This is a genomic window from Azospirillum sp. CT11-132 (assembly GCF_047302835.1).
GTDB lineage: Bacteria > Pseudomonadota > Alphaproteobacteria > Azospirillales > Azospirillaceae > Azospirillum.
The window spans coordinates 600728-655768 of sequence record NZ_JBGLZA010000008.1 but is presented as its reverse complement, the minus strand read 5'-3'; the positions used below and the strand labels follow the sequence as shown (position 1 = coordinate 655768).

At 68.4% G+C, this 55041-nt stretch carries 54 protein-coding genes (2 of these 54 only partly in view); 18 read left to right on the top strand and 36 right to left on the bottom strand.

All coding sequences use genetic code 11. The features are described 5' to 3' along the window. A protein-coding gene (locus ACCD06_RS31615) for a LysR family transcriptional regulator (protein ID WP_109157440.1) crosses the window boundary here: on the top strand, positions 1 to 669 show its 3' portion. The gene continues 225 nt to the left of window position 1, outside the view; 669 of the gene's 894 nt are visible here — the last part of the coding sequence; its start codon lies off the left edge, out of view; its stop codon occupies positions 667 to 669. 130 nt (positions 670 to 799) lie between these two features. Here the strand turns inward: ACCD06_RS31615 and ACCD06_RS31610 are convergent, their stop codons facing one another. Next, the gene (locus tag ACCD06_RS31610; protein WP_109157441.1) at positions 800 to 1117 is read right to left on the bottom strand and encodes a hypothetical protein; all 318 of its coding nucleotides are present in this window, start codon (positions 1115 to 1117) and stop codon (positions 800 to 802) included. A gap of 285 nt (positions 1118 to 1402) precedes the next feature. Here ACCD06_RS31610 and ACCD06_RS31605 point away from each other — a divergent pair, with 285 nt between their 5' ends. Both ACCD06_RS31605 and ACCD06_RS31600 read left to right on the top strand, forming a co-directional pair. Then, on the top strand, positions 1403 to 3169 hold the full coding sequence (locus ACCD06_RS31605; protein ID WP_109157442.1) for an SLC13 family permease: 1767 nt from the start codon (positions 1403 to 1405) through the stop codon (positions 3167 to 3169). A gap of 80 nt (positions 3170 to 3249) precedes the next feature. Continuing rightward, positions 3250 to 3681, top strand: coding sequence for a CBS domain-containing protein (locus ACCD06_RS31600; RefSeq protein ID WP_247871649.1), 432 nt, complete (start codon positions 3250 to 3252; stop codon positions 3679 to 3681). A 12-nt stretch (positions 3682 to 3693) separates the two neighbouring features. On the opposite strand, the gene ACCD06_RS31595 is transcribed toward ACCD06_RS31600, so the two are convergent. Genes ACCD06_RS31595 through ACCD06_RS31585 form a run of 3 tightly spaced genes read right to left on the bottom strand, consistent with a single transcriptional unit; the run spans position 3694 to position 8435 of the window. After that, positions 3694 to 4293: a DUF533 domain-containing protein gene (locus ACCD06_RS31595; protein WP_109157443.1), complete on the bottom strand. Its 600-nt coding sequence runs from the start codon at positions 4291 to 4293 to the stop codon at positions 3694 to 3696. 7 nt (positions 4294 to 4300) lie between these two features. Then, positions 4301 to 4687: a response regulator gene (locus ACCD06_RS31590; protein ID WP_109157444.1), complete on the bottom strand. Its 387-nt coding sequence runs from the start codon at positions 4685 to 4687 to the stop codon at positions 4301 to 4303. Beyond that, the gene (locus tag ACCD06_RS31585; RefSeq protein ID WP_413346187.1) at positions 4680 to 8435 is read right to left on the bottom strand and encodes a PAS domain-containing protein; all 3756 of its coding nucleotides are present in this window, start codon (positions 8433 to 8435) and stop codon (positions 4680 to 4682) included. Before ACCD06_RS31585 ends, ACCD06_RS31590 begins: the two co-directional genes overlap by 8 nt. A 261-nt stretch (positions 8436 to 8696) precedes the next feature. On the opposite strand from ACCD06_RS31585, the gene rpoZ reads away from it, so the two are divergent. The 3 genes from rpoZ to ACCD06_RS31570 all read left to right on the top strand — a co-directional run bounded on the left by rpoZ (position 8697) and on the right by ACCD06_RS31570 (position 10872). Further along, positions 8697 to 9152, top strand: a complete 456-nt coding sequence (gene rpoZ, locus ACCD06_RS31580; RefSeq protein WP_109157446.1) for a DNA-directed RNA polymerase subunit omega — start codon at positions 8697 to 8699, stop codon at positions 9150 to 9152. Between the two features lie 146 nt (positions 9153 to 9298). Beyond that, complete coding sequence (gene fdhD, locus ACCD06_RS31575) at positions 9299 to 10165, top strand: formate dehydrogenase accessory sulfurtransferase FdhD (protein ID WP_109157447.1); 867 nt, start codon at positions 9299 to 9301, stop codon at positions 10163 to 10165. 170 nt (positions 10166 to 10335) lie between these two features. Then, positions 10336 to 10872 (top strand): HD domain-containing protein, encoded by a 537-nt coding sequence (locus tag ACCD06_RS31570; protein ID WP_413346184.1) that lies wholly within the window; start codon positions 10336 to 10338, stop codon positions 10870 to 10872. Positions 10873 to 10915: 43 nt separating this feature from the next. Here the strand turns inward: ACCD06_RS31570 and ACCD06_RS31565 are convergent, their stop codons facing one another. Beyond that, positions 10916 to 11293, bottom strand: coding sequence for a hypothetical protein (locus tag ACCD06_RS31565; RefSeq protein ID WP_109157449.1), 378 nt, complete (start codon positions 11291 to 11293; stop codon positions 10916 to 10918). Between the two features lie 266 nt (positions 11294 to 11559). Here ACCD06_RS31565 and ACCD06_RS31560 point away from each other — a divergent pair, with 266 nt between their 5' ends. Continuing rightward, positions 11560 to 12054, top strand: coding sequence for a nuclear transport factor 2 family protein (locus tag ACCD06_RS31560; RefSeq protein WP_109157450.1), 495 nt, complete (start codon positions 11560 to 11562; stop codon positions 12052 to 12054). Positions 12055 to 12147: 93 nt separating this feature from the next. Here the strand turns inward: ACCD06_RS31560 and ACCD06_RS31555 are convergent, their stop codons facing one another. Together ACCD06_RS31555 and ACCD06_RS31550 are read right to left on the bottom strand one after the other, a co-directional pair. Then, positions 12148 to 12585, bottom strand: a complete 438-nt coding sequence (locus ACCD06_RS31555; protein WP_109157451.1) for a hypothetical protein — start codon at positions 12583 to 12585, stop codon at positions 12148 to 12150. A 78-nt stretch (positions 12586 to 12663) separates the two neighbouring features. Beyond that, on the bottom strand, positions 12664 to 14022 hold the full coding sequence (locus ACCD06_RS31550) for an Nramp family divalent metal transporter (RefSeq protein ID WP_109157452.1): 1359 nt from the start codon (positions 14020 to 14022) through the stop codon (positions 12664 to 12666). A gap of 113 nt (positions 14023 to 14135) precedes the next feature. On the opposite strand from ACCD06_RS31550, the gene mntR reads away from it, so the two are divergent. Then, complete coding sequence (gene mntR, locus ACCD06_RS31545; RefSeq protein ID WP_413346181.1) at positions 14136 to 14597, top strand: manganese-binding transcriptional regulator MntR; 462 nt, start codon at positions 14136 to 14138, stop codon at positions 14595 to 14597. A gap of 4 nt (positions 14598 to 14601) precedes the next feature. Here the strand turns inward: mntR and ACCD06_RS31540 are convergent, their stop codons facing one another. Genes ACCD06_RS31540 through ACCD06_RS31530 form a run of 3 tightly spaced genes read right to left on the bottom strand, consistent with a single transcriptional unit; the run spans position 14602 to position 17058 of the window. Further along, entirely contained in the window at positions 14602 to 14814 is a 213-nt protein-coding gene (locus ACCD06_RS31540) for a hypothetical protein (protein WP_413346179.1), read from the bottom strand. Positions 14815 to 14817: 3 nt separating this feature from the next. Next, positions 14818 to 16728 (bottom strand): ferrous iron transporter B, encoded by a 1911-nt coding sequence (gene feoB / locus ACCD06_RS31535; protein WP_413346177.1) that lies wholly within the window; start codon positions 16726 to 16728, stop codon positions 14818 to 14820. A 36-nt stretch (positions 16729 to 16764) separates the two neighbouring features. After that, positions 16765 to 17058, bottom strand: a complete 294-nt coding sequence (locus ACCD06_RS31530) for a FeoA family protein (RefSeq protein ID WP_413346175.1) — start codon at positions 17056 to 17058, stop codon at positions 16765 to 16767. 829 nt (positions 17059 to 17887) lie between these two features. Between ACCD06_RS31530 and ACCD06_RS31525 the strand changes: the two genes are divergently transcribed. From ACCD06_RS31525 to ACCD06_RS31505, 5 genes are all read left to right on the top strand, one after another. Further along, positions 17888 to 19414 (top strand): MFS transporter, encoded by a 1527-nt coding sequence (locus ACCD06_RS31525; RefSeq protein ID WP_413346173.1) that lies wholly within the window; start codon positions 17888 to 17890, stop codon positions 19412 to 19414. Positions 19415 to 19530: 116 nt separating this feature from the next. Continuing rightward, entirely contained in the window at positions 19531 to 20649 is a 1119-nt protein-coding gene (locus ACCD06_RS31520) for an alpha/beta fold hydrolase (protein ID WP_413346172.1), read from the top strand. Positions 20650 to 20660: 11 nt separating this feature from the next. Beyond that, positions 20661 to 21281 carry a histidine phosphatase family protein gene (locus ACCD06_RS31515; protein ID WP_413346171.1) on the top strand — a complete coding sequence of 207 codons (621 nt, stop codon included), beginning with the start codon at positions 20661 to 20663 and terminating at the stop codon, positions 21279 to 21281. 86 nt (positions 21282 to 21367) lie between these two features. After that, entirely contained in the window at positions 21368 to 23044 is a 1677-nt protein-coding gene (locus ACCD06_RS31510; protein WP_413346169.1) for a methyl-accepting chemotaxis protein, read from the top strand. Positions 23045 to 23195: 151 nt separating this feature from the next. Continuing rightward, positions 23196 to 24320 (top strand): malate/lactate/ureidoglycolate dehydrogenase, encoded by a 1125-nt coding sequence (locus ACCD06_RS31505; RefSeq protein WP_413346167.1) that lies wholly within the window; start codon positions 23196 to 23198, stop codon positions 24318 to 24320. A gap of 6 nt (positions 24321 to 24326) precedes the next feature. On the opposite strand, the gene ACCD06_RS31500 is transcribed toward ACCD06_RS31505, so the two are convergent. Both ACCD06_RS31500 and ACCD06_RS31495 read right to left on the bottom strand, forming a co-directional pair. After that, positions 24327 to 24758 (bottom strand): DUF1810 domain-containing protein, encoded by a 432-nt coding sequence (locus ACCD06_RS31500; protein ID WP_413346165.1) that lies wholly within the window; start codon positions 24756 to 24758, stop codon positions 24327 to 24329. 109 nt (positions 24759 to 24867) lie between these two features. Further along, entirely contained in the window at positions 24868 to 25881 is a 1014-nt protein-coding gene (locus tag ACCD06_RS31495) for a zinc-dependent alcohol dehydrogenase family protein (protein WP_413346163.1), read from the bottom strand. A 79-nt stretch (positions 25882 to 25960) separates the two neighbouring features. On the opposite strand from ACCD06_RS31495, the gene ACCD06_RS31490 reads away from it, so the two are divergent. Then, positions 25961 to 26926 (top strand): LysR family transcriptional regulator, encoded by a 966-nt coding sequence (locus ACCD06_RS31490; RefSeq protein WP_211103428.1) that lies wholly within the window; start codon positions 25961 to 25963, stop codon positions 26924 to 26926. Between the two features lie 13 nt (positions 26927 to 26939). Here ACCD06_RS31490 and ACCD06_RS31485 read toward each other — a convergent pair whose 3' ends face one another. Further along, positions 26940 to 28085 carry a hypothetical protein gene (locus ACCD06_RS31485; RefSeq protein ID WP_413346161.1) on the bottom strand — a complete coding sequence of 382 codons (1146 nt, stop codon included), beginning with the start codon at positions 28083 to 28085 and terminating at the stop codon, positions 26940 to 26942. A gap of 20 nt (positions 28086 to 28105) precedes the next feature. Then, positions 28106 to 29359: a polysaccharide pyruvyl transferase family protein gene (locus tag ACCD06_RS31480; protein WP_413346159.1), complete on the bottom strand. Its 1254-nt coding sequence runs from the start codon at positions 29357 to 29359 to the stop codon at positions 28106 to 28108. A 720-nt stretch (positions 29360 to 30079) separates the two neighbouring features. Between ACCD06_RS31480 and rpoH the strand changes: the two genes are divergently transcribed. Next, on the top strand, positions 30080 to 31039 hold the full coding sequence (gene rpoH, locus ACCD06_RS31475) for an RNA polymerase sigma factor RpoH (protein ID WP_109073748.1): 960 nt from the start codon (positions 30080 to 30082) through the stop codon (positions 31037 to 31039). A gap of 61 nt (positions 31040 to 31100) precedes the next feature. On the opposite strand, the gene ACCD06_RS31470 is transcribed toward rpoH, so the two are convergent. Both ACCD06_RS31470 and ACCD06_RS31465 read right to left on the bottom strand, forming a co-directional pair. Then, on the bottom strand, positions 31101 to 31556 hold the full coding sequence (locus ACCD06_RS31470; RefSeq protein WP_252140839.1) for a hypothetical protein: 456 nt from the start codon (positions 31554 to 31556) through the stop codon (positions 31101 to 31103). A 143-nt stretch (positions 31557 to 31699) separates the two neighbouring features. Next, positions 31700 to 32479 carry a class I SAM-dependent methyltransferase gene (locus ACCD06_RS31465; protein ID WP_413346157.1) on the bottom strand — a complete coding sequence of 260 codons (780 nt, stop codon included), beginning with the start codon at positions 32477 to 32479 and terminating at the stop codon, positions 31700 to 31702. Positions 32480 to 32943: 464 nt separating this feature from the next. Here ACCD06_RS31465 and ACCD06_RS31460 point away from each other — a divergent pair, with 464 nt between their 5' ends. Genes ACCD06_RS31460 through ACCD06_RS31450 form a run of 3 tightly spaced genes read left to right on the top strand, consistent with a single transcriptional unit; the run spans position 32944 to position 35770 of the window. Beyond that, complete coding sequence (locus ACCD06_RS31460) at positions 32944 to 34257, top strand: NAD(P)/FAD-dependent oxidoreductase (RefSeq protein ID WP_413346154.1); 1314 nt, start codon at positions 32944 to 32946, stop codon at positions 34255 to 34257. Continuing rightward, complete coding sequence (locus tag ACCD06_RS31455) at positions 34206 to 34988, top strand: lysophospholipid acyltransferase family protein (RefSeq protein WP_136701773.1); 783 nt, start codon at positions 34206 to 34208, stop codon at positions 34986 to 34988. Before ACCD06_RS31460 ends, ACCD06_RS31455 begins: the two co-directional genes overlap by 52 nt. Next, entirely contained in the window at positions 34985 to 35770 is a 786-nt protein-coding gene (locus ACCD06_RS31450) for a glycosyltransferase family 2 protein (RefSeq protein ID WP_413346151.1), read from the top strand. Before ACCD06_RS31455 ends, ACCD06_RS31450 begins: the two co-directional genes overlap by 4 nt. Here the strand turns inward: ACCD06_RS31450 and fabG are convergent. The 20 genes from fabG to ACCD06_RS31350 form a co-directional block, all read right to left on the bottom strand. Continuing rightward, positions 35751 to 36470, bottom strand: a complete 720-nt coding sequence (gene fabG / locus ACCD06_RS31445) for a 3-oxoacyl-ACP reductase FabG (RefSeq protein ID WP_136701774.1) — start codon at positions 36468 to 36470, stop codon at positions 35751 to 35753. The two genes, ACCD06_RS31450 and fabG, sit on opposite strands and share 20 nt — an antisense overlap. Next, complete coding sequence (locus ACCD06_RS31440) at positions 36467 to 36910, bottom strand: hypothetical protein (RefSeq protein WP_413346148.1); 444 nt, start codon at positions 36908 to 36910, stop codon at positions 36467 to 36469. Before ACCD06_RS31440 ends, fabG begins: the two co-directional genes overlap by 4 nt. Then, positions 36910 to 37731 carry a beta-ketoacyl synthase chain length factor gene (locus ACCD06_RS31435; protein WP_413346146.1) on the bottom strand — a complete coding sequence of 274 codons (822 nt, stop codon included), beginning with the start codon at positions 37729 to 37731 and terminating at the stop codon, positions 36910 to 36912. The genes ACCD06_RS31440 and ACCD06_RS31435 overlap by 1 nt, the downstream gene beginning before the upstream one ends. Next, the gene (locus tag ACCD06_RS31430; protein WP_413346144.1) at positions 37719 to 38888 is read right to left on the bottom strand and encodes a beta-ketoacyl-[acyl-carrier-protein] synthase family protein; all 1170 of its coding nucleotides are present in this window, start codon (positions 38886 to 38888) and stop codon (positions 37719 to 37721) included. Before ACCD06_RS31430 ends, ACCD06_RS31435 begins: the two co-directional genes overlap by 13 nt. Positions 38889 to 38922: 34 nt before the next feature. Next, positions 38923 to 39732, bottom strand: a complete 810-nt coding sequence (locus tag ACCD06_RS31425) for a class I SAM-dependent methyltransferase (protein WP_413346142.1) — start codon at positions 39730 to 39732, stop codon at positions 38923 to 38925. Continuing rightward, positions 39725 to 40543, bottom strand: coding sequence for a polysaccharide deacetylase family protein (locus ACCD06_RS31420; RefSeq protein WP_413346140.1), 819 nt, complete (start codon positions 40541 to 40543; stop codon positions 39725 to 39727). The genes ACCD06_RS31425 and ACCD06_RS31420 overlap by 8 nt, the downstream gene beginning before the upstream one ends. Then, positions 40536 to 42896: an MMPL family transporter gene (locus tag ACCD06_RS31415; RefSeq protein ID WP_413346138.1), complete on the bottom strand. Its 2361-nt coding sequence runs from the start codon at positions 42894 to 42896 to the stop codon at positions 40536 to 40538. The genes ACCD06_RS31420 and ACCD06_RS31415 overlap by 8 nt, the downstream gene beginning before the upstream one ends. Then, complete coding sequence (locus ACCD06_RS31410) at positions 42893 to 43453, bottom strand: LolA family protein (RefSeq protein ID WP_413346136.1); 561 nt, start codon at positions 43451 to 43453, stop codon at positions 42893 to 42895. Before ACCD06_RS31410 ends, ACCD06_RS31415 begins: the two co-directional genes overlap by 4 nt. 28 nt (positions 43454 to 43481) lie before the next feature. Continuing rightward, positions 43482 to 44447 (bottom strand): hypothetical protein, encoded by a 966-nt coding sequence (locus ACCD06_RS31405; RefSeq protein ID WP_413346134.1) that lies wholly within the window; start codon positions 44445 to 44447, stop codon positions 43482 to 43484. After that, on the bottom strand, positions 44444 to 44752 hold the full coding sequence (locus tag ACCD06_RS31400; RefSeq protein WP_211103429.1) for a hypothetical protein: 309 nt from the start codon (positions 44750 to 44752) through the stop codon (positions 44444 to 44446). Before ACCD06_RS31400 ends, ACCD06_RS31405 begins: the two co-directional genes overlap by 4 nt. A gap of 11 nt (positions 44753 to 44763) precedes the next feature. Next, a complete protein-coding gene (locus ACCD06_RS31395; RefSeq protein ID WP_413346132.1) occupies positions 44764 to 46137 on the bottom strand; it encodes an AMP-binding protein in 1374 nt (457 codons plus the stop codon). After that, positions 46134 to 46778: a hypothetical protein gene (locus ACCD06_RS31390; protein ID WP_413346130.1), complete on the bottom strand. Its 645-nt coding sequence runs from the start codon at positions 46776 to 46778 to the stop codon at positions 46134 to 46136. Before ACCD06_RS31390 ends, ACCD06_RS31395 begins: the two co-directional genes overlap by 4 nt. Continuing rightward, positions 46778 to 47056: a phosphopantetheine-binding protein gene (locus ACCD06_RS31385; RefSeq protein WP_109073762.1), complete on the bottom strand. Its 279-nt coding sequence runs from the start codon at positions 47054 to 47056 to the stop codon at positions 46778 to 46780. Before ACCD06_RS31385 ends, ACCD06_RS31390 begins: the two co-directional genes overlap by 1 nt. A gap of 515 nt (positions 47057 to 47571) precedes the next feature. Further along, positions 47572 to 48546, bottom strand: coding sequence for a carbohydrate kinase family protein (locus tag ACCD06_RS31380; RefSeq protein WP_413346127.1), 975 nt, complete (start codon positions 48544 to 48546; stop codon positions 47572 to 47574). 14 nt (positions 48547 to 48560) lie between these two features. Next, complete coding sequence (locus tag ACCD06_RS31375; RefSeq protein WP_413346125.1) at positions 48561 to 50036, bottom strand: mannitol dehydrogenase family protein; 1476 nt, start codon at positions 50034 to 50036, stop codon at positions 48561 to 48563. Positions 50037 to 50312: 276 nt separating this feature from the next. After that, the gene (locus ACCD06_RS31370; protein WP_413346123.1) at positions 50313 to 51086 is read right to left on the bottom strand and encodes an L-iditol 2-dehydrogenase; all 774 of its coding nucleotides are present in this window, start codon (positions 51084 to 51086) and stop codon (positions 50313 to 50315) included. Positions 51087 to 51100: 14 nt separating this feature from the next. Next, positions 51101 to 52126 (bottom strand): ABC transporter ATP-binding protein, encoded by a 1026-nt coding sequence (locus ACCD06_RS31365; protein WP_413346121.1) that lies wholly within the window; start codon positions 52124 to 52126, stop codon positions 51101 to 51103. A 12-nt stretch (positions 52127 to 52138) separates the two neighbouring features. Continuing rightward, positions 52139 to 52969 (bottom strand): carbohydrate ABC transporter permease, encoded by an 831-nt coding sequence (locus ACCD06_RS31360; protein WP_413346119.1) that lies wholly within the window; start codon positions 52967 to 52969, stop codon positions 52139 to 52141. 2 nt (positions 52970 to 52971) lie between these two features. Beyond that, complete coding sequence (locus tag ACCD06_RS31355) at positions 52972 to 53844, bottom strand: carbohydrate ABC transporter permease (protein ID WP_413346117.1); 873 nt, start codon at positions 53842 to 53844, stop codon at positions 52972 to 52974. Positions 53845 to 53886: 42 nt separating this feature from the next. After that, positions 53887 to 55041 carry the 3' portion of an ABC transporter substrate-binding protein gene (locus ACCD06_RS31350; RefSeq protein ID WP_413346115.1) on the bottom strand. It continues 156 nt past the right edge of the window, so only the last 1155 of its 1311 coding nucleotides appear in the window; the start codon falls outside the window, past its right edge; it ends in the stop codon at positions 53887 to 53889.

Genomic DNA, 55041 nt, shown 5'->3' with positions numbered 1-55041 from the left:
CTCGACGAGATGCAGAGCGTCTTCAGGAACGCCGAGCCCAGGGGGCCGCTCCGCGTGGACATGCAGGGAACCATCGCGCGGTTCTTCATCCTGCCGGCGCTGCCTGCGTTCATCGCGCGCTATCCGGGAATTTCACTGAACCTCAGCGAAGGCGACCGGATGGTGGACCTCATCACCGAGGGCGTCGATTGTGTCGTGCGGGCGGGCGATCTGTCCGACTCTTCCCTGATCGGGCGCCGCATCACGGTGTTCGAGCAACTGACCCTGGCCAGTCCCGCCTATCTCGACCGTCATGGCACCCCGTCGACGCCGGACGATCTCGACGGCCACCGGATGGTCGGCTATGCCGCCTCGGCGACCGGGCAATCCTATCCGATGGAGTTCAAGACGCGGGAACGGGACTGGGAGGTCCGGCTGCCTTACGACGTCGTCGTCCGCGGGGCGGAGATCTACACGGCGTCGGCGGTTGCGGGCTTGGGGTTGATACAGGTCCCGCGCTATCGCGTTGAGCACCAGATCGCCGCCGGGCAACTGGTCCCGGTCTTGGAAGCCTTCCCGCCCCCACCGATGCCGGTGTCGGTGGTCTATCCGCAGAACCGCCATCTGTCTTCGCGGATAAGAGTTTTCATCGACTGGTTGTCGGAGGTGTTCGACGATCCGCGTGGCTAGAACGGACTGGCCGCCCTGCGGGCAAGAAAAAAGCCCCCGCAGCGGTGCGGGGGCGCTTTTCGTGCTGGGGAAGCCCGCCCTTACCAGGACGTTCGCTGTCCGTCCTTACAAGGACTTTCGCTGTCCGTCCTTACCAGGACGAGGAGGAGGAGTTCCCGGCGGTGTTCGGCAGCGACTTGCGGGTCTGGCTCTGGCCCATGCCGGGCTCGTTCGGCGAAACCGTCTCGTTGTTGTCATAGGCCATGCCGCTGGCCCCGGATCCGGCCCGGCTGGAATCGTTCAGCGACTTGCGGGTCTGGCTCTGGCCCATGCCGGGCTCATTCGGCGAGACCGTCTGTTGGCTGGCGCCCGTGCTGCCGGAGGTTCCATAGCTGCTGCTGTTTTCGGAAGCACAGCCCGCAAGCATCAGGGGCACGGCGGCGGCAGCAAGGATGAGAATGCGTCGCATGTGTTCACTCCGTCCAAATGTTCCGGGAAATCCTGAAGTCCTCAGGAAGACCGATTTGAAAAGCTGGCTGCGGCGACCGCCCGCAAGACCTGTCCAGTACAACTCGATAAGGCAGCCCGGGTTCCCGGCATTCGGTCCGGGAAATGAGGTCTTCTGTGGAACCGTGGTGAAACTGGCGGTTGGGGAGGACGTAGATCACCGCTTCAAAACCCAAGCGCGGACGCTGCGGGAACCAGCGGGATGCCGCGGGGTTACAAGCGGGCGACATCAACACATGGACACCCGATGACCCTTCAGCAGTTCATGGCCTTCGCGCTGGTGGGCATCGTGGTGGCGATGCTGATCTGGAACAGGCTGCGTTTCGATGTGGTTGCGGTGCTGGCCCTGCTGGCCGGCGTGTTCCTGGGGCTGGTCCCGGCGAAGGAGGCGTTTTCCGGCTTTGCCGACGACATCGTCATCATCATCGCCTCCGCGCTGATCGTCAGCGCCGGCATCGCCCGGTCCGGCGTGATCGACGCGCTGGTGCGGCCGGTAGCGGCGAAGCTCAGCACGCCGACGCGGCAGATCGCCTTCCTGTGCGGATCGGTGGCCTTCATGTCGGCGCTGATGAAGAACATCGGCGCGCTCGCCATCTTCCTGCCGATCACCATGCAGCTGGCGCGGCGGCACCGGACGGGCGCGCACCGGGTGCTGATGCCGATGGCCTTCGCCTCGCTGATGGGCGGGCTGATGACGCTGGTCGGCACCTCCCCCAACATCATCGTCTCCCGCGTGCGGACGGAAATCGTCGGACAGCCCTTCTCGATGTTCGACTATCTGCCGGTCGGGCTGGGCATCACGGTGGTCGGGCTGCTGTTCCTGATGGTCGGCTGGCGCCTGCTGCCCCAGGACCGCAGCGGCGCGCGTTCGGCCGAGGAGACCTTCGCCGTCGAGAATTACGCCAGCGAGATGAGGCTGCCGGCCGGATCATCCTTCGTCGGCCGCACCGTCGCCGACGTCGAGGCGCTGGCGGAGGGCGAGGCGCAGGTGATCGGCCTGATCCGCGAGCGTTTCCGCCGCTATGTGCCGGACCGGCATTGGACCCTGCTGGCCGACGACGTGCTGGTGCTGGAGGGCGACGCCCCGGCCCTGCAGCGCCTTGTCCAGGGGGCGTCGCTGGAGCCGCTGGGCATCCTTGAGGGGGTGGAGGGCGAACTGCTGGCGGTTGAGGCGGTGGTGACGCCGGACTCGCCGCTGGCCGGTCATTCCGACCGGAACCTGGATTTGCGGCGCCGCTTCGGCGTCAGCCTGCTGGCGGTCAGCCGGACCGGCAAGCGGATCGCCCGGCGCCTGCACCATGTCATGTTCCGGGAGGGCGACCTGCTGCTGCTGCAGGTGCCGGCGGAGCGCTATCCCGATGCGCTGGCCGATGCCGGCCTGATCCCGCTGGCGGAACGCCGTCTGCAGATCGGCCAGCGCCGGCCGGTCTGGGTGCCGGTCGGGATCCTCGTCATCACGATGCTGGTGCTCGGATTTCATCTGGCGCCGCTGGCGGTGACCTTCCTGGCGGCTGCGGCGGCGATGGTCGTCACCGGCGTGCTGAGCGTCGAGGATGCCTATCACGCGGTGGAGTGGCCGATCATCATCCTGCTCGCCGCCTTGATCCCGGTCAGCGGCACGCTGGAGAGCACCGGCGCGACGCAGGTGATCTCCACCCTGCTGGCCGATGCGGCGCGCGGGCTGCCGGCGGTCGCCTGCGTGACGCTGATCATGGCGGCTGCGATGGCGGTGACGCCCTTCCTGAACAATGCCGCGACGGTGCTGGTGATGGCGCCCATCGGGGCCGGGGTGGCGCAGCAACTGGGGCTGAGTCCCGATCCGTTCCTGATGGCGGTGGCGGTCGGCGCCGGCAGCGATTTCCTGACGCCGATCGGCCACCAGTGCAACACGCTGGTGATGGGGCCTGGCGGCTACCGGTTCGGCGATTATCCGCGGCTGGGCGTGCCGCTGTCGCTGATCATCCTGACGCTGGGCACTTGGCTGATCGTCACGTTCTGGCCGCTGAGCGGCTGAGCGATGGCAGGGATCAAGAGGACGAGGAACACCAGGACGGGGGCTCCGTTCCCCAAACCGGAACAACGAGGAAGACGACCGTGCAGGTTTCCGAGATCATGGCGAAAGCGCTGGAGTTCATCTCGCCGGACGCCACCGTGCAGGACGCCGCGACGCTGATGGGGGAACTGGACGTCGGCGCCCTGCCGGTCGGCTCGGCCGACGATCTCGTGGGGATCCTGACCGACCGCGACATCCTGTTCCGCGTGGTGGCGGAGGGCGGCGACAACACGCGGGTGCGGGTGCGCGATGTGATGTCGAGCGCGCTGTTCACCTGCCGCGACACCGACACGCTGGCCACGGCCATGGACATCATGGGCGCCTATCACGTGCGGCGCCTGCCGGTTCTGGATGAGGGCGGGCAGGTGGTCGGCTGGCTGACGCTGAGCGACATTTCGCGCCGGCTGCTGCTGGACACCGGCACGATCCGCGATGCGCTGGGCGAACTCAGCGCCAGCGGGCAGGACGTGTGAGGGACGGCGGCCCTACAGCCGCAGTCCCATCTGCCGGTTCAGCCGGACCACCAGATCGGCGGGAAGGCCCAGGCGCTGGGCGAGATAGCGCAGGTAGGAGCGGTTGATCGGCGCGTGCTTGTCCACCGTCGCCAGTGACACGGCATAGAAGCGCGCGGCCATCCGCGGGCCGTCGATCCGGCGGATCAGTTCCTCCAGGCATTGCGGCTGCTCGACCTGCTGTTGCAGGCGGTCGCGGTCCACTTCGTCAAGGCTGCTGGTGTTGAGCCTGCTGCGGATCCGGCCGCGCTCCGTCGCGTCCAGTTCGCCGTCGGCGTGGGCGGCGGCGGCCATGGCGCGGACCAGCAGATCGGTTTCCTCCGCGTCGAAGCTGCGGAAGTCCGTCGGCGCGCGGTCGAGAAGCTGGTGGCGGTTGCGCAGATGGGCGTCCAGAATCTGGCGGGCCAGCATGGTGTGCAGCACCGGCTCGTGTCCCAGGCGCGGCTTCGCCCCGCCGGTTTCCGGCGGTACGACGGATACGGGGGCCGCAGCCGGCGCGGGCGCATTCGGCGCGCCGCCGAACAGCCGCGTCAGCAGGCTCGGCTTGGGCAGGCTTGGCTTGGCTTGGGTCATCCTGCGGCTACTCCCCGGCCGGTTGCGGTCCGCGCTGCATGGCGGTGTCGATCTGGGTCAGCAGGCGCGAGAAATCGATGGGCTTCGGGTGATAATCGTCGCAGCCCGCCTGCAGCGTCTTCTCGCGGTCGCCGGACATGGCGTGGGCGGTCAGGGCGATGATCGGGATTCCAGAGGTTTCCTGGCCTGCCTTCAGCTCGCGGGCGGCGGTCCAGCCGTCGATGACCGGCAGGTTCATGTCGAGCAGGATGACGTCCGGCCGCTCGTCGCGCGCCATGTCCACCCCCTGGCGGCCATCGAAGGCGAGAACGACGTCGAACCCGCGCCGCTTCAGACGGCGTGACAGGAAGTCCCAGATTTCCTCGTGATCCTCGACCAGCAGCAGCTTAGCCATCGGTACCTCCCGTTCCGTCCGCCTGTCCCGCTCCCTTGCCCGCTTCGGGGGGAGGGGGCCGCAGGCGTGCGATCGCTTCCTTCAACTCTTCAATCATCCCGTCCGATCCATCCTCTGCCATCGGGATGATGTCGCGGACCCGGCCGCGCAGTTCCTCAGTCTCGTCGCGCCCGATCTCCTGGGCGGCGACGACGATGACGGGGATGCGGCACCAGTCCGGGTCGCGGCACAGCGCCTTGAGGAAATCGAAGCCGTCCAGATCGGGCGTGAAGGGGTCGAGCAGGATCACGGTCGGCGTGGCGGCGGCGAGTTGGCGGAAGGCCTCCTCCTCCGTCTCGGCCTCGGCGACCTGCCAGCCGTCGCGGCCCAGTTCGGCGCCCAGCAGGGAACGGGTCTCGTCGGCTTCCATCAGGACCAGCGCCGTGCCGGGAGCCTGCCCGCTGAGGCCGCTCAGAACCCGGTGCAGGCGCTGCCAGTCCACCGGCTTGGTGAAATAGTCGGCGGCCCCCAGCGACAGGGCCAGCCCCTTTTCCCGGCGGGACGAGATGATGATGACGGGAATGTCGGCAAGGTCGGGCTCGGCCTTCAGCACCGACAGCACCGACCAGCCGTCGGTGCGCGGCATCATCACGTCCAGCAGGATGGCGCGCGGGCGGATTTGCCGGGCGATCGACAGGCCGGTCTGCCCGTCGGCGGCCAGCGCCACGCCGTAGCCCTCGCGGTGCAGGAAACGGGCGAGCAGTTCGCGCATCGCCTGTTCGTCGTCGATGATGAGGATGGTCTCGCGTGCGGCCTGCGCCGGCGGCACCTCGTCGATGCGGACCGGGTCGGACTCGGCGGAGCCGGGCAGCCGGCCATGCCGCAGGTCGGCCGGCAGGCGCAGGGTGAAGCTGGTTCCCTTGGCCGGCGCGGTGTCGATCGCGACCTCCCCGCCCAGCATGTCGGCGAAGGCCTTGGTGATCGCCAGACCCAGCCCGGTCCCGCCGAAACGGCGGGTGGTGGAGCTGTCTGCCTGCATGAAGCGTTCGAACAGCCGGCGGACTTGTTCCGCCGTCATGCCGATGCCGGTGTCGGTGACGCGGAAGACGACCATGTCGACCGGCGAGACTTCACCCGCGCCCTGCGGGCTGGGGGGCGCCCGTTCTACCGACAGGGTGACGGTGCCGTTCTCGGTGAACTTCGCGGCGTTGCTCAGCAGGTTGAACAGGCACTGGCGCACCTTCACGACGTCGGTGTGCATGCGCCCCACGTCGTCCGCCACCTCCACCGCCAGCCGGTTGCCCTTCTTCGACACCAGCGCCTCCACCGTCGCGGCGACCTCGCGCGTCAGGTCGGCGACATCGGCATCCTCGCCATGCACCTCCATCTTGCCGGCCTCGATCTTCGAGATGTCGAGGACGCCGTTGATGAGGGTCAGCAGATGGCGGGCGTTCGCCTCGATCTTCTCCAGGTCGGGCAGCATGCTGTCGACGCCGAGGTCGGCCAGTTCCTCCTCCAGCATTTCGGTGTAGCCGATGACGGCGCTGAGCGGGGTGCGCAGCTCGTGGCTCATGTTGGCGATGAACAGGCTCTTGGCCCGGTTGGCCTCCTCGGCGGCGAGGCGGGCGGCTTCCAGCTCCTCCTCCGCCCGCTTGCGCACGCTGATGTCCTGCATGGCGCCGATCATGCGCTGGGGCTGGCCGATCGGGCTGCGCAGGACGAAGCCGCGGTCGAGGATGCTGGCATAGCTGCCGTCGGCGCGGCGGAAGCGGTATTCGTCGTTCCAGCGCGTGCCGCCGCCGTCGATCACCGCATGGATGCCGGTCACCACATGGTCCTGGTCGTCGGGGTGGATGTGGTCCATCCACCAGGAGGCCGAGGTTTCCGACACGTCCTCGCCATAACCAAAGAGGGTGCGCACCGCCTCGTTCCAATGGATGCGGTCGGACGACAGGTTCCAGTCCCAGATGGCGTCGTTGGTCGCCTGGGCCGCCAGCCGGTAGCGTTCCTCCGTCTCGCGCAGCGCCTCCTCGGCCCGGCGGCGGGTGGTGATGTCGGTGTGGACGCCGACCCATTCCTGGACGGTGCCGCCGGCGTCCAGCAGCGGCACGGCGCGGACCAGCATGTCGCGATAGACGCCGTCGTAGCGGCGCAGGCGGTGTTCGGCCTTGTAGACGGTTTTCCCCGCCCGCGCGGCGCGCCAGGCCTCCGAGGTGTGGGGGCGGTCGTCGGGATGGATGGCCTCGACCCAGCCGGTGCCCTTCAGCTCATCGAAGGTCTGGCCGGTGAAGCTGCTCCAGCTCGGCTGCGGGGTCTCGAAGCGGCCGGCGCCGGAGGTGCTCCAGACGATGGCGGCGGTCGCCTCGACCAGTGAGCGGAAGCGGGCCTCGCTGAGGCGCAGCTTTTCCTCCGCCCGCTTGGCGTCGGTGGTGTCCCAGGTGACGCCGATCAGGGTCAGGCTGCGTTCCGGCGTGCCGTCGGTCACCACGCCGCGCGCCACCGCCCAGCGGACCTCGCCCGACGGCAGCAGGATGCGGAATTCGGCGTCATATTCGCCGCGCCGCCGCCGGGCGGTGTCGATGATCTGGCCGATCCGCGGCTGGTCGTCGGGATGGACGCGGCCGGTCACGTCCTGCCCGCGGATCGGCTCGTCCGCCGTGAAGTCGAAGATCTCGCGCAGCCGGGGATCGGCCTCGATGCGGTCGTCCTCCAGGTTCCAGGACCAGGCACCGATCCGCGCGGCGCGGAGCGCCAGTTGGAGGCGGCGCTCCGCCTCCATCACGCGGGATTCGGCCCGGCGCTGTTCGGTGACGTCGGTGTTGGTGCCGAGCCAGCGCAGGATGCGCCCGTCGCGGTCGCGCACCGGCACGGCGCGGGACAGGAACCAGCGGTATTGGCCGTCCTTGCCGCGCAGGGGGAAGGTGTCCTCCCACGGTTCCCCCGCCCCGATTGCGCGGAAGAAGCCGTCCGACGCGCGCTCGACATGGTCGGGATGATGGACGCTCCGCCAGTTCCAACCTTCCGTCTCGCCCGTCTCGGCCCCGGTGAACTCGTACCAGCGCCGGTTGTACCAGTAGACGGCGCCGTTGGCGTCGGCCATCCAGGTCAGCTGCGGGATCAGGTCGGCGAGGCTGCGGAACTGGGCTTCGTTCTCGCGCAGAAGCATCTCGGTGCGGCCTCGCTCGGCGGCGTCGCGGGCGCGGTCGATGGCGGCACCGAGCAGGGTGGCGACCCCCTGGAGGAAGGCGGCGTCGGCGGCGTCGAAGCGGCCGTCGCGCCGGCTGTCGACCTCCAGCACGCCGAAGGGCTCGCCCTCGCCACGGATGATGACGTTGATGGCGCGCTTGACCCCATGTTCGGCCAGAAGGTCGGGGCAGCGGAAGCGGGACTCAAGGCTGAGATCGTTGGAGATCACCGGCTCGCCGGTCTTCAGCGCGTAGCCGGCGGGGCAGGCGAGGTCGGTGCCGAGCGACCGATGCCCGACCACGCCGGGGTTCCAGCCGACGCCGGCGCGGACCAGCAGGCGTTCGGCGCCGTCCGGATCCTCCAGCCATTCCAGGGCCTTGCACAGTTCGGCCTCCAGCCCTTCGGCGCAGAGCGCAGTCGCCTGTTGCAGCAGGGTGTCGATGTCGGCGCTTTTCAGGGCGGCGATGCCGAAGCGGGCCAGCAGGTCCTGCTGCCTCTCCCTGCGGGCGAGACGTTCGGCGAGGTGGCTGTCGGATTGGGCGATCCGGGCGGAGGGCCGGGCGGAGGGTCTGGCGGGGGGCATGAACCATGTACGGGCGGGGAGCGACGGCACTTGAACAGCCGGCAGCGGGATTCGTCCGCTCCGGCGTGGCGGATTACCGCTGTAGACCCGCAAGATCGCAGGAGGGCCACGCCCCGATGGGGCAGGTCGCCATTCCTCCGATGCGGTATGACCAGTGAGCGGGGGGTACGAATGACCGGCGGCGCTGTTGACTGGTCGCGGGGGTGGTATGGCTGCCGGCCGCCCCAGAGAAGCCTTGCCCCCGCCTGGAGTATCTGAGGAATGGCTCGTGTCACCGTCGAGGATTGCGTCCTTCTCATCCCCAATCGTTTCGATCTGGTGATGATGGCGGCGCAGCGTGCCCGCCAGATCGCCGGCGGTGCGCCGCTGTCGATCGACCGCGACAACGACAAGAACCCGGTCGTCGCCCTTCGCGAGATCGCGGACAAGACGCTGTCGCTGCCCGACCTGCGCGAAAATCTGATCCGCGGGCACCAGAAGGTGGTCGAGACCGATGAACCCGAGGAGGAGATCGTCGAGCTGATGGCGGACGAGAACAGCTGGATGCACACCAGCGACACCTCGCTCGCCGACGAGGACAGCATGAGCGACGCCGAGGAGGACATCACCGAGGACGACGATATGGCTTCGGAGATGGACCGGAAGCCGGGTGCGGCCTTCGGCATGACGGAGGACGACGTGGTCGGCGACGATGCCGACGGGGATGTTGGTCCTTAAATATATTGGCCCGTAATTCGGGAGCGCAGGGACAGCGCCGGGACCGATGGTCCGGCTCCGGTGTTATACCTGCGCGCTGCGGCGAACGGATCGGCCGGCGCTCGTCCTCACCCGCCCTTCCACCGCAGTCAGGTTCTGCCCACATCATGGATCAAGCAACCGCCTGGGTGGCCCCGTCGCCCGTCCCGCCAGCCCTGTCGCGCCCGCTTTCCCGTGAGGGCGTCAGGCTGGTGCCTGCGACCGTCTGCACCGGAACCGCGATGGCCGAGCGGGAGGAGACGGTCATCGACGAGGTGCCGGTCGGGCTGGTCTATGCCGGCGACCTCTTCTCCGTCATGCTGGCGACCCCGACCGACCTTGAGGATTTCGCCACCGGCTTCTCGCTGAGCGAAGGAATCGTCGGCAGTGCCGAGGAACTGGCCGTCACCGCCATCGACGAGGTGACGGACGGCGTGCGCATCCGCATTGAACTGCCGGTGGAACGGCTGGCCGCATTGCTGCGGCGAAAGCGCAACCTGATGGGCGGCTCCGGCTGTGGCCGTTGCGGAACCGACAGCTTCGCGGAGGCGCTGCGGCCGCTCGACCCCGTCCGCTCCACCGCCCGCATCGCGCCCGACGCCATCCGCCGCGCCATGGCGGCCTTGCCGTCAGGTCAGCGGCTGAACCGGGAGACCGGGGCCGTCCATGCCGCCGGCTTTGCCCGTCCGGACGGGCAACTGGTCGCCGTGCGTGAGGATGTCGGGCGGCACAATGCGCTCGACAAGCTGATCGGCGCGCTGGCCCGCAGCGGTGTCGATCCGGCCGGCGGCTTCGTCGTGGTGTCGAGCCGATGCTCCTTCGAGATGGTCCACAAGACGGCGGCGGCCGGCATCCCGCTGATCGCCGCCATCTCCGCCCCGACATCGCTGTGCGTCGGCTTCGCCGAGGCGGTGGGCGTGGGGGTGGTCGCCTATGTGCGTGACGGCCGCTTCACCGTCTATGCGGCACCCTCGCGGGTGCTGACGCCGGCGTGATCTCCACCCGGGCGGAGCCGCGGCGATCTGCCGCCGGCTGGGAGTCTGGACATCGGCCTTGCGCGGGCGGACCATCTCCGCATCCGCTGCCAAGCGCACGGGACCGGCCGTTGTTGCCCTCCCGCCGCAGGCATCGCCTGCCTGCCTGACAGCGGCACGGAGGAGAGCACATGTCCATGGACAAGGAAGTGATCGTCGCGGCACTGCGTCACGCGGCGAGCCTGCACGAAGGCACCTATCGGCCCGACCGGGCGCGCACGCCTTTCGTCTCGCACCTGTCGGAAACGGCGGAACTGGTGGCGCAGGCCGGCGGCATCCCGGCCGAGATCGCCGCCGCGTGGCTGCATGACGCGGTCGAGGACGGGCTGACCACCGTCGCCGATCTGGCCGAGCGGTTCGGCCCGGAGGTCGCCGACCTCGTCGCGGCGGTCAGCGACGCGCCGGAGGATGTCGGCAAGGCGATTTTCGAGCGCAAGGCGATCCAGGCCGCCCGGCTCGCCGCCGCGCCGGAGGGCGCCAAGCGCATCAAGCTGGCCGAGCAGATCTCGATCCTGCAGGCGCTGGCGGTCGAACGCCCGCTGTCGTGGAGCGTCGAGCGGGCCCAGGCCTATGTCGAAGGCTCCCGCCTCGTCGCCGAAGCCTGCGCCGCCGCCAGCCCGCTGCTGGCGGAACGCTACGCCGCCGCGCTTGCCGGGGCGACGCGCTGACGGCATCCAGGGCAGACGGTGTTCAGGTCAGGCGGCGGTCAGGTCAGAGCGCCGACGAGCGCCACAGCCAGACCAGACCGGCGACCGCCCCGGCCGCCAGCAGGACCAGCACCAGGATGATGGCAAGCGCGGTGCGGCGGTCCTTGGCCTCGCGCTGCTCCGCCTCGCGCCGCTTCTTCAGCAGAAATTGCTGCTCCGGGCTTAGGAAGCGGCCGGCGGCGGCATCGGCGGTGGGCACGTAGCGCACCCGGCCGCGAGCCTTGGCCGTCTTGGCCGCCGTCGCCGCAGTCCCTCTCACGGCGGTCGTCAAACCACCTTGGGACGGCCGGCCCGTGTTGATCGGCTCCGCCGCCGCACCGCGAACCGCGGTCGCCTGCCGGCCCTTGCGCTTGCGTGGCAGCTTTCGCCGTCTGGTCGTCATGCCTCTTCCCCGCTCTCGATCCTTCACCGCGGCGGGGAGCATAGCCGCCCCGCCCGCCCGGCGCAGCCAATCACAAGATGATCTCCGGAAAGTCACATAGGCTCATGCCAATGGGCGCATGCCAACCGGATTTCCGCGTCGGTCCTCCTGCGGCCAACCGGCGCATGTTCCAATGGTTTGTGGCGCAAGCGTGAATACTAGTATACTACTTTCATGGTCCGCCATCTCCTGGGCGGGCATAACCGCAATCGGTTGGGAGGGTCACGATGCTCAAGAAGAACGTCTTCAAATCCGGCCATATCCGCTCGCGCCGCCGTCTGCTCGCATCCGCCGCCGCCGGGCTGGCCGCGGCCGCCGTCATCGCGCCGCTGACCGACGCGCGTGCCGACGACGACCCGCAGCAGGTGGAGAAGGCGGTGAACGCGCTCCGCGACGCCATGATGGCCGGCGACGGCGCCACCCTGCGGGCGATGACGATGGACCAGCTGACCTACGGACATTCGAACAGCCGGCTGGAGGATAAGGCGGCCTTCGTCGCCAGCCTGGACGGCAAGAGCGCGTTCAAGGCGCTCGACCTCAGCGACCATTCGATCCAGGTGATCGGCGATGTCGCCGTTGCCCGTCACACCTTCGATTCGGTCAACAACCTGCCGGACGGCAAGACCAACACCGCCCATATCCGGGTGCTGCAAGTCTGGAAGAAAACCGACGGACGCTGGAAGCTGCTGGCCCGCCAGGCCTCTCCGCTTCCGGCCGCCTGACGGGGCCGTCTGCCGCCTCCCTCCTTCGTGGTGGGAGGCGGCAGGGCGACGCTCCAGGACGCCGTCGGCAGGCCGTTCGCCGCCAGCCGGCCTCTAGCGCATGCAATTTCCGACGATCTGGTAGCAGAGCGTGGGATCGCGCCGGTCGTTGTAGCGGACGGCGGTGACCTGCCCGCCATGCAGTTCGAAGGTGGCTTCGCAGCTGTAGGTGCGGGACCAGGTGGTCACGTCGGGCTCCCACAGCATCGGGCCGCGCGGGCCGAGCCAGGGGCTGGGCTCCCAATCCACGTCGCGGTCGACCAGCGTCTGCCGGCGGGTATAGACCAGATACTCCGCATCGCCGGCGACGGCCGACCGTTCCGGCACCCCGGCACAGGACAGCAGGCTGGCCTTGCTCATGCCGACCATCGCGACGGGTGCGCGCAATGCCAGCTCTGCCTGCGGGTTGGCGCAGGAACTCGCCAGAAGGGCTACGACGGCGAGGCATCCGCCGCGCAAGGCCCAAATCGTCGGATGCCGGCTGTTGGCCATCTCTGGTCCTCCGCGACAGCGCGCAAACAAATGGTACTTTCCCTCAGATAAAGCGTCCTTTCAGATGCACAACGGCGATCAGCCGAGAACCGTGTCATAGAGCAGCTTCAGGTTCAGCACGACGATGACGCCGGCGACGATCCAGGACAGGCCGGCGACCCAGCCCGGAACGGCAAAGCGGCCCATCTTGCCGCGGTCGGTGACGAAGCGGACCAGCGGGATGACCGCGAAGGGAAGCTGCATCGACAGCACGACCTGGCTGAACACCAGCAGCTGCGCCGTGCCGCTTTCGCCATAGAGCGCCGTCACCACCACCACCGGGATGATGGCGAGCCCGCGGGTCAGCAGCCGGCGGGCCCAGTGCGGCAGGCGCAGCCGCAGGAACCCCTCCATCACGATCTGCCCGGCCAGCGTCGCCGTCACGGTGGAGTTGAGGCCCGACGCCAGCAGCGCCACGGCGAAGAGGGTGGAAGCGATGCCGAGACCGAGCAGCGGCGACAGCAGCTCGAACGCCTCGCCGATCTCCGCCACTTCGGTATGGCCGCTGCCGTGGAAGACGCTGGCGGCCAGGATCAGGATGGCGGCGTTGACGAACAGGGCCAGCATCAGCGCGATGGTGCTGTCGACCGTGGCCCAGGTGATGGCGTCGCGCCGCCCCTCCTCCGTCCGCGGATAGGCGCGGGTCTGCACGATGGAGGAGTGGAGGTACAGGTTGTGCGGCATCACGGTGGCGCCCAGGATGCCGATGGCGACATAGAGCATGCCGGGGTTGGTCACCACCTCCGTCGTGGGCACGAAGCCGTGCAGCACGGCGGCGACCGGCGGGGCGGCTGCGATGATTTGCACCAGGAAGCAGCCGGCGATGACCGTCAGCAGGGCCACCACGAAGGCCTCCAGATAGCGGAAGCCCCGCTGCATCAGCAGAAGCACCAGGAAGGCGTCGAGCGCGGTGATCAGGGCGCCGCCGATCAGCGGGATGCCGAACAGCAGGTTCAGCGCGATGGCGGTGCCGATCACCTCGGCAAGGTCGCAGGCGATGATCGCCGCCTCGCACGCCACCCACAGCGTCAGGTTGATCGGACGCGGATAATGGTCGCGGCAGGCCTGGGCCAGATCGCGCCCGGTGACGATGCCCAGCCGCGCCGCCAGCGACTGCAGCAGGATCGCCATCAGGTTGGACAGCATGATGACCGACAGCAGCGTATAGCCGAACTGCGACCCGCCTGCGAGATCGGTCGCCCAGTTGCCGGGGTCCATGTAGCCGACCGACACCATGTAGCCCGGCCCGGCGAAGGCCAGCAGCCGGCGCAGCCACAGGCCGCCCTGCGGCACCGCGATGGAGGCATGGACTTCCGGCAGGCTTGGCCGGCCGTCCCCGTCCTGGCTGGAGTATCTCCAGGCGCTGGGGGGCGGCACGGCGGCTTCGGCTTCCGACATCGGTGTGTGGCTCCCGGCCGCATTGCAAACTGGTATCAATCAAGTATGTGCCGGGACATCGAGTATGCAAGATGCTATACTTTCCGGAACCAAACTTTTCCGGGGGGCGAAGCGTGACAGTCAGGGGAGGCGATGCATCCGCGCCCGCCGAGACGGCGCTGCCCGATGCCGAACTCCATGCCGAGGGCTTCCGCAAGACGCGGGAGGCGCAGCGCTCCGCGCTGGCCGAGGATTATGTGGAGTTGATCGCCGATTTGATCGAAAGCGGGCAGGAGGCGCGGCAGGTCAACATCGCCGCGCGGCTGGGGGTGGCGCAACCGACCGTCGCCCGCATGCTGGACCGGCTGGCGGCCGACGGGCTGGTCTACCGCAAGCCGTACCGCGCCGTGTTCCTGACCGACGCCGGCCGGCGGATCGCCGAGGAAAGCCGGGAGCGCCACCAGACGGTGGTGGCCTTCCTCCGTTCCCTCGGCGTCAGCGCCGACACCGCGCGGATCGATGCCGAGGGCATCGAGCACCATGTCAGCGCCGAGACGCTGGACGCCTTCCGCCGGGCGCTGGCGAAGGGCGGCTGACCCGTCAGTGCGTTCCGCAGGAGTTGCCGGGGCGCTTACGGGGTAGGGCCGCGTCGCAGCCACAGCATCCTCCGCCGCAGCCGCCCGCCTGTGAGGGGACCGGCCGCCCGGCCAGACGGTGCAGGCGGTTGCGCAAGGATGCCGGCAGCAGGATGGTCCAGGTCACCCAGGCGAAGGCGGCGGCGACGATCAGCCCAACGATGAGGCTTTCCATCATGACTCAGCCTCCCAGCAGGGCGGTGGAGAGCCGGAAGGTGACGAAGGCCGCGCCATAGGCGAGCGCCGTCATGTAGCCGATCATCACCAGCATCCAGAACCAGCTGTTGGTCTCCCGCTTCACCACCGACAGGGTGGAGACGCATTGCGGGGCGAAGACGAACCACGCGAGCAGGGACAGGGCGGTCGGCAGGCTCCAGTCGGCCGCCAGCACGCCGGCCAGCGAACCGGACAGCGCGTCTCCCGTCTCGCTCAGCGCATAGACGGTGCCGAGGGCGGCCACTGCCACCTCGCGGGCCGCCATGCCCGGCACCAGGGCGATGGCGATCTGCCAGGTGAAGCCGATGGGGGCGAGCAGCGGGGCCAGCGCATGGCCGAGCATCCCGGCGAAGCTGTAATCGATGGCCGGCCCGATCGCTCCGTCCGGCGCCGCCGGGAAGCTGCCGAGGAACCACAGCAGGATCATGATGGCGAAGATCACCGTGCCGGCACGGGCCAGGAAGATGCGCGTCCGCTCCAGCAGGCCCAGCAGGATGTCGCGCGGGCTGGGCAGCCGGTAGGATGGCAGCTCCATCAGCAGCGGCTCGCGGGCGCCCTTGAAGATCGTGCGCTTCAGCACGAAGGCGACCGCCAGCGCCGACAGGATGCCGGCGGCATAGAGGGTGAACATCACCAGCCCCTGCAGCCCGATCATGCCGCCGGCCACCGTCCGGTTGGGGACGAACGCGGCGATGATGAGCGTGTAGACCGGCAGGCGGGCCGAGCAGGTCATCAGTGGGGCGATCATGATGGTCGCCAGCCGGTCGGCGCGGTTCTCAATGGTGCGGGCGGCCATGATGCCGGGAACCGCGCAGGCGAAGCTGGACAGCAGCGGGATGAAGGCCCGGCCATGCAGCCCGACCCCGCCCATCAGCCGGTCGAGAAGGAAGGCAGCCCGCGCCATGTAGCCGGTGGATTCCAGCATCAGGATGAAGAAGAACAGCACCAGGATCTGCGGCAGGAAGATCAGCACGCTGCCCACCCCGGCGATGATGCCATCGGTGATCAGGCTTTTCAGCATGCCGTCCGGCAGGGCGGCACCGGCGGTGGCCTGCACCCAGCCCAGCGCGCCGTCGATCATGTCCATCGGCACGGCGGCCCAGGCGAACACCGCCTGGAACATCAGGAACAGCACCAGCAACAGGAAGGGCAGGCCGACCGCCGGATGCAGCAGGGCCGCGTCGATGCGCCGGGTGGCGAGCGACGGCTTGCCGGCATCCTGAAGGGCGGCGGCCAGGATGCTCTCGACTTCCTGGTGATAGGCGCGCAATTCCAGCGCCGACGGTTCGCTCCAGCCGCAGGGCGCGGCGGCGAGATCGGTCGTCATCGCCATCATGCTGCGGTCGATCTGGTCGAGCAGCCCGCTCACCCCGCTGCGTTTGACCGCCACCGTCGGTACCACCGGGACGCCCAGCGCCGCCGACAGGGCCGCCGCATCGACACGGCAGCCGCGCGCCTCCGCCACGTCCATCATGTTGAGCGCGAGGATGATCGGCCGGCCGAGCTTCTTCAGCTCCAGCACCAGCCGCAGATGCAGGCGCAGGTTGGTGGCGTCGGCGACGCAAACCATCGCGTCGGGGGGCGCCTCGTGCTGGAAGCGGCCCAGCACCACGTCGCGCGTCACCTCCTCGTCGGGGGAGCGGGCGCGCAGGCTGTAGGTTCCCGGCAGATCGACGATCTGCACGCGGGTGCCGGCAGGGCTGAGGAATTCGCCGACCTTGCGCTCGACCGTCACGCCGGGATAGTTCGCCACCTTCTGGCGGGCGCCGGTCAGGGCGTTGAACAGGGCGGTCTTGCCGCAGTTGGGATTGCCGACCAGCGCGATGCGCGGCGGCACGGCCAGAAGCGCAGGATTGGAGAGAACGGTATCGGACATCGCGGAAACCCTTCCGCTGGAAGAGGAGGCGACGGCTCAGCCGAGCGTCACCAGAACGGCGTGCGCCTCCGCCCGGCGCAGGGCCAGGATGTGGTCGTCGATGCGCACGGCAAGCGGATCGGCGCCGGGGAATCCCTCATGCAGGATTTCCACGCGGGCGCCTTCGATCAGGCCCATCTCGATCATGCGGCGTTCCAGTTCGCCGGGCGGCAGCGGGGTGACGACGGCGGCCTCGTCGAGGCCGGTCACCACCGCGCGCTGACCCTTGCGCAACGCGCCGAGACGGCAGCTGTCGCCGCTGGCCGGAGGGTCGGCGGAGCCACTGGGCATCGGGCCGGGTGCTTGGCCGGGAACCAGACGGGTAGCGGGGGAGGGAGTGGCATCGCGAACGGAGGCGGGCAACGGCGGAGTCATCGGAAAACACCTATCGGCAGCACGCCGCGGAGGACGTGCGGATCAGCGGCTATGGCCGCCGACGCCATATTGATGCGAATAATTTTCATTTGCGATGTGACGAAGCGCCGCGGAGCCCGCTTGCCGGGTGGGGAGGAGGCAGGGCGAGACTGCCCGATCCCGATGGAGAACAATTTTCTTTATTTTCCCGCCGGGCAGAGTGCTGGCTTTTGACGTTTCGCCTCCCTCCAACTCGCATGTCATATGAAGATCTGACAGGTAGACCAATTCGAAATAGCAACGCTCAAGCTTTGCTGCGCTGCAACCATGGTGTGTATTGGTTTGTCCGGGATCGCAAATTTTTAGGTTAAGGATGACCGCTCCGCCTCAAGCAGGGTCAAAAAGCCGTAGAAACCACACAAAACCCGGTCATTTGAAAATAAATCGCCGTATCTTCCCAAGCATTTTTTATATCAGTACCGCCAACCGACTACATACTGACGTATGCAGCCGCTAAGCGAAAACTTTTATTTCCGATGCAATTTCGGTTTACCAATTCTTTGGAGTTAGGATTTAGCCTCCGAAGCAATTCTTCGCAGCGGTTGTGTGTCTGGAGCCAATGATGCAACCAAATTCGGTCGCACGTCCGCCTGTGACTCTGCCTGTTCTGACGATAACTGGAATTTGCCTGTTTTCTTTTTTGATTTGTGAAAAATTTTACGGAACTGTTGGGCTGGAGCCTTCTTCTCCTGCCGCACAGGTTGTGATGACTGCCGCACGCAACCATGTGGCGGCCGTTGCGGCTGTGATTTCGGCGGCCGTTGCGGCTGCCGGGCTGCTGCTGCCATCACTGCTGCGCGCGGCCGGCGCCACGCCCTTGCGGGCGCTGACGGTGGTGGCGGCAGCGATGCTGGCATGTGGTGCCGGGACCCTGCCGCGGCTCGCGGGTCTGCTGCCCTCTGAGGCGGTGCTCGGCTTCTTCTATGACGGGGCCGTGCTGTTGGTCGTCTGCCTTCTTCTGGCGTTCGAAGGATTGCTCCTGCTCGCCGCCCGGCCGCGCCGACGGGATGCGGAACCGGCATCTGCGGTGGGTGCCATCCGCGCCGCATTATTCCTGTTCATGCTGGCTGAGGAACTGTCGCGATCCTTCCTGCCGCTTTACGCGCGTGAACTCTACAAGCCTGTTCCCGGCCTGTCGGAAACCCTGATGATGGGCCTGCCGATCGGCCTGTTCATGCTCCTGGTCGCCGTCTTCACGCCCTTTGCCGGCGCCTGGGCCGACCGGTTCGGCTACCGCCGCACGCTGCTGCTCGGCACCTTGCCGGCGGTGGCGGGGTTTGCCGGGACGGCGACGGCCGGGTCGCTGGCGGAACTGCTGCTGTGGCGCAGTGCCTGCGCGCTCGGCTATGCGGTGATGTTCATCGGCGCGCAGGGCTTCGTCGCCCGCCATACCCCGGCGGATCGGCGGGCGCGCGGCATGGCGCAGTTCGTCGCCGCGGTGATCGTCGCCGGCCTGTGCGGTGCGCCGCTGGGCGGCATCCTGGCCGATCAGTTCGGCTACCGCGCCACCTTTATGGTCTCGGCACTGCTGGCGCTGGCTGCGGCGGCGGCAGTGGCGCTTCTTCCGGCCGACCGGGTGGAACGGGTCGCGCGGCGTCCCTTCCGCATGGGCGATGCGGCCGCGCTGCTGGCCAATCCCCGATTCCTGGCGCTGCTGCTGTTCTCGTCGGTGCCGACGAAGCTGATGCTGACCGGATACCTCTTCTATCTCGTCCCCGTTTCCCTCCATGCGGCGGGAGAGACGCCGGCCGGGATCGGCCGCCTGATGATGGCCTATGGGCTGATCATCGTCCTGCTCGGCCCGTGGGTGTCGAGGGCGGCAGACCGGACCGGACGCCACGCCCTGTTCGCCGGTCTGGGCGGACTGGTGGGCGGGGCCGGCACCCTGGCGATCCTGCAGGAGCAGGGCGTCGCCGGGATCCTGATCGGCATCGCGGCGCTTGGCGTCGCCCATGCCTTCAACAATGCCACCCAGTTGGCCCTGGTGCCGGAGATCTGTCGCGCCGACTGCGCCCGCATGGGCGAATCCAGCGTCTTCGCGGTCTATCGCCTGCTGGAGCGTGGCGGTTCGGTGATCGGTCCGCTGCTGGCTGCCGCACTCGCCGACCGCTTCGGGATTCAGGCGGCGCTGGTGGCGCTGGGCGTGCTCGGCATGCTGTGCGGCACGGCCTTCTGCGCGGTCTTCCTGCTGACCCCTTCCACCTCGCCGACGGCGGGGGAGGCCGTCCGATGAATTCGCCGGCAGCCCTGCCCCGCAAGTCGACCTTACACCCATCGACCCCACACCCATCGATCACGGAGGCTTCGACGCCCATGCCTGACCAGATGCTCGTGGAGCCCCTTCGGACCATGCCCATCCCCTCCTTTGCCGGAGAGGCTCTTCCCGCCTACGGCCGCCACGACCGCGCCATGGAGGCGCTGCGCGCCACCCTGGACGCGCTCGGCGTCGGATCGGCCGAGGAGATGAGCTGGAAGGATTATGAAACGATCATGCGGGTGATCGAACCGCTGGTCGGTGCCGGCCACAGGCTGCGCCATTTCGACTATACCCACAGCGCCGCACTGCAGTCCGGCACGGTGGAGCGGCTGCGCTCCGACTACACCATCCGCCTTGCCTACACGGAATGGGGCAGCCCGCAGAAGCCGGCGCTGCTGTGCCTGGGCGGCATCGCCAACTCGGCCCGGCGTTTCGACTATGTCGCCCGCGCGCTGTCGCACCACTACCATGTGCTGTGCCTCGATTGGGCGGGGCGCGGGCGCAGCGGCTGGCTGGCGGACCAGTCCGACTACAGCTTCGACGGCAACGTCGCCCAGGTCCTGGCGCTGATCCGGCACAAGCAGCTGGGGCCGGTCACGCTGCTGGGCTCCTCGCTCGGCGGCAGTGTGGCGATGCGGGTGGCGGCGGAGGCGCCGGAGTTGGTCGACCGCCTGATCCTGAACGACATCGGCCCCTTCATCCCGACCGAGCGCCGCCGCCGCCGTGCCGAGTCCGTCGCCCGCCATTATGTCTTCCGCCAACCGGCCCAGCTTTTCCACCGCACCGGAGCGGCCCAGAAGAACGACGGGCCGGTGGACGACACCGTTCTGCTGCACAACAGCTTCCATCAGACCCGCTGGTCGGAGGAGAACGGCGGCCGGGTCTACCGCCACGACATCCGCGCGCTGCAATGCTACCGCGACGGCGCCGTCCGGGACCACGACCAGTGGGACGACTGGCAGCGCATCGAGTGCCCGGTGCTGCTGGTGCACGGCATGATGAGCGACGCCCTGCAGGAGGCGACCATCGCCCGGATGACGGGCAAGCCGGGAGTGAGCGTCCTGCATGTGCCGGACGTCGGCCATACCCCGACCTTGAGCGATCCGCTGCACATCGATGTGCTGGCCCGCTGGATGTCGGCGCCCCATTCCCTGCCGGCGGAAAGCACCATCGGCTGGAGCGCGGGCGCTGCCCGCATCCTGTTCCGCTGAGGGGGCCGGGGATGACCGACCGCTTCCACTTCGTCCGCCATGGCGAGACCGAGGACAACCGGCGCGGGGTCCGTTGCGGCGGCGACCGCGATGTGCCGCTGACCGACCGCGGGATCGAACAGGCCCGGTGGGAGGCGGAGCGGTTCCGCCAGTCCGGACGACCCTGCGGCCTCGTGATCGTCGGGCCGTTGCAACGCACTGCCGTCACGGGTGCGGTGTTCGCCGAAACGCTGGGCGTCCCGCTGCTCCGGCGCGACTGGCTGCGGGAGCGCAGCCTGGGCGAATGGAACGGTCTGGCGATCGACCTGACCCGCCCCTGGTTCGCCGCCGGAGAGACGCCGCCGGGAGGGGAGAGCGAAGGCGCCTTCGCCGCGCGCGTCCTGGACGGCGTCGATGAACTCGCCAACGGGCCCGCCGGCCTGCTGGCGCGCCGGCCGCTTCTGGTCGGCAGCAAGGGAATCGGCCGCATCCTGCTGCACCGCCTCGCCGGCCGGCCGGGGGTGGAGCTGGGGAATTGCGAGGTCATGGCCTTCACCCGCCTGTCCGCCCCGCCGGGCGGCACGGGATGGTGGCGTTGCGACCCGGTGGAGAGACCGCTGGAGGCAAGAGCCGGGGCCTGCTGCCCGGCCTGACCTTCGAGCCGGTCTGACGATCAATTGAAAAATCGATGCGTGAATGCCGCGCGATGCCGCGTGGATCAGGAGTGAGGAGAAGGGCGATGAAGCTCAAGATTGGTACGCGGCTCATGCTGCTGGTGTTCGGTGTGGCGCTGCTCAGCACGCTTGCCGGCGCCACCGTTCATCTGACGGGAACGCGCACGAACCTGATCGAGCAGCGCAAGGCCAAGGTCAAGGAGATGGTCGATGCCGCCGCCTCCGTCATCGCGCTGTATGGCGAGCAGGAGAAGTCCGGGAAGCTGACGCGCGATGAGGCGCAGGAACGTGCCCGCAGCGCCGTGCGCGCCATGCGCTACGGCAATGGCGAGTATTTCTTCGTCTACGACTATGCGGGCGTCAGCCTGGTTCATGGCCTGCGTCCGCAGGTGGAGGGCAAGAACCTGCTTAACCTGAAGGACCCCGATGGTGTTCCCTTCAACGTGTTGATGACCGACGCGGCCAAGTCGGGCGGCGGCTTCGTCGCCTTCCGCCACAAGCGCAGCGACGATGCCGAGCCGACCCCGAAGATCGCCTATGCCGCCGGCTATCAGCCCTGGCAGTGGATGATCGGCACCGGCGTCTATACCGACGACGTCGATGCGGAATTCCGTGCCCGCGTCTGGCGCGAATTTGGAGTCTCTCTGCTGCTGCTGGCGATCAGCGTCGGTATCGGCATCTGGGTGTCGCGTGGGATGTCGCGTCCGCTGCTGGCGATCCGTGACGTGCTGGGCCGCATCGGCGGCGGTGACCTGACCGTCGCCGTGCCCCATGCCGACCGCCCCGACGAGATCGGCGACATGGCCCGTGCCGTCGCCGGCCTCGCCACCACCCTCCAGGGTGCTCGCGACGAGAGCCAGCGCGGCGAGCTGGAACGTGCCGCCCGCGATCTCCAGCGCGAGCGCCTGTCCGCCCGGGCCGCCGAGTTCGCCCGCGCGATGGACGAGGTGGTGGCGACGCTCAGCACCACCACCGTGGCCCTGCACGAACGCACCGCCGCCCTGACCAGCGACGCCGCCAGCACCACCGAGGAGGCGCATGCCGCCGCCGGTGCTGCGCAAGGCGCGTCCGACAGCGTCGAATCCGCCGCCCAGGCCAGCGAGGAGTTGCGCGGTTCCATCGCCGCGATCAGCCGGCAGGTGGAAAGCGCCGCCCAGACCGCATCCCGCGCGGTGACGGAAACCGCCAACACCACCGGCATCGTCACCGGCCTTGCCTCCGCCGCCGAGCAGATCGGCGCGGTGGTGGAACTGATCAACTCCATCGCCGGCCAGACCAACCTGCTGGCGCTGAACGCCACCATCGAGGCGGCGCGCGCCGGCGAAGCCGGCAAGGGCTTCGCCGTCGTGGCGAGCGAGGTGAAGAGCCTGGCCACCCAGACGGCGAAGGCGACCGAGGACATCCAGTCGCAGGTCGGCGCGATCCGCGGGGCGACCGCGAACGCCATCAGCGCGATCGAAAGCATCGCCGGCCTGATCACCAACCTCAGCGCGCTGAACGGCGAAGTGGCGTCGGCGGTGCAGCAGCAGGAGGCGGCGACCCACCAGATCTTCGCCAACGCCCGCACCGCCGCCGACAATTCCCGCCGCGTCACCAGCAGCGTCGGGTCGCTGTCGTCCACCATGACCACCACCAGCGAACGGATGCGCCTGGTCTCCACCAGCGTGGAGAGCGTGTCGCAGCAGTCGGAGCGGCTGAAGGACGAAGTCCAGCGCTTCGTGTCGGAGGTCAATGCGGCCTGATCGGCCTACCTGATCGGGTGGCGGCAGGGGGCGGATGCCCGGCGGTTCAGGCCGCCGGGGTCCGCCCCGCTTTCTTTCCGGCCGCAATTCAGCCCTTGCCCCGTCCAGGGACCGGCAACCAAATAGGGGCCATCGAACGGGAAGGTACAGGATGACAGAGACACAAAAGGATCCCTTCGCCGCGGCGGCGTCCTTCAACGCCGGGGTCTATGGCACCGGACTGCGGCCGGTGTGGGCGGACCGGCTGGCGGAGGCCGTTCGGCGCCTGCTGCGGGCGGCGGGCAGCGAGGCGGGGGAGGCGGCCGTCGTCGCCGACCATCTGGTGGAAGCGAACCTGCGCGGGCATGACAGCCACGGTGTCGGCATGCTGGCGATGTATATGCCGGCGATCGCCGCCGGGCTCTTGCGGCCCAACCGGCATGCGGCGGTGATCGGCCGGTCCGGTCCCTTCCTGGCGGTCGGCGGCGGCAGCGGCTATGGACAGGTGATCGCGCGCGAGGCGATGGACCTCGCCATCGAACAGGCGCGGCGGGACGGGCTGGCGGTGCTGTCCCTGCGCGACAGCCACCATATCGGCCGCGTCGGCTCCTATGGCGAACAGTGCAGCGACGCCGGTCTGGTGGCGCTGGCCTTCGTCAACGTCGTCACCCGCCCGGCGGTGGCGCCGCATGACGGCACCCGGCCGCGGCTGGGCACCAACCCGATCTGCATCGCGGTTCCGGGTACGGGTTCGACCCCGGCCCTGGTGCTGGATTTCGCCACCAGCGCCGTCGCCGTCGGCAAATGTCGGGTCGCCATGGGCAAGGGGCAGGAGATGGCGCCCGGCCTGCTGCTCGACCCGCAGGGGGAGCCCACACAGGACCCCGGCGTGATGTTCCAGGACCCGTCGGGCGCGCTGCTGCCGCTCGGCGGGCACAAGGGGTTCGGGCTGGCGCTGATGTGCGACGTGCTGGCCGGTGCGCTGGCCTCGGCGATGCCGGGCACGCCGTCGCACCAGAATTCCGGCCGGGTGATGAACAACATGTTCGCCATCGTCTTCGATCCGGCGCGCGGCGGCAACGTCCAATGGGCGGCCGATCTCGACGATCTGGTCGCCTATGTCCGCGACACGCCCACCGCACCGGGGGCGGATGCGATCCAGATGCCGGGCGAGCCGGAAAGCCGCACCCGCCGCCAGCGTTTGGCCGACGGCATCCCGCTGGACGGCGCCACGCTGGCGATGCTGGACAGCCTGGGGCGGGAGCGCGGGCTGGAGCTGGGCGAACTGTTGGCCTGAGGGCGGTCAGCCCAGCAGTTTCAGCGTCGCCTCGTCCGGTTGGCCGCCGCAGTAGCGGTCCAGGGCCTTGCGGTAGAGGTCGCCGTCCTCTGCCGCAGCCCGGGCGAACAGCGTCATGGAGGAGCGGAACTTCAGGTCGTCCGGCGAACCGAAGATCTCATGAAGCGTCCGCCCCTGCACCGCCAGCACCGTTTCCGTCGCCTGCACCAGCCGTGGGCCGAGGATCGGGTGCGCCAGATAGGCCCGCGCCTCATCGAGCGAGGCGATGCCGTAGAACTGCGCGGTGGCGGAGCGGCCGAGGTCGCGCAGCTGCGGGAAGATAAACCACATCCAGTGGCTCCGCTTATGGCCGGCCCGCAATTCGTCGAGCACGGTCGCGAAGACCGGATCCTGCGCCTTGACGAAGCGCTGGAGGTCGAAAGGATCGCCGTCCGGCATGCTGCAGCTCCTCATCCGGTGTGTTCACCGAGACATCGGTCTTGTACCGGTGCTCCGCAATGACTTTGTGCCGGCGGACGGAATCCGCCGGCACAAGGGAGGCGACCGCTCAGCCGCCAGTTCCCAGCGCGATGGCGATCTTGCCGAAATGGCTGCCGCGCGACAGGGTCGCATAGGCGCCGGCCGCATCCTCGAAGTCATGGACGCGGTCGACCACCGGACGGATTTGGCCGGCGTCGATGGCGCGGACGGCTTCGCGCAGGTCGGCCACCGATCCGGTGTTGCTGCCGACCACCTTCAGCATCTTCATGATGATCGGGAACAGCGAGGCCTGGAGGTCGGCGCCGCTGAGGAAGCCGATGAGGAAGACCGTTCCTTCCTCCGCCGTGGCGTTCAAGGACCGGGCGAAGGTCTGGGCGCCACCGGTCTCCACCACCAGATCGACGCCGGCCCCGCCGGTCAATTCCAAGACCCGCGCGTCCCAGTCGGGCGTCGTCCTGTAGTTGATCGCCTCGTCGGCACCCAGCGCCTTCGCCCGCTCCAGCTTCGCGTCGGAGGAGGAGGTGATGATGACTCGGGCACCCGACGCCTTGGCGAATTGCAGGGCGAACAGGCTGACGCCGCCGGTGCCGAGCAGAAGGACGGTGCTTCCCGGACGCACCGCGCCGGTGCGGATCGCCCGCCATGCCGTGGTCGCGGCGATGGGCAGGGTCGCCGCCTCGGTGAAGGACAAATGGCCGGGCACCGGCACGAGGCTGGCGGCGGGGACCACCGCGTAATCGGCGAGCGAACCGGGCATGGTGATGCCGCGCATCCGCCGGCCGGCGACCGGCGGCAGCGCGCCGGCCTGCCAGTCGGGCAGGAAATGCGGGATGACCCGGTCGCCTTCCGCCAATCCGGTCACGCCGGGACCGATCTCCGCCACTTCCCCCGCACCGTCGGCGACGGGGATGAGCGGCAGCGACGGCACGGGAAAGGCGCCGGTCGCCACCGCCAGATCGACATAGTTCAGGCTGGCGGCGTGCAGGCGGACCAGCACCTCGCCCGCGCCTGGAGTGGGGCGCGGCAGTTCGGCGATGCGGAGGGCGTCGAGACGGGGGGCTTCAAGCTGATAGGCGCGCATCGGGATGGATCCTTGCTTGCTGTGATGTGTGACGCGAGGCTATCCCGTTGCGCTTGGGCCTTTAATCCGGAGTCTCTGCATGATATTGCTGCATATCATGCACGAATTGAGCGATCAGGGACTGGAGGAGGTGGCCGCCTTTCTGGCGGTTCTCGACACCGGGGGCTTTGCGCCGGCGGCGCGGGTGCTGAATCGCGACGCCTCCGTGCTGTCGCGCCGGGTGTCGGCGCTGGAACGGCGGCTGGGCGTCCGACTGCTGGAGCGCACGACCCGGCGGGTGACGCCGACCGAGGCCGGCCGCCGCTTCGCCGACCGGGCGCGCATGGCCTTGACCCTGCTGGCCGATGCGGAGCGCGAGGCTGCCGATGCCGGGGCCGTTCCACAGGGTACGCTGCGGCTGTCACTGCCGGAGGCGTTCGGTCGGCTGTGGGTGGCGCCGCTTCTGCCCGACTTCCTCACCGCCTTTCCGCGCGTGCGGATCGAAGCCTTCTACAGCGACCGTTTCGTCGATCTGGTGGGGGAGGGATTCGACCTTGCCATCCGCATTGGCCGGCTGCCCGACAGTTCGCTGGTGGCCCGCCGGCTGGGGGCGGAACGGCGGCTGGTCTGCGCCGCGCCATCCTATCTCGCCGCAAGGGGAATCCCGCAGGAGCCGGCCGAACTCGCCGGCCATGACGCGCTGCTGTTCGCGCTGTTCGACTCACCGTCGGATTGGCATTTCAGCCGGGGGCGCGAGCGGGTGCGGGTGCGGCTGTCCGGGCCGCTGCTGACCGACAATGTCGACAGCCTCGTCCATGCCGCGGTGGCCGGAAAAGGGCTGCTGGTGTGTTCGGAATGGCTGATCGGGCGGGAACTGGCCGGCGGGCGTTTGGTCCGCGTGCTGCCGGATTGGGAGGTCGGCAGCGACGCCGGCAGGGGCGGCGGCGGGGAAGCTGCCATCCATCTGGTCCGCCCATCTGGCCGCTTCACCGCCGGCAAGACCCGTGCCTTTGCTGATTGGATCGCGGAGAGGCTGTCGCCGCCGCCCTGGAACAAGCCGCCCTGACCGCTATTTCCGGTCAGCCGCCGTCGATCTCCACCCGCATGCGGACGAGGTCGCGGTTCCAGGTGATCTTGCATTTGTCCAGGTTAAGCCGCGTCATGTAGACGTAGGCGGTCTTGCCGACATCGTCGAAGTTGCGGCCCTGGCTGCCGGGATCGAGCAGTGCGGGATAGTCGAAGGCCGCCTTGTCGCCGCAGCCGTAGCGGAACAGCAGCGGGGCCGCCCACAGAAGCTCCGGCTTCGACCAGCTCACCAGATCCGGCGAGGTCGTGGTCCAGATGCCGGTGCGGCCGTCGCGGGTCATGGCCAGCGTGGCGATGAACAGGCCGCTCGCCCGGTGCCGGACGATGCTGCGCACGGTGCCTTGCAGGGCATCGGGGGCGACCGGGGCGCAGAGATGGGCTTCCGGAGCATCCTTGGCTTGGTCATCACGGACGAAACGGACGGAGAAGGATTTGCCGTCCCAGCCGCGCCAGGACTGCGGATCGGCGAGATTGTCGGTCCGCATCAGGCAGGCGCCGCGCAACTGCGCCCCGAACCGCTCGGCCCATAGGAAGGCGTACCAGTGGTCGCCGTTGCGGACGATGTTGCTGGGCGCGAAATAGCCGGTGCGCTGGCCGACGTCGCCGGCATAGGGGTAGGGCAGCGTCGCGACGGTGTGGTTGGGCGGCGGCGCGCTCAGCCGGAAGCTCGCCCCGCCATCGCTGGAGACCGCCGACGTGATGCTGTTGCGCCAGCAGCGCATGTATTCACCGGACGGGCAGAGCGCAGGACGCTTCTGGGCGTGAAACTCGTTGCTGACCAGGGCGAAGACGGTGGTGCCGTCGGGCGTGTAGAAGGACGAAATCCAACTGCGGTCGTCATGCAGGCGCGGATCGTCCTGGCCATGGCCTTGGAAGATCACCGCACAATTCGGCCGCACGGCGTCCAGCGACGGGCCGGTCAGCGCCCGTGCGGTGGAATGCGAGGCGATCAGATGCACCGTGCCGCCCGCGTCGCGGAAGGCGCGCGCCGGGGTGTCCGGCGCGTCGCTTTGGGCGCAGGCGTCGCGCTGCCAGGAGGTCACCGTTTCCGGTTCCCCCGTCCTTTTGATCGTCAGCGCGTGGGCCGGGGCGGCGACCATGCCCATCGCCAGCAGGAACGCCGCGGTTCGGTTGAGCATGGCTGCCACCACTCGTCCCGTCACTTGCCGTTTGCGATGGACTTCAGGAAGGGCGCCGGCTGCAGCCGGTTGGCGACCAGGAAGTCCAGGTAGCGGGCGGCCGACTCCGCCCGATGGCGGTCATAGGCGTCGGGGTCGAAGTTGATGAGCGACTTCAAGCGGCTGCGGGTCAGCGGCATCGTGAGGTCGGCGGCGTCGGCATAGGGGACGCCGGTGTTCTCGCACAGCTCGCGCGTGCGGGAATCGATGGTGACCGTCAGGCCCATCCGCTCGGCCTGGATCGCCAGCGCGACGCCGTGATAGCGGCAGCCGATGGTCAGGTCCTGCTGGCGCAGAGTGTCCATCCAGGCCGGCACGTCATAGTAGGAACGCATGTAGTTGCGGCACCAGACCTTGAACTCCTCGAAGGAGTAGTGCGGCACGGTGTGGCGGTGGATTTCCTTCAGCGCATGCGGGTCGATTCCGTCGAACAGCCCGCGCGATGCGCGGATCATCTCGCCCATCGACTGCACGATGTACTGGCCGGGCGCGATGGGATCCATCATCAGGGCGATCAGTTGGTGCTCGATCTCCCGCGTCTTGACCCAGGCCTGATGGCCGCCGGCCACCGTGATCGAGCGCGGCAGGTCGAGCGCCGACCAGCTGGCGTGGATCTTCCGGCCCAGGCCCGGCGCCTGGTTGAGGAAATGCGACGGGCAGCCGCCGGGCAGCGAACCGGTGATGCCCAGCTTGTCCAACTGCGCCGTGGTGTAGGCACCGCGGGTGTAGATGTTGGGCGAGGTCGCGGAAGCCGGGTTCGAGGCCGCGATCACCTGCGCCCACCGCAGCGTGCCGGGGCTGAGTTCGATGTCGTGGTCGTAGCTGTTCGCCTGGGCGCCGAGGCCGATGGCGACGATGGGCAGTCCGGACTTCTCCAGATTCTCCGCCATCTGGCCGTAGTCGGTGTGGCGCCCCAGCTGGTTGGCGCAGGGAATGACGATGATGTCGGCGTTGTTCCGCAGCGTCTCGGCCGAAGAGCCCCAGCTGAAATGCTTCACCGGGTTGGCGATGTGGCTGCAGATTGAATGCACGAAGGCGAGGTTGCCGTTGTTGTGCCCGATGCCGTTGTACAGGTCGTCGAAGGCGGCGTTCGAATAGAGGCCGAGATTCGGCGTCTTCCACAGCACCGCGACGCGCAGAGGCTGGGACGACGCACGGCCGGCGGTCTGACTTGCGGTCTGGCCGGAAGAGTGCGGCCGGTCGACAGGAGTGTCGATGACGATGTCTTCAAGCATGTCGGCTCAAACCTCGGGTCGGTGGATGCTGGAAACTGACCGACGGTAAGCGCAGAAGAGGTAGGACTGCAAGTGACATCCGAAAAATACCACGGCTGATTCAACGAAAGACAGTGCTTAGACTTTCTAAGCAGTTTTTGTGCTCTGGATGTTTTGTATGATACTGGTGTCGATTGGCCGATGATCTTGCGAAGTTGCATAGAAATTCGAAAGATGTTCGATGACGGGATGAAGGGGGGTTGAAAGCAGGCAAAGGCCGTCCCATCTCTGGCGGCGTTCCTGGAAATCGAAGCGGGAACCAAGTGTCAGTCAGGGTGCCAGGAAAATTCGCCTGGGCGCCCCTTTAATGCGTTGTCAAAATTCCTATATAGTGTTCGTTGCGCCGTTGATGGCGCCGACCCCGACAGAAGGGCTTTCGCCCATATGACCGTTTGCAATTCCCTGGTTCGGCCGCGCTGACCGCCTGGCCCTGCCGCTCCTCTCCGGCCCTGCGGCTTGCTGGCTGCGGCGCCACCTTCCCCGGCGCGGCGCTGCCCGCGGGGCTGGAGAGGACCCCTCTTTGCCCGTTCCCGCACCGAGGCCCGGTGCACGCCGTCCGGCAGCGTCGAATGCCGGCAACGCAACGAACCAAAAATCCGACCTTCAACAGGACCGACCCGAACAACGCCGGGGCCTTCGCCCACGGCGCCGCTCCTGTCGGCTGGGAGAAAAAGAGACACCATGCAGCGCAACGCTGAAACCCGCACCGCTCAATCCGATACCGCCCCAACCCGTACCGCAGAAACCCGTATTTCCGAACCCCGTACTGCGGAACCGATGCAGCTCTATCTCCAGGATGCCCGCAAGTATCAGTACCTGACGCCGGAACAGGAACTCGATCTGGCCGTTCGCTGGCACGACCATCAGGACCCGGCCGCGCTCGACAAGCTGATCGGCAGCCATCTGCGTCTGGTCGTCAAGATGGCCCGCGGCTATCTCGGCTATGGCCTGCCGCTGGCCGATCTGGTGGCGGAGGGCAACGTCGGCGTGATGCAGGCGGCGCAAAAGTTCGATCCCGCCAAGGGGTTCCGCTTCGCCACCTACGCCTCCTGGTGGGTGCGTGCGGCGATCCAGGAGTATGTCCTGCACAACTGGTCGCTGGTGAAGATCGGCACCACCGCCGGGCAGAAGAAGCTGTTCTTCAGCCTGCGCCGCCTGAAGGCGCGGATGCAGGAACTGGAGAGTGGCGATCTGTCGCCGGAAGCGGTGGAGAGCATCGCGACCGAACTGAACGTGTCGAAGGCAGAGGTGGTGGAGATGAACCGCCGCCTGGGCAACGACCGCTCGCTGAACGTCGGCCTGTCGGAAGAGGGCGATGCCGAGTGGCAGGACCTGCTGGCCGACGAGCGGCCGGACCAGGAGACGACGCTTGCCGATTCCGAGGAACGCCGCCGGCGCCAGCAGTTCCTGAAGCTGGGGTTGGGCGTGCTGGACGACCGCGAGCGCCAGATTCTGGTGGCCCGCCGCCTGCGTGACGAGCCGCTGACGCTGGAGGAGCTGAGCCAGACCTTCCACGTCTCGCGCGAGCGTGTGCGGCAGTTGGAGGTGCGTGCCTTCGAGAAGCTCCAGAAGGCGGTGATCGCGACCGCAAGGACGGAGCAGGTGGCAATCGAGAAGAAGCGTCTGCTGACCAATGCCTGACCGGGCGGGTTGCGGCGATGTTTCGAAAAGGCGCGGCTTTTTAAACGCCGCGCCTTTCTTGTCAGGTGTCCAGGCAACCGCCCTTCGGCGCGACGGTGATGCGGATCAGCTCCGATCCGCCGCCGCCGAAGACGTTGCCGCCGGTATAGGTCAGGCAACCTTCATTGCGGTAGATGACCTGCAGCCGCTGGGCGTCGTTGCCGAAATAGAACGGGATCCAGCGCTTGCCGGTCTCGTGCCGGATCATGTTGTCGGGCGCGCCGATCAGGGTGGAGACCTCCTCCATCGTCATGCCGATCTGCAGCTTGGCGAAGCGGCTGCCGGGGGCGGGGGAGCCGATCACCTCGCCCTCGTACCGGCCGTCACGCGACTTCACCATCCGCGCGTCCGGCGTCGACGGCGCGGCGGAGGCGGTCGTCGCCGTTCCGTTGCTGCTGGCCGTGCCCTGCTGCTGCCCGGCGCAGCCGATCAGCAGCGCCACCGCGGACAATGCCGCCCAAGTCGTTTTCCCCACCATGTCTTTTCCTATTGGTTCTGTTCCGGCCGTGGCCATGTAGTGGCGACTATGAGGGCGATAACCGGTTGCCAGCATTGGCAAAGGCGGATGAGGAACGCCTGACCGGGGTAGTAACAACAGGCAGCCAGCCGGCCGCTCCACCGTTACGCCGCAGCCTCGACCTGCCGCTTGCCGCTGTAGTTCTTGAACAGGTCGTAATCGGTGTCGCACCGCACCTGCGCCAGCCCGGCCGCCTCCATCGCAGCGGTGATGACCTCCGGCTCCACGCAACGGTCGATGGTTTCCCAGTAATAGCGCATCAGCGTCCGCCCACTCTCGCCGCCGCCGCTGAGGCGTGAGACCGCCGGCACCACCATGCCGAGATAGGCGTTCATCAGGTGCCGGGTGACCGGGCGGCGCGGGCGGCCGATCTCCATCACCAGCACGGTGCCGCCGGGGCGGAGCACACGGCGGAACTCGCGGAAGGTGGCGGTCAGGTCGCCGACATGGCGCAACGCGTAGCCGATGGTGACCAGATCGACGCTGGCGTCGGCCAGCGGCAGCGCATCGGCCACGCCCTGGATCAGCGGGATGGGCAGGCTGCGCCGCGCCTCCGCCAGCATCGCTTCACTGAGGTCCAACCCGATGACGTCGTGGGGATTGCCGCAGAGCGCCACCGCCTCCCGCGCGACCAGACCGGTGCCGATGGCGACGTCCAGCACCCGCATGCCCGGCCGCAAGCCCGCCCGCCGCAGGCATTGCGCCCGGTACCAGGAGCCGGAGCCCAGCGCGAAGATCGCGTTGATGCGGTCGTAGTGGTGGGCGGTCCGGTTGAACAGCCCACGGACGAAATGCTGCCGTTGCGCCTTGTCGCCGTAATAGGCGTCCAGCACCGGATGCGGTTCGACGGCGGTGCCGACGCGGGGGGAGGGTTCGGTCGGCACGGCGGTGTCTCCTTCACGGCGCAGGCGGCAACGGCAAACGTCGTTGGCAACACACGCACCACGCATCCCCGGTTGAGCTGTTCGGCTACAGGCCGTGGGCATCTTGTGGGCGCGGAACCCGGCAGGCAAGTGGGTTTGCATGTCGCCAAATGGGTAATCACTCAAGCTAGTTGCGCAATCTCAAGTGCATTGGCGGAAATCGGCCAGCAGTGTGCGGTGTGAATGAAATCGTACTGAAACATTGCTGTGGAGCGTTACTGGCACAGTGAATGCTGATACCGGTAGCGAGTGGATATATCCTTCTGGCTAGGCCCCGGATAAAGGGCAGTGTCGGGGTTTTGTCCCTGGATTGCACGTGATGGGGTGCGATAAAATCTTCCCAGGAGTTACCGGCCGCGGCGCCAGAAACGGGTATCCACGTCGAACACCCCCAAAGCGGGACAAGCGAGAGAGCGGCAAAGCCCATGGTGTCGAACGGTTCCAACTACGATTGCGATGTCCTTGTGGTGGGTGGCGGGCCTGCCGGGTCGACCGCTGCGGCGCTGCTGGCCGGGAAGGGCCATCGGGTGACGCTGCTGGAAAAGGACCATCACCCGCGCTTCCACATCGGTGAATCCCTGCTTCCCTGCAACCTGCCCCTGCTGGAGCGGTTGGGCGTTCTGGAGGAGGTGGAGCGGGTCGGCATGCTGAAATATGGGGCGGAATTCGTGTCGCCCTATCACGGCAGGGCGGTCACCTTCGACTTCGCCAACGCCTGGGACAAGACCAAGCCCTATGCCTTTCAGGTCCGGCGGTCGGAATTCGACCACATCCTGATCCGCAACGCCGCCGCCAAGGGCGCCACCGTCGTCGAGGGCTGCAAGGTGACGGACGTCGACATTCAGGGCAGCGAGGGAACCATCGTCACAGCGCGGCAGGAGGACGGCACGGTCCGCACCCTGCGCACCCGCTTCCTGGTCGATGCGTCCGGCCGCGACACGCTTCTGGCGTCGCGCTTCGGCATCAAGCGGCGCAACGTCAAGCACAACAGCGCGGCGATGTTCGGCCATTTCACCGGCGCCAAACGGCTGCCGGGCAAGGCGGAAGGCAACATCACCGTCTTCTGGTTCGACCATGGCTGGTTCTGGTTCATCCCGCTGGCGGACGGCACCACCAGCGTCGGCGCGGTCTGCTGGCCCTATTACTTCAAGACGCGCAAGACCGACCAGACACGCTTTTTCCTCGACACCGTGGCGCTCTGCCCGGCGCTGGCGGAGCGGCTGGAGGGGGCGGAACTGACCGGCCCGGTGACGGGGACGGGCAACTTCTCCTACCAGGCGGACCGCATGTCGGGGCCGGGTTACGTCATGCTGGGCGACGCCTTCGCCTTCATCGACCCGGTGTTCTCCACCGGCGTCTATCTGGCGATGACCAGCGCCTTCGAAGGGGCCGAGGCGGTCGATGCCTGCCTGCGCGAGCCGGCGCGCCAGGAACAGGTGCTGAAGCATTTCGAGCGGACGGTGCGCCAGGGCATCGGCACCTTCTCCTGGTACATCTACCGGGTGACGACGCCGGCGCTGCGCAACCTGTTCATGGGACCGCGCAACGTCTTCCGGGTGGAGGAGGCGCTGCTGTCGCTTCTGGCCGGCGACGTCTTCCGCCCGTCGCCGATCAAGACGCGGCTGAAGATATTCAAGGCGATCTACTACATGAACGCCCTGCTGGACTTCAAAAGGAACTACATGGCATGGCGGAAACGGCGGCAGAACGTGCGCACCCCCGTGGGCGACGCGGTCTAGGGTTTCTCGGCACGGTCCGGCGGGCTTGGGAGTATCCCCTGTTCTATGTCCTGCTGTTCCTGTTCGGCCTGATGTCGCTGGCCTGGAGCCTCACGGCGGCGCTGATCGGTCCGCTTCTGCCGCGCCGGATCGCCGGGCCGCTCGGACGGCAGGCGATCAGGACGGGATTTCGCCTCTATCTCGGAACGCTGCGGGCCTGTGGGGTGCTGAGGACCGACCTGTCGGCGCTGGATTCGCTGAAGGGTGACGGCGGGCTGCTGATCTGCCCGAACCATCCGTCGATTCTGGATGCCGTGCTGCTGATCTCGCGCTTGCCGGACGTGGTGTGCATCGCCAAGGCCCCGGTTTACGACAACCTTCTCTTCGGCGGCGGAGCGCGGATGGCCGGCTATATCCGCAACGATGCGCCGAACTCGCTGGTCAAGATGGCGGCGCAGCGGGTGCGGGCGGGCCAACAACTGCTGATCTTCCCCGAAGGCACCCGGACGGAGCGGGCGCCGGTCAACCCGCTGAAGGGCGGCTTCGCGCTGATCGCCAAGACGGCGGGGGCGCCGGTGCAGACCGTCTTCATCGACGCCAACAGCAATTTCCTCGGCAAGGGCTGGCCGCTGTTCCGAAAGCCGGAATTCCCGCTGGTCTACACCGTCCGCCTCGGCCGCCGATTCGACCCTCCGGCCGAGGTGCGCGGGTTGGTCGAGGATCTGGAACGCCACTACAGGACAGAGCTGTGATACGCGACGCCTCATCCAGTCATCTGGTCCTGATCCCCAGCTACAACACCGGGCCGAAGCTGTTCGAGACGGTGCGGGATGCCCGCGCGCATTGGGCGCCGGTCTGGGTCGTCATCGACGGCAGCACCGACGGAACGGCGGCGGAACTGCGGGCGATGGCCGCCGAGGATCCGCATCTGCGCGTTCTGGAACTGCCGGCCAACCGCGGCAAGGGGGCCGCCGTCCTGCACGGGCTGGAGGAGGCGGAGCGCTGCGGCTTCACCCACGCGCTGACCATGGACGCCGACGGCCAGCATCCGGCTGACCGCATCCCGCAGTTCCAGGGGGTGTCGATAGCCAATCCCGACGCGCTGGTGCTGGGAAAGCCGGTGTTCGATGCCGGCGCGCCGCGGCTGCGGGTGGGCGGGCGCAAGATCTCCAACTGGTGGGCCAATCTGGAGACGCTGTGGGGTGGGATCGGCGATTCGCTGTTCGGCTTCCGTGTCTATCCGATCAAGCCGCTGCGCGCGGTGATGCGGCGCAATCCGTGGATGCGGCGCTTCGACTTCGATCCGGAGGCGGCGGTGCGGCTGTGCTGGGCCGGTCTGCCGACCATCAACGTGCCGGCCCCGGTCCGCTATTTCAAGGTGGAGGACGGCGGGGTTTCCCACTTCAACTATGTCCGGGACAACGCCCTGCTGACCTGGATGCACACGCGGCTGATGCTGGGTTTCATCGGCCGGCTGCCGATGCTGGCGATCCGGCGGGTGCGCTCCCGGCCGCTCAGATCATCCCTCCGTTGATCGAGACGATCTGGCCGGAGATGTAGGCGGCGCGGTCGGAGGCCAGGAAGGCGACGAGGTCGGCCACCTCCTCCGGCCGCCCGGCGCGCTTCATCGGCACCATCCGCTTGACCGTCTCGGCGTCGAAGGCGGCGTCGGCCATCGGCGAGGCGATGATGCCCGGCGCCACCGCGTTGACGGTGATGCCGCGTGGGGCCAACTCCAGCGCCAGCGACTTGGTGGCGCCATGCAGCCCGGCCTTGGCGGCGGCGTAGTTGGTCTGGCCGCGGTTGCCGGTGACGGCCGCCACCGACGACACATTGACGATCCGGCCCCAGCGTGTGCCGATCATCGGCATCAGCAGCGGCTGCGTCACGTTGAAGAAGCCGTTCAGCGATACGTCGATGACGCGGCCCCACTGCTCCCGCCGCATCGCCGGCATCACCGCGTCGTCGTGGATACCGGCATTGTTGACCAGGATTTGGATCGGGCCTGACTCCAGGACCCGTTCCAGGGCGGCGGCGGTGGCCTCCGCATCGGTGACGTCGAAGGCGATTGCTTCCGCCGATCCGCCGGATGCCGCGATCTCCGCCGCCAGCGCTTCGGCGCGGGCAGGGGAGCCGTTGGCGTGGACCAGCACATGGTGGCCGTCGGCGGCCAGTGCCTTGCTGATGGCGGCACCCAGGGCGCCGCTGCCGCCGGTGACGAGTGCGCGTTTCATGATTCTCCCATATCCGCACCGCCCGCGTCGATCACCACCGCCGCCCGGCCGCTCAGCAGATCGCGGCCGCCGGCCACGATAGAGAAGGCGTAGATCACGCGGCTGCCTTCGCCGGTCAGATTCTCGGCGTCGATGACCAGATCCTCCGTGATGTCGTCGAGCCGGGCGACATGGCAGGTGAGGTCGCGCAGGCTGGCGAGGTAGCCGGCGGCGGGGCGCTCGCCGCCGGCCGTCAGCCCTCCATGCACCGCCATCGCCTGGGACGCATATTCGACCCCGCACAGCGCGGCGAGCCGTCCCGCATGGCGCAAGGGGTTGGCCGGATCACGATGGCTGCGGGCGATGCAGCGGATGTGGCTGCGGTTCCAGGACAGCACGCCATTCAGCAGGCACATGGTGCCGGCGTGCGGGATCAGGGCGGCAATCTCATCGCGCGTCATCAGCATGGCGCGCCGACCCGCACCACTAGCCGGCTGCCCGGCGGCAGGTCGAGCACCACCGTTTCCGGAGCGCCGCCCGCGACGACCCGTGCCAGCGCCGCCAGCAGCGGCAGGGCGCGGCCGGTCGGGTTGCCGGTGCGCAGGGCTTCCAGCCCGACCTCGGCCATGCGGCTGACCGGCTCGTCCCGACGCGACAGGTCGATGTCGAGGCGGGCGAGGCAACGGTCGGTCGGCTGGGGGGTCAGCACCAGGGCGGTGCCGAAGATGCCGGCAATGGGACGGACCTTGTTCAACGGCTCCGGATAGGGCAGGTCGTAGGCGATCAGCCCGACGGTCCAGCCATCGGCCGAGACCTCCGCCGCCGCCTCCAGCAGGCCGGTCTGGAAGCTCTCGTCATGGGCCGACAGGCTGGTGGAGGGCTCGCGGCAGTGGGTGGCGATGCTCCAATAGCCGGCCGGCGCGTTGTGGACGGAGTTGTGGAAGCGGGTCGGCGAGATGTCGCGCTCCTCCGTCGCCAGCGTTTCCAGGATCTGGTGCAGAGTATCGGGATCGCCGCTGGAGGAGGTGAAGACGGTGGCGACGGTTGCCGGGTCGCGGCCGGCCCGCTCCAGCGCCTCCGCCCCCACCGCCATGGCGAGCTTGACGGTGGGCACGCTGCGGCGCCGTTCGGCCGGCGGCAGCAGCGGACTGGCGGCCAGCACGGCCGGTGTCGCGACATAGGGGCCGTCACCGGCCAGGATGGCGCGCGACTCCGCCCAGCCCGGAAGACCGGGGCCGAGCAGGCCGATGCCCTCGACATAGGCCCGCATCAGGTCGCCCACCCGAAGATCAGGCTGCTGTTGCTGCCCCCGAAGCCGAAGGAGTTGGTCATCACCCGGTCCAGCCGTCCGTTTTCGTTGGCTTGCAGGTAGCGACTGCGCACGGCGGGGTCGAGGGTACGGGTCTGCGGGCTTCCGGGGATCAGGCCGGTGCGCAGCGCCAGAACGCTGATGATCGCCTCGACGATGCCGGCGGCGCCCAGCGTGTGGCCGGTGTAGCCCTTGGTGGAACTGACCGGGATGCGGGTGCCGAGCAGGCCGGTGATGGCCTGATCCTCCGCCGCGTCGCCATAGGTGGTGGCTGTGCCGTGCAGGTTGACGTAGTCGATATCCTCCGGCCGCAGGCGGGCGCTGGCCAGCGCCCGCTCCATCGCCAGCCGGGCGCCCAGCCCTTCCGGATGCGGGGTCGACATGTGGTGCGCGTCGTTGCTCTCGCCGGCACCCAGCAGGTGGATGGTGCCGGGGGCCGGCTTGGGAGCCGTGCGCTCCAGCAGGGCAAAGCCGGCGCCCTCGCCGAGCGAGACGCCGCTGCGCTCCGCGTCGAAGGGCCGGCAGGGGGTGGGAGAGACCAGCTCCAGCGAATGGAAGCCGTATAGCGTCGTCAGGCACAGGCTGTCGGCCCCGCCGACCACCGCGGCGTCGCACAGGCCGGTGGCGATCATGCGGGCGGCGTTGGCGAAGACCTTCGAGGTCGTGGCGCAAGCGGAGGAGACGACGAAGGCCGGCCCCTCCAGGCCCAGGCGGCAGCGGACGAAGTCGGCGAGCGAGCCGGTGCTGTGGGTGGTGGCGAAGCTGAAGGCGGCGGGCAGGGCTCCCGTCTGCGGATCGCGCGCCCGGAAGGCCAGTTCGGCCGACAGGATGCCCGACGTGCTGGTGCCGAGGAATACCCCGATCCGGTCGGCGCCGTACCGCTCACGGGCCGCGGCGACCGCTTCGGCGAAGCCGTCCTGGTGCAGCGCCATTTCGGCCAGCCGGTTGTTGCGGCAGTCATAGCCGGCAAGCTCCGGCGGCAGGCGTATATCGTCCACCCCCGCCACCTCGCCGATGTGCGTGTCGAGCGTGACCGTTTCGAAGCTGCAAGGTTTCAGGCCGCCCCGGCCGCTGCGCAGAGCATCCAGGGTTGCATCCTGGCCGGCCCCAAGGCTGCTGACGATGCTCATATGGCTTAGGGAAAGTGGATGCACGATGAAATTCTTATGATCGTTGGGCAGGTAGAGCGGCGGATTGCGGTTTCATTTTCAGTGAAATGCTAGCATTGGAAAATTCATGCCCGGAAGGACAAATTTGGACTGAAGCGTTGCTTCGGCGGCCTATGAACAAGGTGTTGGCGAATGGTGTGCCCTGGCTCATCGGCAGAGCCTCCGTGGCGAAGCCCAGGTCGGCCAGCAGGGCGGACCACTCCGCCGCCGGGCGGTAGGTCAGGGGTTGGCGCCAGCGGCCACGGGCGGCGCAGGCGATCTGCTCCGCCCAGCGGGTGATTTGGAAGGGCAGGCCGCCGTCGGCATCCGCCTCCCGCAGCAGCAGCAGTCCGCCGGGCGGCAGCGCGTCGGCGCAGCGGGCGAGCATTGCCGCCTGTTCGCTCCGGCTGAGGTAGAGCAGCACGTCGAGGATGACGATGGCGTCGCATGGCGGCAGGTCGGCGTTGCGGACGTCGCCCTGGACGACGGCGTCGGCGCCCAACGCCGATTGGGCGATCCGCACCCGCCTGGGCGACAGTTCGACACCCTGCGTGGCGAGGGCGGCAGGAGGGGCGGGCCAGTCGGCCGGCCAGTCACCGGCTGCGTACCGCTCCGTCGCCGCGCGCAGCAATGCCGGCAGAACCCCTTGGCCGCAGCCGAGGTCGAGCAGCCGGCCATGGGCGGGCAGCAGGGGCTGGCTCAGCAGGTGGCGAAAGACGGGATCGCCGACCAGCTTGCCCTTGGCGAAATGCCAGGCGTAGCGACCGCAGCGGCGATAGGGCCGCGCGGCGGCGGCGACCAGATCGCGGAAGACGGCGTCAGTCATCGGCCACCACCTCCAGCGAAACGGCCGTCAGCCCACGGGCGGCCAATGTGTCGAGCAGGCGCGGCAGCACCGTCAGCACCACCGGCCGGCCGCCACCATCGCCATTGCCGTCGCGGGCGGCGGAGCCGTCATGCAGCATCAGCAGGTCACCGGGGGCGAGATCGCGGACGAGGCGCCGTTCCACCCCCGCCGGGTCGCGCCGCACCGCGTCGAAGCCGCGCCGCGTCCAGGTCGCCAGACGCAGGCCGAAGCCGGCGAGCACGGGGTCGAGCAGGGGATTGCGAAGGCCGGCCGGCGGCGTGAAGAAGCGCGGCGGCCGGCCGGCAAGGTCGGTCAGGATGCGTTGCGCCTCCCCAACCTCGCGGCGGATGGCGCCGATGCCCATGGCGGCGAAGCGGTGGGAATGGTGCCAGCTGTGGTTTTCCACCGTGTGCCCGCGCCGGACGATGGCGTCGATCAGGGCGGGGTGGCGGGCGGCACGGTCGGCGATGCAGAAGAAGCTTGCCTTGGCGTTCGCGCGGTCGAGTTGGTCGAGGACGGCGGGGGTCACCTCCGGATCGGGGCCGTCGTCGAAGCAGAGGCCGACTTCGCCCCGCTGCGCATTGGCCGCCGGCAGGCGTCGCAGGTTGGGTCCGAGCAGGCTGCTGCGCGGCCAGAGCCCGATGGCGCCAAGCAGGGCATGGTTGCCGGCCACCGCGGCCAGTGCCCAGGGCCATGCCGCGGGCAAAGCCGTCACACCGGCCAGGGCGGCGACGTGCAGGGCGGCCGAAGCGTGCAGCAGCGGCGATGGGGTCCAACGAAGCTCAGCCATGGCTTGGGGCCTCCGCTCCGGCTGGCTGCTGCCGGCTCAGCACCGCGGCGAAGGCGAGGCTGAGGAAGGCGCCGACGGCCACCGTCATGCCGATGCCATGCAGCACGGGGATGGCGGAAAAAGCCAGCGTGCCAAAGCCGATGACGGTGCAGAGGTTGGCGATGGCGACGGAGGCGACGGTGCGCTCGCGTAAGGCGACGGACGGCTCCGGCCGCTCGAACAGCAGGGAATAGTTGGAGCCGACACCGACCACCAGCAGCAGGCCCACCAGATGGAAGATCGTCAACGTCTGGCCCAGCGCGGTCAGCAGCGCCATGGTGATGACCACCGCCGCGGCCAGCGGCATCACCGCCGCGACCAGCGAGTGGACGGACCGCAGGGCCGCGGCCAGCAGCACCGTGATGGCAATGGCGCCGAGGACGGCCAGCGTCAGCGCCTCCTGCCTATAGGTGCGGTAGAGGCTGTCGGATTCGTCCTTCAGGTTCATCAGGACGGCGCCCTTCGCCGCCGGGTCGCCGGCCAGCCGGATGCTGAGCGCCTGCGGGTCGGTGACGCCGCGCAGGGGCAGCATGGCGGTCCAGCCGGTGCCGGTGCGGACCAACAGGGAGTCGAATTTCAGCTTTAGGCTGGTGCCGTCCAGGCTGGCCTTGGTCAACAGCGGTTGTGTCCGCGCCTTTTCGGCGTCAGCCAGGAAGGGCGCAAAGGCATCGGGGCGGAAGGGCAGACCTTGCAGGGCTTGGGTCAGGGTGGCGCGCAGTTGGTCGGGCAGCGGCAGGGCGGCTTGGCGGGCGCGTTGGGTCGCCTGACTCGGAAGGACGAGGGCGGGGGAGTCGTAGCCGGCGATCAGATGGTCGCGGGCCAGTGCCTCCAGCGGGGCGGACAGGCGTTCGGCGGCGGCCAGCGCCTCGTCCACCGTCGGCGCGCTGGTGACCAGCAGATGGCCGGCGTCGGGGGCGCCGAGGTCGCGGCGCAGCGTTTCGTCAAGCCGTTGGTCGGCTTCAGAGATCGGGCTGAGGCTGGACAGTTCCGCCGACCAGACGGTCGGGCCCTGATAGGCCAGCCATGCCAGAGACAGCAGCGTCACGGCGGCCAGCGGCAGGCGCAAGGCCGGGGCGGCACGGGTCAAGGCGGTCAGCAGCGGCGCCAGCCTTGCCGGGCGTTCGGTGGAGTAGTCCTGTGGCAGCAGGACCGGCAGCACCCAGCGGGTAACCGCCAATGCCACCACCAGCCCGGTGATCGAGAAGAGGCCGAGCTGCGCCAAGCCGCTGAAGCTGGAGAACAGCATCGTGCCGAAGCCGACGACGGAGGTCGCAACCCCCAGCAGCAATGTCGGCCAGATGCGGAGAAGGGTGCGGCGCGCCGGGCTGCCCGGCTGGGTCTGGGTGAACAGGTAGATGGCGTAATCGACGCTCTCGCCCAGCAGGGTGACGCCGAAGCCCAGCGTGATGCCATGCACGGTGCCGAAGCCCAGTCCAACCGCCGCGACCCCGGCCAGCGCACCGGTCGCCGCCGGAAGCAGCGACAGGGCCAATGCGCGAATAGATCGGTAGACCAGCAGAAGGACGCCGGCCACCAGCAGCGTGGCGATGATGGAGGATCGGGTGGCGTCCGCCTCGATCCGGTCGCGGGTCTGGACGGAGAAGACGGCCGGTCCGGTCATCACCAGCCGGGCGGGGCCGGTCGTCGCCTCTGCCTCGTCGAAGGCGCCGCGGATCAGGTCGAGCGTCTTCTGCTGGGCGTCCATGTCGAAGCCGGGGGCGGTGGTCTGCACCAGCAGCAGCGCCCGCGCCCCGTCGGACGACACCCACACGCCGTCACGGCTGGCGGGGCCGGCAGAATCACCCAGCATCCGGTCGGTCAGGCGCAGGATCTCGGCGGTGGGGTCAGCCGAGAGAGCCTGCTTCAGCGCCATGCCGGCGGGCGATTGCAGAAGGCGCAGGTCGTTCTGCAGGGCTTCGTGCAGACCGTCGACGGTGAAGCGGTCGGCGGTGACGCCGGGACTGAGCAGATAGCGGTTGGTCCAGAGATAGGCGCCGTCGGCACCGCGTCCGGTCCGCTCGCCATTCTCCACGGCGGCGATCAGCGGGTTGCCGCGCAGACGGGCGGCGAGGTCGCGGCTGACCCCGGTCAGGTGATCCGGCTCGGCGCCTTCGATGGCGATCAGGATCAGGCGGGAGACGACGCCGTCGCGCAGTTGGTCGACCAGCAACTGCTGGGTGGCGGAGGGGGAGCGCGGCAGGAAGGCGGACAGGTCGGCGGTGACCGGCGTGCGCTCCACCAGCAGGTCGCAGGCGATCAGCCCGGCCAGCCACAGCGCGATCGCCCATCCGCCCCGTCGCACCGCAGCGGTCATGCCGGATCCGGCTGGATGTTCATGACGGAGCGGTCGCCGTCGGCCTGGAGGACCTCGATCCGGCGGATCGTCGTGTCGCCGCCGGCGATGACGATGCGCTGGACGATCTTGCGCGCCTCCTCCGCCCGGGGGGTCAGCTGCATGCGCCAGTCCTGCGGCGCGCCTTCCAGGGCCACTTCGTAAAAGCGCATGATGGAGGGAACGTCGCCGCGCAGGGTGGCGCGGATGCTCTCCACATAGGTCTGGATTTCCGGCATGGCCGAGACCGACAGCGTGCGGGACGCCCCGTCCGCCTGGGTCAGGGTCAGTCGGTCGCCCTCCAGCCGCAGGCCTTCCGGCTGGGGCTGCAGGGTGCGCTTTTCCAGGAAATCCGGACGGCGGTAGCTGAGCGTGCCGCTGCTTTCCAGCGGGGCAGTCAGCATGCCGATCTCGCGCGTTTCGGTGAAGCGGGCATTGGAACTGGGGATTTTGGCGAAGCCGGCGAACAAATCCTCCAGGCCCCAGGATTCGGCCGCCGGGGCCGGCAGGGCGATGCCCGACAGCAGGAGGGCGGCCAAGCCCGCCAGGATTGGGCGGCGGGCCGGTCTATTTCCAGAAATCATAGAAATTGAACCAGTTGTAGGGGGAGGACAGGGCGTGCTGCTCCAGCCGGTCGGCGAAGCGCCCGGCCGCCCAGCGGACAAGGCCCGGCCGGTCCTGCACCGGCACATCCGAGAAATCGGCGATGCGCTCGAAATGGACGTCGTAGCGTCGGCCTCCCTGATAGATCCCGACCATCAGCACCACCGGCCGCTTCAGCATCGCCGCCAGCTGGAAGGGACCGAGCGCGAAGCCGGCCGGCTGGCCGAGGAAGGGCAGGCGGACCTCCTCCTCCCCGTCCAGGGTGCGGTCGGCGAGCATGCCGACGAAATGGCCCTGGTCCAGCCTTTCGCGCACGCGCAGCATCGAATCCGGCCGGCCCAGCCCGATCACCTCCATCGACAGCAGCGGGTTGATCGCGTTGAGGACCGAGTTGATCTTGCGGGCATTCTCCTCGTACATCACCAGACTGACGCGCAGGTCGCGCTGGCGGTGGCCCAGCATGCGGATCGCCTCGAAGCTGCCCATATGGGCGCCGAGCAGAAGACAGCCCTCCCCCCGCTGCATCAGGTCGATGACGATGTCCTCGCCATGGACGCGGATGTCGAAATCGTCGGACTGGTCGTTCAGGAAGAAGACGCGGTCGAGCAGGCAGGCGGCGAAGACGTGATAGTGCCGGAACAGGTCGCCGAAGCTGGGGGTGCGGCCCAGCGCCTTTGACAGGAACAGCGCCGACGCCCGGCGCGGCTTGCGCGAGAACAGCACGAAATAGAGGCAGATCGGATAGAGCAGCAGCCGCGCCGCCCGCCGGCCGAGCCGCAGGGCGACCCAGACGATGAACTTGATGGCGGTCGTCGTGCTGCGCTCCGGCCGGTTCATCCACTCCTTGCGGCGACGGCGGCGCGGCGGTGGCGCGGCGATGGGAGAGGCCGTGGCGTCCGCTGCCGGCTTGGCGCGCAGGGGGATCTTCATGAGGTCACGCTGCCGGTCAACATGGTGGCGGTCATCACGGGACGGCCCGCCACGCTGCCGGAGAAGGCGATGGCGCCGGTCGGGCTGGCCTGCCATTCGACCAGCATGCGGTCGCCGGGGCGGACCGGGTGCAGGAACTTGGCGGCGCGCAGGCGGCACGGGCCGGGAGCGAGGTCTTCCGCCGTGGCGATGGCGGCCAGGGCGGTGTCGAGCAGGACGGCCCCGGGAATGATCGGGTTGCCGGGGAAATGCCCGGCGGCGGTGGGATGGTCGGCGGGGAAGTGGATGTCGGTCTGGTTGGGCACGGCGGCGGCACCTAGTCGGGTCGGCTGTCGTCGAGCATCCGCAGCAGGGCCTCGCGCGGCAGTTTGCCGGTCGGGTTGCGCGGCAGGGCATCGACAAAACGCAGGGGGCGCGGCAGGAAGATCGGGTCGATCCGCTCGCGCAGGCGGGCCAGCAGGGTCTCGGCGGTCAGGCCGGGGGCGACCACCAGGGCGGCGAGGCGGGTGGTCCCGCTTTCCCCCTCCCGTGGCATGAAGAAAACGCCGTCTATCACGCCCTCGACCGAATTCAGATGGTGGTTGAGGAAGGCGAGCGAGCTGCGCTTGCCGGCGATGTTGACCTGATCGGCGGAGCGGCCGTGCAGGATGAAGCGGGTGTCGCTCTTCAGCTCGATCACGTCGGCCAGCAGGGTCTCGCCGTCGAGGAAGTCACCGGAGGCCCAGGTGCCTTGTTCGTCCTGGCGCAGGCGGATGCCGTCGATGCAGAGCCACTCCGCCGTGGCGCTGGTGCGGCGGACGGCGAGCTGACCGGTCTCCGAACAGCCGTAGATCTCGTGCAGCGGGGCGCCCAGCTTCGCCTCGGCGTCGATGGCGAGCTGCGGGGCCAGGGGGGCGGTGGCGCAGAGGATGAAGTCCAGCGGGGGCAGATCGGTGCCGTCGGCGAGCAGGGCCTGGAGGTGAACCGGGGTGGTCACCAGGATGCGGCGGCCGGGGAGATCGGCGAGGCTGGCGGCAATGTCGGCGGGAAAGAGCGGTCGGCCGCCATGCAGGACCAGACCATGCTGGAGCGCCAGCAGGATGACCGATTCCAGGCCGTACATGTGCTGGTGCGGCACGGTGCCGACCAGACAACAGGTGGAGGGGCCGGCGGAGCCGAGATTTGCGATCTCCAGCGCGGTGCCGGCGCCATGGACGCTGCGCACCAGGGTGCCCCAGCTTTTCACCTGCGGCATCGGCCGGCCAGTGGAGCCGGAGGTGAAGGCGATGGCCGCCACCTGATCGGCCGGGAAGGCAAGGTCGGTGTCGATGGGCGGAGCGGACAGGCTGTCGAGACCGCCGGAGGGAAGCGCCTGGATGCAGGTCATGCCGGGGTAGGTTGCGCCTGCATCGGTCAGGCAGATCAGGCCGGGATAGCTCTCTTCCAGTTGGCGCAGCGTGGCCGGGGTGTCGTTGGGGGGATGCAGGCTGATCTGCCGGCGCAGCAGGGCCGCACCGAGAGCGACGGCGAATCCCAGGCGGTCGCCGCACAGGTTCAGCAGATAGGCGCCGTCCGGCAGCCGGCGGGCCAGATCGCGCACTGCGGCGAGGTAGGTCCGCACCGTCACCGGCCGGCCGTCATGCAGGGCGAGCAGGTCGTCGGGACCGCCGTGGCGCAGCAGCGGCAGGCGCGTGGTGGACAGCATCGTCATGGGTTTGGCCGCTCCGAAAAGACGCGGACGACGTCGGCGATGGAGCCGTGGGAGTAATTCCAGAACTTGCGCAGGCGGTAGGCGTATTCGGTCAGGAACATCGCGGCGACCAGAGGCAGGTCTAGGACGTTGATGAAGAAGGACCAGACCGTCGGCGGAGCGAAGGCGAACAGCAGGGCCGACATCGCCAGCTGGCCGGCGAAGAACAGGCACCAGGCGATGGTGACGCGACGGGTATAGACCAGCATCTCGTCGGTCAGGCTGCCGCGGATGCGCCGGGCGATCCAGGTGATCAGCGGCTCCCGCCCGGCCAGCAGGGTGCGGCCGAACAGGACGAGCAGGCCGACATAGATCGCGGCATGGCTGATCGCCGAGGCGGCCAGCAACCCGTCGCGGGCGGAGCGCCAGGACAGGCCGAACAGGGCGATGGCGCCGGCCAGCGCGATCCAGCGGAAGCGCGGCGCGGCCCGGCCGACCACCAGTCCGGTGACCCCGGCCTGCACCAGCGCCAGCACCAGCGCGGTGTCGGCGTCGAGATCGGCGACGATGGCGCCATGGACCAGCAGGGGATAGAGCGCGAAGAGCGACAGGCCGGCGCCCACCGCGGCCCCTCCCCTGGTCCAGGCGGCGGCGGACGGCATCAGGCGGCTTTGAGCTGTTGGATGTGGCTGTTCAAGGTGCGCAGGGAGGAGAAGATCTTCGTGTTGTTCTCGTCGTCCGCCCGCAGCTTCACCCCGTAGGTCTTGGAGACGGCGAGCGCCACCTCCAGGATGTCGATGGAATCGAGCCCCAGCCCTTCGCCATAGAGGGGGGCGTCCGGGTCGATGTCCTCCGGGTCGGCTTCCAGGGTGAGGGTGTTCACGATCAGCGTCGCCAATTCAAGTTCGGTCGGCGACAGGGTCTGCAAGTCACTCATCATGCCTCACTAAAGCAACGCCTGCCGCTTCTGGGATATTCTACCCCTTTGGATATAACCATTGGGTATAGAACGCCGTATTTAAGTGGCAGGATTCGCAATTTCAGATGTCACGATAGCTAGGCACCCGGAGCCGCGCCATCATTATTTTGGAGTGATCAATTTGTTTTGTTAAAGATTGAGTTTCTTTGAATCGGTGGTGGTTGGGGGCGAGTGGCAGCCTAGGAGTGGAACATTTGGAACGCTATGGAACAGTTTTGGGCGGGGTGTTCAGTGTTTCATTCTCCCTCTCCCCCCCCGGGGAGAGGGTCGGGGTGAGGGGGATGCATTGCGTGGATTTGGTGGAAATCGGGGGGTGCGGGATGCTTGCAGATCCTCGCCACGCATCCCCCTCACCCTAACCCTCTCCCCGGGGGGGAGAGGGGATAGTCGCGGGTGGGAATGAGGGAGGAGTTGATCCGGAAACTCTAATCCCGAGCCCGGCGCCACACCACTGAAAGCTTCAAAAACGCCCTGCCTCAGCGGGCCAGCAACCGGTCGATCGCGGCGCGGTCGGGCAGGGAGGGGATGGCGCCGGGGGCGGTGGTGGTCAACGCGCCGGCGGCGTTGGCGAAGCGGCAGATGTCGCGCAGGCGGTCGGGGGTGAAGGCGGTGTCCACATCCTCAAGGATGCCGGCCAGGAGTGCGGCGACGAAGGCGTCGCCGGCGCCGGTGGTGTCGACGGCGGTGACGGCCATCCCCGGCACATGGCCCGAGGCGTGGGCGGTCAGGAAGGTGCAGCCGTTGCGGCCATGCGTCACCACCAGAAGCCGCAAGCCGTCATGCCACAGGCTGCGGCCGGCGGTGTCTGGATCGGTGCTGCCGGTCAGGAATTCCAGTTCCTCGTCGCTCAGCTTGACGATGGCGGCGGCGGCAATGCCCTGGCGGATCAGGCGTTCCGCCGTTGCGCGGTCGGGCCAGAGGGCGAGGCGCAGGTTGGCGTCGAAGGAGACCAGCCGGCCATGGCTGCGTGCCGTTTGAACTGCAAGCAGGCTGGCTTCGCGCGCGGCCGGATCGATCAGGCCGATGGAGCCACAATGAAGCAGACGGGCCGCCGCGATGGCGTCGAGGTCGAGGTCGGTGGTGGAGAAGCCGGCCATCGGCTCGCCATAGAACAGGAACTCCCGCTCCCCCTCCTCGTCGAGGGAGACGAAGGCGACGGGGGTCTTGGTATCAGGAACGAGGCGCAGGCGGGACACGTCGACGCCGGCGTTGGTCAGTGCGCGCGCCAGGAAGCGGCCGAAGCCGTCCGCCGCCGTCCGGCCCATGAAGGCGCTGCGCACCCCCAGCCGGGCCAGCCCGACCGCGACGTTGGCCGGCGCGCCGCCCGGCGCCGGATCGAAGGCGCCGATCACGCCGGGCTGCGCCGGGCCGGCGGGCATGAAGTCGATCAGCACCTCGCCCAAGCACAGCACGTCGGGGCAAATCACGTCGGGTGACGGCATGGCGGTCATGGCGGGGTCGTCCTTCAGTTGGAGACGCCGGCATAGCGGGCGAGCACGGCGCGGGTGCCGTCCGTCCACAGGGCGCGCAGGGCGGTGGAGAAGGCGTCGCGGAAGGGCTGCGCCCGGCCGACCTCGCCATAGACGTCGTCCATGCCGAGCCACGCCGTCGGCTCGGTGCGGGCCTGGCGGGCGACGGCGGTCAGGCGGTCCCAGTTGGGATCGTTCGGCTCGATCGGCTGGCCGTCGTCGGTCGTGCCGAAGCAGTAGCGGCACCACAGCGCCGATTCCAGCGCCAGACCTTCGATGCCGGCGCCGGCCTTCAGCCGGTCGGCGATGGACGGGACGATGAATTTCGGCTGGCGGTTGGAACCGTCCAGGCAGAGCCGGCGGATGGTGTCCTTGATCTTGGGGTTGGCGAAGCGGCGCTCGATGATGCCGAAATAGCTGGCAAGGTCGGTGCCCGGCACCGGCGGCACGGTCGGGATGATCTCCTCCTGCTCGATCTTCTGCAGGAAGGCGCGGATCAGCGGGGTTTCCATCGCCTCGTGCGCGTAGGTGATGCCGAGCAGGCCGGCGGGATAGGCAATCACCGCATGGCCGCCGTTTAGGATGCGGATCTTCATCGTCTCGAAGGGCGTCACGTCGGGGACGAACTGCACGCCCACCGCTTCCAGCGCCGGACGGCCGGCGGAGAAGCGGTCCTCCAGCACCCATTGGGTGAAGTCCTCGCAGAAGACCGGCCAGTTGTCGGCGATGCCGAAATCGCGGTCGAGCGTCTCGCGCTCCTGCACGCCGGTGGCAGGCGTGATGCGGTCGACCATGCCATTGGGGAAGGCGACTTCGGCGTCGATCCAGGCGGCGAGGCCGGCGTCGATGCCCTTGGCGATGCCCAGCACGGCGTTGCGGGTGACGACGCCGTTGTGGGGGATGTTGTCGCAGGACATGACGGTGAAGGGCACCGTGCCGGCGGCGCGGCGGCGGGCCAGACCGGCGACGATCAGGCCGAAGATTGTGGTCGGCCGGGCGGGCACGGCGATGTCGGCGCGGATGGCCGGATGGTTGGCGTCGAACTTGCCGGCGGCGTCGATGTAATAGCCGCCCTCCGTCACCGTCAGCGAGACGATGCGGATGGCGGGATCGGCCAACTTGGCGATGATGGCGTCGGCGTCGCCGACCGGCAGCATGCCGATCATGGCGCCGGTGACGCGGGCGAGGCTCTGCGCGCCGGATTGCTCGACCACGGTGGTCAGCCAATCCTGGCCCTCCAGCGCGTCGCGCATGCGCTGGTCCGACGGCATCACCCCGGCGCCGAGGATGGCCCAGTCATGGTCGCGGCCCTGGGCGAACAGGCTGTCGAGATAGACCGCCTGATGGGCGCGGTGGAAGTTGCCGACGCCGAAATGCAGGATCCCGGCGGTCAGGGCGGAACGGTCGTAGGCCGGCACCGAAGCGCGGGCGGCGATGTCGGGGAGGGTGGCGGCGGAAAGGGCGATGGTCATGGCGGGGGTCCTGCGGGGGATCGGGGGATCCTCCCTCTCCCCCCGCTCACGCGCAAACTTCGTTTGCGCTGACGCGACAGGCGGACCTTTGGTCCGCCGAAAGCGGGGAGAGGGTCGGGGTAGGGGGATGCGTGGCGTGGATTCGGTGGGGTGCGAGGAGTGTTCGATTCTTGAGGGTCCTCGCTGTGCGTCCCCCTCACCCTAACCCTCTCCCCGGGGGGGAGAGGGGACTCTTCCCAGGGGAGAGGGGATCACGGGGCGGGAGAGGGAAGTTCTTCAACTCATCCAATTGCCGCCGTCGACGTTGTAGGTTTGGGCGACGATGTAGCCGGCCTCACGGCTGGCCAGGAAGATCGCCATGCCGGTCAGATCCTCGGCCCGGCCCATGCGGCCGAAGGGGACCGCTTCGCCGACTTGGCGCTTCTTCTCGCCGGGCTGGAGGCCCTCATGTTTGGCGAACAGGGCGTCGACGCCGTCCCAATGCTCGCCATCCACCACGCCGGGGGCGATGGCGTTGACGTTGATGCCGTGCTTGATGAGGTTCAGGCCGGCCGACTGGGTCAGGCTGATGACCGCCGCCTTGGTGGCGCAATAGACGCCGACCAGCGCTTCGCCCCGCCGCCCGGCCTGGGAGGCCATGTTGATGATCTTGCCGCCGCGGCCCTGCGCGATCATCTGCTTCGCCACCGCCTGCAGCGTGAACAGCGTGCCGGCGACGTTGATCGAGAACAGGCGGTCGTAGCTCTCCCGCGTGATCTCGACGATGGGGGCGAGGTCGAACAGGGCGGCGTTGTTGATCAGGATGTCGATGCCGCCGGCCCGCTCCACCACCGTGGCGACCGCCGCGTCGATGGAGGACTGGTCGGTCACGTCCAGTGCCACGGCATAGGCGCCCGGACCGATCTCCGCCGCCGCCTGCTCCGCCGCGGCGAGGTTGATGTCGGCAATGGCGACGGTGGCGCCCTCCGCGACATAGGCGGCGGCGAAGGCGCGGCCGATGCCGCGGGCGGCGCCGGTGATGATGGCCGATTTGCCGTCGAGACGTTTCATGGAGGTGGAGCCTTTCATGCCACTTTGACTTCGGCGGCGCCGGGCAGGGCGTTGCCCTGGGCGTCGAAGCGGTGGAGCTTTTCGGTCAGCGGCGTCAGCCAGACGCGGTCGCCGTGATGGACGGGGAACTCGCCGCCGGCCCGCGCCACCATCGTGCCGATGCCGTCCACCTGCACATAGACGAAGGTGTCGGAGCCCAGATGTTCGGACACGGTGACGGTGCCGGACCAGCGGCCGCTTTCGGTCGACAGCGCCAGATGTTCGGGACGGATGCCGATGCAGTCGGCGCCGTCGCCGCGCGCCGCCTCGCCCTCGATGAAGTTCATGCGGGGGGAGCCGATGAAGCCGGCGACGAAGCGGTTGCGCGGGCGGCTGTAGAGGTCGATGGGGGAGCCCACCTGCTCGATCCGGCCGGCGTTCAGCACCACGATCTTGTCGGCCATGGTCATGGCCTCCACCTGATCGTGGGTCACATAGATCATGGTGGTGCCGAGGCTGGCGTGCAGCTCGGAGATCTCCAGCCGCATGTTGACGCGCAGCGCGGCGTCGAGGTTCGACAGCGGCTCGTCGAACAGGAAGGCGGTCGGCTCGCGGACGATGGCGCGGCCGATGGCGACGCGCTGGCGCTGGCCGCCGGAGAGCTGGCCGGGGCGGCGGTCGAGATAGCTGGTCAGGTTCAGGACCTTGGCCGCCGCCTCCACCTTGCGGTCGATGGCGGCCTTGTCCAGCCGGGCCATCTTCAGCGGGAAGGCGATGTTGTTGCGCACGGTCATGTGCGGATAGAGCGCGTAGGACTGGAACACCATTGCCAGCCCGCGCTGGGCCGGCGGCAGGGCGGTGGCGTCCTTGCCGTCGATGCGGATGGAGCCGGACGACACGTCCTCCAGCCCCGCGATCAGGCGCAGCAGCGTGGACTTGCCGCAGCCGGACGGGCCGACGAACACCACGAACTCGCCATTGCCGATGGTGAGGTCCAGCGGTGGGATGACGGCGATGTCGCCGAAGCTCTTGGTGACGCGGTCGAGCGTGATCTGTCCCATAGCGGGGTCCCCCTACTTCACGGCGCCGAAGGTCAGGCCGCGCACCAGCTGCTTCTGGCTGAACCAGCCGAGAACCAGGATCGGCGCGACCGCCATGGTCGAGGCGGCCGACAGTTTCGCGTAGAACAACCCTTCCGGGCTGGAGTAGCTGGCGATGAAGGCGGTCAGCGGCGCCGATTGCGAGGCGGACAGGTTCAGCGTCCAGAAGGCCTCGTTCCACGCCAGGATGATGTTCAGCAACAGGGTGGAGGCGATGCCGGGCACCGCCATCGGCAGCAGGACGAACAGGATCTCGTCGCGCAGGCCGGCGCCGTCCATGCGGGCGGCTTCCAGGATCTCGCCGGGAATTTCACGGAAATAGGTGAACAGCATCCAGACGATGATCGGCAGGTTGATGAGCGTCAGCACGATGACCAGACCGACGCGGGTGTCGAGAAGCCCGAAATCGCGGAACAGCAGGTAGATCGGGATCAGCACGCCGACCGGCGGCAGCATCTTGGTCGACAGCATCCACATCAGCACGTCGCGGGTGCGCTTGCCGGGTACGAAGGCCATCGACCACGCGGCCGGAACCGCGATCATCAGGCCGATCAGCGTCGAGCCGACCGAGATGACCACCGAGTTCCAGAAATGGAGGAAATAGTCGGAGCGCTGCTGCACCTCCGTGTAATTCTCCAGCGTCCAGTGGAAGGCGAGGAAGGAGGGTGGGCTGGCGATGGCCTCGGCTTCGGTCTTGAAGCTGGTCAGCGCGGTCCACAGGATGGGGAAGAAGATCACGATCCCGATGGTCCAGGCGACCAGGGTCACGACCAGCTTCTGGCGGTTGGTTGCGGCGCGCGCCATGGTCAGATGTCCAGGTTGCGGCCGATCATCCTCATCAGGAAGACGGCGACGATGTTGGCGAGGACGACGGCGACGATGCCGCCGGCGGAGCCGCCGCCGACATCGAACTGCAGCAGCGACTGGGCATAGACGAGGTAGGTGATGTTGGTGGTGGCGGTGCCGGGGCCGCCGTTGGTCGTCACCAGGATCTCGGCGAAGACCGACAGCAGGAAGATGGTCTGGATCAGCGTCACCACCGTCATCGCACGCGCCAGATGGGGCAGGATGATGTGGATGAAGCGGTCCACCGCGCCGGCGCCGTCCATCTCCGCCGCTTCAAGCCTTTCGCTGTCGAGCGATTGCAGGGCGGTCAGCAGGATCAGCGTGGCGAAGGGCAGCCACTGCCACGTCACGATCAGGATGATCGAGGACAGCGGCGCCTCGGCCAGGAAGTCGAAGGGCTGGAGGCCCAGCCCCCTGGCGATGGCGGCGAACAGGCCGTTCACCGGGTTCATCAGCATGTTCTTCCACACCAGCGCCGAGACGGTGGGCATGACGAAGAAGGGAGCGATGATCAGCAGGCGGACGATCCCCCGCCCCCAGAAGGGCCGGTCGAGCAGCAGGGCCAGCCCGATCCCGCCGGCGATGGTCAGCACCAGCACCCCGCCAACGAGCGTCAGCGTGTTGCCGAGCGCAGCGAAGAAGGCCGGATCGGTCAGGAAATACTGGTAGTTCAGCGTGCCGATCCACTCCTCCTGCCCCGGCATCAGCAGGTTGTAGCGCAGGAAGGAGAAGTAGAGCGTCATCGCGAGCGGGATCAGCATCCAGCCGAGCAGCAGGACGACGGCCGGAGACATCGTCAGGCGCGCGGCTGCACGCGAATGGGCGGTGGCCATGGCTCGACCCTTGGGGAACGACGTTGCGGGAGGCGTGTGCGCTTACTTGATGTAGCCGGCCTTGGTCATCTCGCGGGTGGTCAGGGCCTGGGCGCTCTGCAGGGCCTGGTCGGCGGTCATCTGGCCGGCCAGCGCGGCGGAGAAGGCTTGGCCCACCGCTGTGCCGATGCCCTGGAATTCGGGGATGGCGACGAACTGCACGCCGGTGTAGGGGACTTCCTGCACCGTCGGGTGCTGCGGATCGGCGGCCTGGATCGACTTCAGCGTCAGGTCGGCGAAGGGAGCGGCCTTGCGGTATTCGGGGTTGGCATAGAGCGAGCTGCGGGTGCCGGGCGGCACGTTGGCCCAGCCCTCTTCCTTGGCGACGAGGTCGAGATACTCCTTGGAGGTCGCCCAGGAGATGAAGGCCTGCGCGGCGTCGCCCTTCTTGCTGCTGGCGGGAACCGCGAGGCTCCAGGCCCACAGCCAGTTGGACCGCTTGCCGAGACCGGTGTCGGGGGCCAGCGCATAGCCGACCTTGTCCGCAACCTTGCTCTGCGCCGGGTTCGAGACGAAGGAGGCGGCGACGGTGGCGTCGATCCACATCGCGCATTTGCCGGTCTGGAACAGCGCCAGATTCTCGTTGAAGCCGTTGGAGGAGGCGCCCGGCGGGCCGGCGTCCTTCATCAGGCCGAGATATGTGGTCAGCGTCTGCTTCCACGGTTCGGTGTTGAACTGGGGCTTCCAGTTCATGTCGAACCAGCGGGCGCCGAAGGAGTTGGCCATGGCGCTGAGGAAGGCCATGTTCTCGCCCCAGCCGGCCTTGCCGCGCAGGCAGATGCCGTAGACCTCGTTCTGCTTGTCGGTCAGCTTGCGCGCGGCGTCGCCGATGAAGCTCCAGGTCGGCGCCTCCGGCATGGTCAGGCCGGCCTTCTCGAACAGGTCCTTGCGGTACATGACCATCGAGCTTTCGCCGTAGAAGGGCGCGGCGTAGAGCGTGCCGTCGGTGGTCAGGCCGCTGCGGATCGAGGGCAGCAGATCCTCGACGTCATAGTTGGCGCCGAGCTTGTCGAGCGGCTTCAGCCATTTCTGCTTGGTCCAGATCGGAACCTCGTAGGTGCCGATGGTCAGGACATCGTACTGGCCGCCCTTGGTGGCGATGTCGGTGGTGATGCGCTGGCGCAGCACGTTCTCTTCCAGCGTCACCCAGTTCAGCGT

Excerpts from the sequence above, each read along its gene's own strand:
- ACCD06_RS31610 (WP_109157441.1), bottom strand. The coding sequence starts at position 1,117 with ATGCGACGCATTCTCATCCTTGCTGCCGCCGCCGTGCCCCTGATGCTT.
- ACCD06_RS31605 (WP_109157442.1), top strand. The coding sequence starts at position 1,403 with ATGACCCTTCAGCAGTTCATGGCCTTCGCGCTGGTGGGCATCGTGGTG.
- ACCD06_RS31595 (WP_109157443.1), bottom strand. The coding sequence starts at position 4,293 with ATGACCCAAGCCAAGCCAAGCCTGCCCAAGCCGAGCCTGCTGACGCGG.
- ACCD06_RS31590 (WP_109157444.1), bottom strand. The coding sequence starts at position 4,687 with ATGGCTAAGCTGCTGCTGGTCGAGGATCACGAGGAAATCTGGGACTTC.
- ACCD06_RS31585 (WP_413346187.1), bottom strand. The coding sequence starts at position 8,435 with ATGCCCCCCGCCAGACCCTCCGCCCGGCCCTCCGCCCGGATCGCCCAA.
- rpoZ (WP_109157446.1), top strand. The coding sequence starts at position 8,697 with ATGGCTCGTGTCACCGTCGAGGATTGCGTCCTTCTCATCCCCAATCGT.
- fdhD (WP_109157447.1), top strand. The coding sequence starts at position 9,299 with ATGGATCAAGCAACCGCCTGGGTGGCCCCGTCGCCCGTCCCGCCAGCC.
- ACCD06_RS31570 (WP_413346184.1), top strand. The coding sequence starts at position 10,336 with ATGTCCATGGACAAGGAAGTGATCGTCGCGGCACTGCGTCACGCGGCG.
- ACCD06_RS31565 (WP_109157449.1), bottom strand. The coding sequence starts at position 11,293 with ATGACGACCAGACGGCGAAAGCTGCCACGCAAGCGCAAGGGCCGGCAG.
- ACCD06_RS31560 (WP_109157450.1), top strand. The coding sequence starts at position 11,560 with ATGCTCAAGAAGAACGTCTTCAAATCCGGCCATATCCGCTCGCGCCGC.
- ACCD06_RS31555 (WP_109157451.1), bottom strand. The coding sequence starts at position 12,585 with ATGGCCAACAGCCGGCATCCGACGATTTGGGCCTTGCGCGGCGGATGC.
- ACCD06_RS31550 (WP_109157452.1), bottom strand. The coding sequence starts at position 14,022 with ATGTCGGAAGCCGAAGCCGCCGTGCCGCCCCCCAGCGCCTGGAGATAC.
- ACCD06_RS31540 (WP_413346179.1), bottom strand. The coding sequence starts at position 14,814 with ATGATGGAAAGCCTCATCGTTGGGCTGATCGTCGCCGCCGCCTTCGCC.
- feoB (WP_413346177.1), bottom strand. The coding sequence starts at position 16,728 with ATGTCCGATACCGTTCTCTCCAATCCTGCGCTTCTGGCCGTGCCGCCG.
- ACCD06_RS31530 (WP_413346175.1), bottom strand. The coding sequence starts at position 17,058 with ATGCCCAGTGGCTCCGCCGACCCTCCGGCCAGCGGCGACAGCTGCCGT.
- ACCD06_RS31525 (WP_413346173.1), top strand. The coding sequence starts at position 17,888 with ATGACTGCCGCACGCAACCATGTGGCGGCCGTTGCGGCTGTGATTTCG.
- ACCD06_RS31520 (WP_413346172.1), top strand. The coding sequence starts at position 19,531 with ATGCCCATCCCCTCCTTTGCCGGAGAGGCTCTTCCCGCCTACGGCCGC.
- ACCD06_RS31515 (WP_413346171.1), top strand. The coding sequence starts at position 20,661 with ATGACCGACCGCTTCCACTTCGTCCGCCATGGCGAGACCGAGGACAAC.
- ACCD06_RS31510 (WP_413346169.1), top strand. The coding sequence starts at position 21,368 with ATGAAGCTCAAGATTGGTACGCGGCTCATGCTGCTGGTGTTCGGTGTG.
- ACCD06_RS31505 (WP_413346167.1), top strand. The coding sequence starts at position 23,196 with ATGACAGAGACACAAAAGGATCCCTTCGCCGCGGCGGCGTCCTTCAAC.
- ACCD06_RS31500 (WP_413346165.1), bottom strand. The coding sequence starts at position 24,758 with ATGCCGGACGGCGATCCTTTCGACCTCCAGCGCTTCGTCAAGGCGCAG.
- ACCD06_RS31495 (WP_413346163.1), bottom strand. The coding sequence starts at position 25,881 with ATGCGCGCCTATCAGCTTGAAGCCCCCCGTCTCGACGCCCTCCGCATC.
- ACCD06_RS31490 (WP_211103428.1), top strand. The coding sequence starts at position 25,961 with ATGATATTGCTGCATATCATGCACGAATTGAGCGATCAGGGACTGGAG.
- ACCD06_RS31485 (WP_413346161.1), bottom strand. The coding sequence starts at position 28,085 with ATGCTCAACCGAACCGCGGCGTTCCTGCTGGCGATGGGCATGGTCGCC.
- ACCD06_RS31480 (WP_413346159.1), bottom strand. The coding sequence starts at position 29,359 with ATGCTTGAAGACATCGTCATCGACACTCCTGTCGACCGGCCGCACTCT.
- rpoH (WP_109073748.1), top strand. The coding sequence starts at position 30,080 with ATGCAGCGCAACGCTGAAACCCGCACCGCTCAATCCGATACCGCCCCA.
- ACCD06_RS31470 (WP_252140839.1), bottom strand. The coding sequence starts at position 31,556 with ATGGTGGGGAAAACGACTTGGGCGGCATTGTCCGCGGTGGCGCTGCTG.
- ACCD06_RS31460 (WP_413346154.1), top strand. The coding sequence starts at position 32,944 with ATGGTGTCGAACGGTTCCAACTACGATTGCGATGTCCTTGTGGTGGGT.
- ACCD06_RS31455 (WP_136701773.1), top strand. The coding sequence starts at position 34,206 with ATGGCGGAAACGGCGGCAGAACGTGCGCACCCCCGTGGGCGACGCGGT.
- fabG (WP_136701774.1), bottom strand. The coding sequence starts at position 36,470 with ATGAAACGCGCACTCGTCACCGGCGGCAGCGGCGCCCTGGGTGCCGCC.
- ACCD06_RS31440 (WP_413346148.1), bottom strand. The coding sequence starts at position 36,910 with ATGACGCGCGATGAGATTGCCGCCCTGATCCCGCACGCCGGCACCATG.
- ACCD06_RS31430 (WP_413346144.1), bottom strand. The coding sequence starts at position 38,888 with ATGAGCATCGTCAGCAGCCTTGGGGCCGGCCAGGATGCAACCCTGGAT.
- ACCD06_RS31425 (WP_413346142.1), bottom strand. The coding sequence starts at position 39,732 with ATGACTGACGCCGTCTTCCGCGATCTGGTCGCCGCCGCCGCGCGGCCC.
- ACCD06_RS31420 (WP_413346140.1), bottom strand. The coding sequence starts at position 40,543 with ATGGCTGAGCTTCGTTGGACCCCATCGCCGCTGCTGCACGCTTCGGCC.
- ACCD06_RS31415 (WP_413346138.1), bottom strand. The coding sequence starts at position 42,896 with ATGACCGCTGCGGTGCGACGGGGCGGATGGGCGATCGCGCTGTGGCTG.
- ACCD06_RS31405 (WP_413346134.1), bottom strand. The coding sequence starts at position 44,447 with ATGAAGATCCCCCTGCGCGCCAAGCCGGCAGCGGACGCCACGGCCTCT.
- ACCD06_RS31395 (WP_413346132.1), bottom strand. The coding sequence starts at position 46,137 with ATGACGATGCTGTCCACCACGCGCCTGCCGCTGCTGCGCCACGGCGGT.
- ACCD06_RS31390 (WP_413346130.1), bottom strand. The coding sequence starts at position 46,778 with ATGCCGTCCGCCGCCGCCTGGACCAGGGGAGGGGCCGCGGTGGGCGCC.
- ACCD06_RS31385 (WP_109073762.1), bottom strand. The coding sequence starts at position 47,056 with ATGATGAGTGACTTGCAGACCCTGTCGCCGACCGAACTTGAATTGGCG.
- ACCD06_RS31380 (WP_413346127.1), bottom strand. The coding sequence starts at position 48,546 with ATGACCGCCATGCCGTCACCCGACGTGATTTGCCCCGACGTGCTGTGC.
- ACCD06_RS31375 (WP_413346125.1), bottom strand. The coding sequence starts at position 50,036 with ATGACCATCGCCCTTTCCGCCGCCACCCTCCCCGACATCGCCGCCCGC.
- ACCD06_RS31370 (WP_413346123.1), bottom strand. The coding sequence starts at position 51,086 with ATGAAACGTCTCGACGGCAAATCGGCCATCATCACCGGCGCCGCCCGC.
- ACCD06_RS31365 (WP_413346121.1), bottom strand. The coding sequence starts at position 52,126 with ATGGGACAGATCACGCTCGACCGCGTCACCAAGAGCTTCGGCGACATC.
- ACCD06_RS31360 (WP_413346119.1), bottom strand. The coding sequence starts at position 52,969 with ATGGCGCGCGCCGCAACCAACCGCCAGAAGCTGGTCGTGACCCTGGTC.
- ACCD06_RS31355 (WP_413346117.1), bottom strand. The coding sequence starts at position 53,844 with ATGGCCACCGCCCATTCGCGTGCAGCCGCGCGCCTGACGATGTCTCCG.